Here is a 46,196-nt window from a genome sequence, read left to right on the forward strand (position 1 = left end):
AATTACTATAAATCAGGAGGTTTGTAACTAACCGTTACACCAGATTAAACAGATTTAATCTTGAACTGAGCATTTTAACGGATAAACTGCCATGCACCGTTTATCCAACCAGCCAGATCCTATCGGCATCAGCTCCTTGTTCGGTCCATTCCACCAGTACGCGTTGCGACTCCAGCGTATTGACCCGTTTGCCTGTGTAATCGGGTTTAATAGGTAAATCACGGTTGTAACGCCGATCAATCAGCACCAGTAATTCAACTTTACGAGGTCGTCCGAAGGCAGTCATGGCGTCAAGAGCGGCCCTCACCATACGACCGGTAGCTAAGACGTCATCAATCAGAATTACCCGTTTGTTCTCAATGATAAACGGCACGTTGGTAGTATTAGGCCGTAAAGGCGAGTCGCGTCGGCGGAAATCGTCGCGGTAAAACGTCGCATCCAGATAACCAAGTGGCACTTCCTGGCCCAGTGCCCGGCTTAACTCGCGGCCAACCCGCTCGGCGAAGTAAATGCCTCTGGGTTGCATACCCAAAAGTACGGTGTCCGAAAAATCCTGATGATCTTCGATTAACTGCTGCGTCAGACGGCTTATTACAATTTCGAGCAGTGGACTAGACAGAATCAGACGTTGTTGGCTCATAGGCCTCAAAAATAGTCATTCAATTGGCTTATCTAACAGTCATTCGGCTGTCGTTACTTGTTTTGCCGGAAAAAACGAACTTTGCTCCATGACTCGTCATCAAACCACTGAATGACGGCTAAGGACAATAAATGACTGTTAAATGACTAAGTTTTTGATCGTTGGGTTGGGTAACATTGGCCCGGGATATGCGCTTACTCGCCACAACGCTGGTTTTATGGTACTCGACCGCCTGGCTGCCCAACAGGGTTTCGACTTTTCAATGACCCGGCTGGCCTACACAGCCAAATGGCAACATAAAGGCAAGCAGCTGTTTTTTGTAAAACCGACCACATTCATGAATTTAAGCGGGAAGGCGGTATCATATTACATGAAACAGGAACACATTTCGACCGAAAATCTATTGGTGATCACCGACGATAAAGACCTTCCTTTCGGAAAGTTACGATTAAAGCCCAAAGGATCACCGGGTGGGCACAACGGCCTACGTAATATTGATGAGGTCCTAAGCACACAGGAATACGCCCGGCTTCGGGTTGGTATCGGCAATAATTTCTCTAAAGGCAGGCAGGTTGATTTTGTTTTAGGCCAATTTCCGGAAGACGAATTAATTCAACTACCAGACTATTTAGACAGGGCTGGCGAAGCTACGTTAGCTTTTTGTACTATGGGCATACAATTCGCTATGAATAATTACAACCAATGATATAATTTTTTAAAGAATTTTCCATTTTTCGATGGCAATATTTTATTTATAACTTTCTGGATTGACGCAGAATATTATATTAATATATAACATTATATAACCGCTATTTAAGTAATATTTGTAATAATCAAGATTAAATTCGGAATAATATTTTGATTGATGCTTATGTAAAGTTTGTATTATCAAAACTTCTATAGACATTTGTGCGTTCAATAACTGAAACCAAAATAGAACAAAACAATGAAATCGCGTGTTATCTTTGCGTCGTTGATTCTTGGATTAGGGTTAGCGACTACTCAGGCAGACGCGGCTACCACCACCTACACTGATGATAGCCCGGCAGCCAACAAGCCGGCAAGTGCTATGCTTGTCAACGGTTCGGAAAAGCAATTTGCTTCTTATTTCGAACAACGCGTTGCCAAGTCTATGCATAACACCAATTGGCAAAGCTTTATGAGTGTCGTCTCGTTGTTCAATCAGAATCCAGTTGCTGTGCTGACGCTCAGCCCTGCTGATCGGGTTAAATTCAACGAAGCCGCTGCTCAAGTAAATAATCAACTGGCTAAGCAGAAAACAGCTGATGCCAGCCGTTGGATGAATCAGGCTTCTTACACAGCCCGGATGATTAATTTCCTCTGGAACCAGAGCCAGGAAGCCAGCGAAGTATCTGAGGTTCAATAATTTAAAATAAATTATTAATTACCTAGGTATTTGGAACAGAAAAGGGTAAAAGTTAGTTTTTCATGTAGAAAAGGTTAAGGGTTTAGGAATAGTCAGTATAAGGTTCTCCGCTCAGATCGGGGAACCTTATCTTTTTTTAAGGGTTGCAAAACAGGCTTTTTGGCCATCTTTGTATGTTACGCCTTCAAAAAGCGATATAAAATGACTATCCAAGCTCTTCGGGAACGTAATCTTATACTTTTCGAATGCATCAGTGGTAGCCGGGCGTATGGCACCGACCTGCCTACATCAGACGTCGATATTCGTGGTGTTTTCGTATTGCCCCAAGCTGATCTGTATGGCTTGCGCTACGTTGAGCAGGTTAATGATGCCACTAACGATATTGTTTTTTATGAGCTGGGCCGGTTTGTTGAGCTGCTCACCAAGAATAATCCCAACATTCTAGAACTGCTTTGCACCCCAGACGACTGCATCCTGTACAAACATCCACTCTTTAATCGGCTTACACCGGGGGACTTTCTTTCCAAGCTTTGCAAGGACACATTTGCCGGTTATGCAGTAAGCCAAATCAAAAAAGCACGGGGACTGAACAAAAAGATTCTGAACCCATTACCCAAAGAGCGCAAGTCATTACTTAACTTCTGTTACGTACTCGCTGGACAAGGCTCTCAACCTGCTTCAGACTGGTTAGCCAAGCATGGGCTGAACCAAATGCAGTGCGGGCTAGTGAGCGTTCCTCACGCCCGCGATGTTTATGCGCTGTTCTACGACCCAACAAATACGTTGCAATTACGTGGTCTCATTGCTGGCGTTGACTCGGCCGAGGTATCGCTGAGTAGCGTTCCAAAAGATGCCCAGCCCGTAGCTTATCTCTCCGTAAATCACGATGGCTATTCAAGCTATTGCAAAGACTATCGCGAGTACTGGGAATGGGTTGAGAAACGTAATAATACCCGTTATCAGAACACGCTCGATCACGGCAAAAACTACGATGCCAAGAACATGATGCACACGTTCCGGCTTTTGGACATGGCGTGCGAGATTCTTGAAACAGGAAGTGTGCTCGTTCGTCGGCCAAATCGGGCAGAATTGTTGCAGATTCGAGCGGGTGCTTTCGAATATGACGACCTCATTGTGCAGGCTGAACAAAAAGTAGCGCAGGTTGAAGCCGCTGCGGCTAACAGTTCTCTACCCGATCGGCCAAACCAGGCGAAAATCGAGCAAGTGCTGGTCGAAATGCGGAAAGTATGGTATGCGTCTGGTAGTGAATAGGTGAGCATTGATAATCATTCGCTGCTTTTACTAGCATTGACTACATAATGACCATTAATGCCCACCTGATAACTATGATTTATTTAACCGCCTGCATCTCTGATGGATCAATCAACAAATAGCCGGGGTTGATACAAGCGCCGTGCCAGCGAACGCCAAAGTGCAGGTGTGGGCCAGTTACTCGACCAGTCTCGCCAACGATGCCTATTTTCTCTCCTTTCTTGACAGTTTGATTAGGCTTAACGGAATAACTTTTTAAATGGAAATACTCTGAGATCAGCCCATTTCCGTGGTCAATAAACACAGCGTTGCCACTGTAAAATTGATTGGCCGCCAGTACCACTCGGCCATTGCCAACGCTCAGAACGGGCTTACCCGCCGTAACCGGATAATCCTGCCCCGTATGCCGATCTCGTTCCTGTCCGTTGAGCGTTCGGCAAGCCCCGAAATTACCCTCTCCTTTTGGTAACGGATCAGCTGGCTTACCAACGGGTAAATCAAACACAGCAGGCCGTACATCGGCTTTATACGATATAACAGGATTAACAACGGCGGCTTCTTTCTTAGCCCGGGCCAGATTAGCGGGGGATACGTTTACGTACTCCTTTTTAGGGAAATTGGCAATGTCCTCCTGTACGCACGGCTTTGCGGTTACCGTCAATCTGGCGCTTTCAAGCTTCCCTCCCGTTGTCCGGCGCGAAATGCTGTAAGTTCCGGGTTTCATATCCATGTCAACCGGATAGTAACAAGTGCCGTTAACGGCTTCCCAGGCGCGCTTTTCAAAACTGCACCGTAGACAGTTTCCCGGCCAGCGAGCGACTTCACCCTGCGCTACGCTAACCGATTTTGGACCTGTCGTTGCCTCCGAACTCGCATTGCGTTGTCCATAAGCACAACTCAAAAGTAAACTTAAACCTAGATTGATTGTTAAGAGACGTTTCATACGTTGTTGAGATAATCAGGTGAACGTTCTTAACTTACCCTTTACCAACCTGGTTAATAAAATTTACTATACACAAAAAAGCCAGCCCCTCAAGGTGGGCGCTATGGTCGAACAAATTGGCACAGTGAATTTGCCTAACGTTCCGACTGCCGAAGCGGTTGAATCAAGTTTCTACCATCATTATACTACAAAACAAAACCCGGCTCAAACGAGACCGGGATGTGAACACCCACCGTAACTTGCTTACACCGGAGAGGTGTATACACTAATCTAGTTAAAAAGTAACCTAATCTACTACCTCTTTTATTGTAAGTTAGTAGCTTTCATTCAACAGCTAACGCCCTCGCTTAAAAGCACTGCTGAACTACAAGCTGAAACAAACAGCGTTGCCTCCAGCCACATTAACCAAAAGTTAAGAAAATCCGTAACTGTTTAGTAATCATACTAGAAATACAATAAAAAAAATATTGCCCAACTGCCCATCAAAGTTCAATCTACACTGTAAAATAGTACGTCCATAAAAAAAAGGCTACAATGCACCTAGCAAATATAAGATCGCACAATTAGCAACATAAGGTTCTTATTTACAGATACTTAACTATACCGCTAAGCTTAATAGGCATGAGTATATTTACTTTTGTCTAATACTAATGTGTCTCACACTTTTTTGCCTGTATGAAAGCACTGCTTGCATTTCTTGCCGACTTGTTTGGGCCATATCCCCCCCATCTGGCGCCTTTGATTGATGAAAGTCAGGACGATACCGGCTACGATCCACCGATAGCTAAGTGTAGTCAGCCGTTTGATGAATTATTGACAGACCAAAACCCAGAAACCAGTCATAACGGGTAACGGTATAGGATTACAATAAAAACTATCTCTATCGGTGCTAACTTATTCGGTGATTTTGATTTTTAACATAAAGCCGCGTCTGTTCAAAGCTTACCAGACCATTTTACCTTGTAAGTAGAGTTTTTCTACAGCACCACTTGTTCTTATAAAAACAATCTAGTCAGTCTTAAGACTGATGATTTGGCCGTGTCTCAAGAGTAGTTCCAGGATGTGGGTAACTATGCCCCTGTGCTGTGTATTAAGCGGTAAAATCCTATTGTTTGATAAGAAAACATAGTGCGGGATGCTTTACATTACCGGTATTCACATCAAAACTAAGCGCTATTCTGTATAAGCAGCGCACAGAGGCAGGAAAGTAACCAACGTTTCGCATTGAGGCTACTACAAACTCAACGATCGAATTCGTGATATGCAACGGTTTAATTTGTTAAAAAGCGATAATTCATCATCTGTTAAATAACCGCTATTTGTGCCTCATGCCTGTACTATGATGAATTCACTAGCCTAAGGCGTCGATAGTCAAAATACAAAAAAGCCAGCCCTCAAGGTGGGACTGGCTTTCACGTTTTCTTAACCTAAACTAATCTTTAATGAGCATCGAAGTAACTGAGACAATAAAGCAGAGCGCCACATCGCTTTCTCTTCGGTTAATCTCTATGACCGCAGCCGATGTTGTGTTTACTTCGCTACGGTACTGTGTTGCTAATTGTTTCCGCCAACGCGGCCCTGCTCGGCTGACGTCGCTGAATTGCGTTGACGAGCGCTTTTCACGTTCTGGTTGCCAAAGCGGTAGGTGAAGGTGAGCATGATCCGACGGCTTTCCCACCGCGATCCGACCCGGAAATTGATATCCTGTACCATAGCCCGGCCACTAAATTTATTCAACCAGAAAGGGTCGTTGACATTCAGCTTTAAGTTGCCCTTACCATCCATCACTTTCTTCTGTAGCCCCAGGCTGAACGCGCCCATCGGTTGTGCCTGATAGAATCCGTACTGCGAGGCAGAATTGTACCAGCCCGACACTTCGCCCGATAGCGTTTTGCTAAACGTAAAATTGTTCGATGTGTACAGGTTGTAAGCGACCAGCTTCACTTCGTAGGGCGTTCCGGAATAGAATGTCTGGTAATGTGTGTAATACGTGCTGATGTTGTTCTGCATCCTCCACCACTTGGTAACCGACACCGGGAAGCTCACATTCAGGTTCACATTATCGAGATAGCCGAGGTTTTCGGGCGTTACGTAGGTAATGTTTTCCGCTGCGATCTGACGGGGCGTCTCACGGTTGATGAAATCCGTCGTACGGCTGAATCCGAGTGTAGTTGTAAAGGCGCTTTTGTAAACGTGCGTCAGTTCTATCGAATTCGTGTACTGAGGCCGCAAAAACGGGTTACCTTGTTGGTAGGTATAAGGGTCCAGGTAAAACACAAATGGGTTCAGGTTCTGATAATCAGGACGGTCGATCCGGCGGCTGTAGGAAAAGTTCAGCACATTGTTGGTATCCAGTTGCCGTGATAGAAACAAGGTGGGGAACAGATTCAGGTAATTCCGATCAACCCGCTGATTTAATGTAACTGATGTACCAACCGAATGCGTGTGCTCGGCCCGTAACCCCGCCTGAACTTTCAGCTTACCCAGTTTACCGGCATAATTCACATAGCCAGCGTTGATATTTTCGTCGTATTTGAACTGGTTCGAGCGACTGGCATCGAATAACCACTGGCGAGTCTCCTGCTGCAAGGTGTCGTAAATGGTGTTGTTATCGGCATTTACAATGCTGCTTTTTACCCCAACTTCCAGCTTACTGCCATTCTTCATCGGATGGACGTAATCCGTTTTGAAGGCCAGAATGTTGATTGTCGAGGGCATGTTGTTACGCACGTCCTGATTTGGCCGGGTTATTTCACTGCCTATACCGTAGTACACCGTGCTCAGGTTATTGTAGTTCTCCCCACCGTAATGAACGTAATCCGCATCTATTGTCCACTCACGACCTTTACCATCGAAGTCGTATTTATAGTTGACGTTTCCGGTCAGATTCGACAGGTAGTTACGCGCATCCGTTTGTGTAGTGGGCCGGCTGGTGAGCTGGCGGTTTTCATTCCGGATAAAGGTGTTATTAACCCCCGATGAACTCCAGTCATTCGAGAAACCATTGACCAGCACACCAATGGTACTTTTCTGGTTGATGAAATAATCCAGGCCTGCCTTGTATGAATGACCTACAAATTGGCTGGGACGCGCCGAAATCTGATCGAAGTAGGTTGTTTTACCGTTGAAGGGTATTTCCCGATTGATTTCGTTACTATTGAAGCTCTGCCGGTTTGTGTAGCTATAGTTTCCAAACAGGTTGACTTTACTTGTTCGGTTGTTGATGTTTAATGAGGTATTAAACTTGGGCAGATCATCACGGACACCATAAATATTATCGGCCCAGCCATAACCACCGCCAATAATGAACGTACCATTAGTGCCGAAATTCTTGTTTTTCTTCATCTTGATGTTGATGATTCCAGAATTACCGGCTGCATCGTACTTAGAGCCTGGATTCGTAATAATCTCGATCGAAGCAATGTTGTCGCTTGGCGTATTTTTGAGCAGGTTCGATACTTCCTGCTGAGATAGGTACGTTTGCTTACCGTCGATGTAGACAATAACGCCTGCTTTACCTTTCAGCTGAATCTGATCGTTCTGTCGGTCAATGGTTACGCCTGGCGCTTTTTCCAACACTTCGAGGGCTGTGTTACCACTAGACACAATGCTATTCTCAACATTCACCACGGTCCGGTCAACTTGCTGCTCGATAAATGGTTTCTGAGCAACTACTTTCACCTCGGTCAAATTCTTCGACTCGTCGGTCATAGCCAGCGCAGGTAATTCAACTGATGAATGAGCCTCATCGACAGCGAACGTAGGGCTATACGTTTTGCGGTAACCTATCTGCTGAGCCGCTACCAGATATTGCCCAGCGCCAACGTTTTCAAACGCGTATTTTCCGGTTGCATCACTGATTGCCCCTTTCACTAAGGTCGAATCTTTCGCTTTCAAAAGCATCATCGTTGTAAATTCAAGCGGCTTTCCGGCTGCGGTGCCAACTTGACCGTTAACACTTCCGCGGGTTAAGATCTGCCCAAACGTTGTGTTTAACGCTAGTAGAGTAAAGATTAATAAGTAGAAGGTCGTTTTCATGGCATTGACTTTTTCAGAAGGTTGCTTTGTGCTCGCTGCCTGAGTACATGGCAAAGGTAGGTAGTGGGCATCACAAAGTACCTGTTCTTACACAAGCGGTCTGAACGGTAGGATAAGCGGATTTTTTGAGTGGAGTTGATGTAGTGAAAAACGAACTTTCAACTCAAAGATGGATTGAGAGCGTTCAACGTTGCACAAGGGCTGTAATTTTTCGTGCAAATTTTCGTTGGCTGACCAACGTTCGCTTCACTGACTGGCTAACCAGTAAGGATTTTGCGGTCGGTCGGTATATTTTTATGTTCACAATCGGCCAGACTGCTCACTTGCTGAGCTAGCTTAAAAACTGCTGACGAGTCAGTTAGTACCGAGCACCCGGTACTAACTTAAAGCTTAATGCCGACTACCCAAACACTGGCATCGGGTCCCTGTCCCGCCCGGAATAGACTGTTCGGCTCGTACCGACCGAATAATTTCAACTCATTACGATAGCCAATTTCGGTGGTCAATCCCCAGCGAACGGTGTTCAGATTATAGGAGCCATGTGTACGGACAGTTGAACCATTTTCGGGTTTTACTTTCGTATAACTATCCAAACGGATGCCAGCATATCCGCCTACCCCGAAGGTCAATCCTGATTTAAAGCGCATGTTCAGGATAACCGGTAAGTTAAGCTGTGTTGTTACTAGCTTCGATTTGCGCAAGTCGACGGTAGATGGCTCAACAATAAGCTGATCATTACGCTCGCTCAGTACGGTTTTTCCTTCAAACATAAAGTTATTCCAGGCAATTTCAGGACCTGTAATTAAACGCACTTTGGTGGTCCCACTTACCGATAAGGGAATGCGCTTTTGCCAGGCGAGCGCAATGAATCGTGAGCCGACAGGCCGGAGTTCGTAACCTGGTGGCAGCGAGCCGCTGAAATTATTGACACCTAAATAAATGCTGAAGTCACTGCTCACCCGTTCAACGGTTTTCCAGCGCTCTGTGCGCGTAGTTGAGTCAGTTGTGATAGTAACGGTAGTTTGCGCAAATGCCGCAGCAGAAACGGCAACCAAAGCGGAGGTCAGGATGTGTTTAAACGTTTTCATGGCTGTAGTCAAATAAAAGGGTGTAACAACTTGAAGTGTATGACTTTCAGAATTGCATTCTTTGTGCTATTTGACAGGAAGATGTAAGAACCTAGCCACGAGGTTGCATGGGGTTGTTAATTTTTTAGAACTTTTCTTTACTAAGGCAACAATCTGCTACACATCTACTAATTTATAGACAGTTGCACGTTCCCCTTTACCGGCTGTGTGCTCGTTGTCTATCTAGCAACTTATAGCGTACCTAAACAGACAGCTCTCCATTGCTGTCATTAATCGAGGAGGGTTAAAGAAATTAATGGCAGCTATCTGATAAACGTTTATGGATAAGAGTGCAAAAAAAAGAGGTCAGCCCATAAATAGGGCTGACCTCAAAATATAAATAACAATTAGCTAAAACTACTTAAATAAAATGTATGAGCTTAACCTAGAATGATTTAGCTTATTTGCCACGCTCTTAAGCTGAAATAACACAGATGCTACGCATTATTTAGGTGGCCAATCAAGACCTTGGGTATGCGAAAAGTTAATAATTTAGCTCTACAAGCAGATTTTTGCCGTAAAGTATATTCAATCTAGATTTATTATATTTTATGGATATTTGCCTCACTATTGTAATACACTTCAGTGAATAAGTCGAAATTTTCTCGCTTCATACCCGGACCGTGGACGATAATAGGAATTATATCCGGAGGACTGGCAATATGGGCAATATGGTCACTTATTAAGTTATTGAAATAATTCCGTCAATAAGTTTTCAAGATGACCTTCACTGTGTCGAAAAGACACTATTACAGTATATATTATTACTTGTTACGGTTCCGTACTTTGATGCATCGCCGTATCCATGAGCCACCTTGCACACTCCTCGATTAACTACCGCTACGCTCACTTCATAAACAGAGACCAGGCTTTATCGAATAAATCGGGCGCTTGTTTTAAACGTACTTTTCTTAAACTGAATCACATACACGCCCCGCGGAAGAGTGCTAACGTCGACAGTAGTGGTAGTTGTCCCCGTTGACGGAACCCAACTATTAAGCTGTTTCCCGTCCGAAGCAAAAAGCTCTACAACGCATTCACCGGCTACTACCGGATGTTGTATATTCAGAATTCCTTGTGTGGGGTTAGGGTAAAGTATAAGCTTAGTGTCCCCATCAGCCGTGAAGACAGGACTGCTCACTACTTCTGCATTGCTGTTGGGTGTCGACTGCTCTGATTTGAATCTCCAGTAGCCTTCAGCCCGATCTGTATCACCAACGTTTATCGGACCGGTATACGGTGTAAAAGGACCTCCATTTTCACTGACCAAAATTTTGGAATAGCCTAAAGGATCTAAAGCTTCCAACGTATTAAGCTCATCATTACCCGAAACAATTACCGACGTGGAATTGTCACTCGAAAAAAAACGCATCTTTTCAATGTCTATGATGCGGTTTTCGTTGTAGCCATTACCCCAAAAATAGAGTCTTAACGCTCTTGGTTTGTGCCAGTTGCCAGAAGGATCGAGCATCGGTACCGTTACAGGAGCGTAGGGCCCATATTTTATGGAGGCCATCCCATTCACTACGACAATGTCAAGCGGCTGTGATCTATGAAAAACCGGCGCAATGACGTTATTATAATCACCCTGAGCAATCACTTTGTTGTTGCCGTATATTCTACCAACGGGCGTAGGCACCAACGTAACCTGACAATTAACCCGAGTAAGCACTTTACCCGCGTCGTCGAGCACTTCGATGTAACTGCCCCCGTTTCGGTTGCGGCCTTCATCGATAGAGAAAAAATTATCTTCCTGATTGACCGTACCTACCAGACGCCATCCGATACGTGCGCTTGTTGTATCCCCTAACCGGCGAGTAACGCTGTAGGTTGCGTTGCTCTGTCTGAACCGGACGTATAAATCAGGCGAACTAAAGCGGCCGTATGTTTTTACGTTTGTTTTAACCGTCCAAAACTTAGAGTTAATGTCTGAATTGTCTTCCTGAACGGGATCTCTTTCCCAGCCGTATAGCCTATTGCTTAAGACAGTATTAGTAGTCAGGCCGTCTAGCAGGTCAATGCCGGTCGACGTATTCGGTGGATCTGCTGGATACAGATACTGGGAGTTAATAACCTGCTTAGGCTGACTATTGCTCGACCATAAAAGGGCAGCGCGGTTTCCCCCATAGCATTCTAAACGAACAGCATACTTCTTATTAGCTTCGAGCGCAATGGTGCCTTTGTGTTCTGTCAGACTGGTAGCTCCTACCTTATCAATTATCAGTTGGTCATCAATCCACAGCCGAACTCCCTTATTGACGTTTGTGAAGAAAGAATACATCTCAGAAAACTGAGGCTGGACGAACCCAGTCCATCGAACCGAAAAATCAGTTGCATTAACGCGTGTCGTACTGAATGGTATGCTACTCCAGTTGAAATTAACGGTTTGGTCGATTTGTGTCTTCTGGATATTAGCGTTATTCAGGTCATTGCCCGTAGCATACATACCTAACAAGCCATGCGAATTACCCCCTTCAGAAAGAGCAATCGGGATGGTTTGCTCCTGAACGGTTTCCAGGCCGTTGACTTTCCATCGGTGAACACCGCTATGGCCAGCCTCTTCGCCGTGCCAGATGTAGATAGACCCATCGGAACCGGCAACGGCATGGCCATATAACACGTTTCCGGCCATACCCGGAAAAGCGGGCTGCCCGCCAGTTTCGGTGCCTAATACGCCAAACTGACCAATAAACAGGCCATCGTCGTACACGTGATTCCACTTATTAGTCTGACTGTTCTTCCAAAACTCACCATGGTACGACCAGAAAATGTGTCGGCCGCTTACTGTCACGTCTCCCCCACCGTATTCGACCGCATTACCAATATCGTAATCACCGTTTGGCGGAAAAATGCCTGTATAATTCTTAAGAGTAGCACGCGCCGTTTTCCAGAGCCACTTATTTGCTCCTGGCTTAATACCACCCAAGTGAAAGCCGTATCCGTTTACGTCGTTTTTATTCTCTTTGTTTTTGTTGAACGATACAATAACCCCCGTTGCTGTTGATAAGCCAGGCCGCAGGCTACCATAACCCGTAAAATCGATTGGATCGTCGGAGTTGACATCTATAATACGAGCCACAGTACCAGAAGGCGCCCAAACAGGGTTGTTCTTGCTGTCAAAGCCCGTCAACGGCTGTTTTTCCCACCTCAGCGTTCCTCCAAACTCATTAAGTTGGCTGATAGCCCGGTTAAATGAACCATCCGGAGCGATATAATACGAAGCATCGTCAAATACCAAGCCGGTAAATCGAACGGGACCAGTAGGAGGCAGTTCCACAAGATGCCATTTGTTGGATGGTATGTGCTTTAAGAACCCGTACGTTCGATTGTTGCTCAACGTAACTACCGACTTGAACACATCGGTGATATAGGTGTGGTTAATGCTTAGCTGCGCAAAATAATCAGAGGGAACTGACGCTCGCCAATTCTTGGCCAGCGTCCAGGAAGACGTCAGAGGCTTACTATAATCGACAGCAAACTCCAGATACTGGCAAAAAACACGTTTGGGGTTATTCTGATCGACACCTGAGCTGTACGAATGCTGCATATACTGAACGCGATCGATAAAGCTTCTCGTCGCTGAGTAATGCTGTAAACGGTAATTACCCGAATCACCTACCCAGAATGATCCATCGGGCGCAAACGCAATAAACGTATCGTTGATGATTTTGCTGTTGTCCGAAAAATAAAACTTATCGTCAGCTACGTTAGGATCATTAAGATAACCTCCGGCCTGGCCGAAGGTCCACATCGAGGCACCGGTGCTGTTACTGAATGCCTTTATTTGCTGGCTCTTACCGCCATCAGCTACTAGTACTGTCTTATTGTCGGGCGATACGGCCAAAGCCATTGGTGCTTCTACCCCCGTTAACGTCAGGTTGGATTTAGATAAGGTTCCGTTCCCCTGAACGGTGTATCTATTCACGGTCACCCCATCAACCACCCACAAATTATCTTGCCCATCCACGGCTAAAGATCCAGCATCGTTAAAGAAGAGCGTTTGTACTAAAATGCCGGTATTTTTGTTGAAAACCCGGATTTGGTGACGTGCTTTATGAGACACAAACAGATAGTTGCCCTTTTTCTGAACAGCCAGGCCCGTTACAGTTCCATTGGCGTCGTTGATAACGTCAATACAGGACAGATACACTTTTCCCAGCGCCATTTTACGGGCAGATCCGGTAGAAAATAACTTCTCTTTATCGTCACTGACATTGGTTGCATACACAAACCATGTGTTCCCATTGTCGTAGCCATCGTAACCAGCCCAGTATACAGTAGTGCCATCCGTAGCCACGAATAAAGAAGCCTGGCCAGTTTCTCCCTTTCGGGAAAACTCTATTCTACCTTGCGGATTATTTAGTAAGAACTTGGCCTGTGATGGATTTCCTTCCGAATATCCGTTCCCGTAATAGGCAGTATTGCCCGTAATGGCCATTGAAAAAGTGCGCAAAAAGCCCCGTTGTGTGGCATTACCCTTTGACACCGCAGCTGACGTATTGCCAATAACGCCTTCCCAAGTATAGGTAACATTGTTCGACAAAACACGGATGTCGTAATTACCTTTAGGCACGAGCCGCCCCTCGTCGTCTAAACCGTCCCAGGTTTGCTGATGGGTACCGGCGGGGTAACTAACACCACTCCATAACGTACGGAGTAGGGTGCTATCTTTAGAGAATACACCCGCACTTGTTCTAGCTGGACTCGATAGTTTAAACGAAAAAGAAACAGCGTTCTTAGGCTGAGTAGGTTGTGCCAAGGCCAGTTGACATGAACCAAGATAAAGTAACAGGCCTAATAACAGCGTATGGCCAATTTTTTGTAAAAATTGGCCATACCTGTTTACCTGATTATCGTTATACCGTTCTACGGTTATCAGCATAAATGATGTGGGGAAATTATTTCCGGGATACTAATCTCAACCAATGAAAGGTTTTAATAAATGCGGCTTAACCTGCCACCACTGTCTCTACAGACTTTGGCTTTGGCACACCGGATACTACTTCTAATGCCTGAGACAGCACCACGTCGCGACCAAATTGGGCAACGAATTTCTCAGCCTCTGCTTTGTACTCCTCAATAACGGGATCGTTATCCAGCACCATATTTACTTGCTTTGCCAATGTATTTATGTCACCGTAATCTCCTACTAAAGCCAAATTGTGCTTCTTGGTTGTTTTATACAGCTCAGAATTAGCGTCGGCATTAACGATCAAAAGCTGCCCCATTGACATGATACCCAGTAGCTTCGAGGGGAAATAAATATCAAAAGGAACTTTGACCTGAGAGATGAAGACGGCGTCAACATCGGTTAAAAACGTCAAATACTCTTTCGGGTTCAAGAAAGGCATGAACACTACGTTTTTGATTGCCTTTGTCGCTGCATATTCTTTCAGGCGCTCTAAATCTGCACCTTCTCCGATAATCAGGAACTTAAGATCGGGCTCAGAGGCAAACATGCTGGCCGTATCCAGCAACACATCCAAACCTTGTTTTTTACCAACATTACCAGCGTAGCCAATAAGACGGGTATCTTTAGAGAAACCGAATTTCTCACGAAACTGACCCGCCTGAGGCTTAACAAATGATTTATCGTCGTTGTGTATCCAGTTTGGCCAGAATAAGATCTTGTTTTCAGGTAATTTCTTACGTTCTCTCAACAGATCAAGCATACTCCCTGAAATACTGGACACATAATCAGATTTCTTATAGCTCCACAGCTCCAGCGCATTTATGATTTTCAGCATAAGCGATCCTTTCAGCATACCTAGCGAATAAGCCGCTTCAACCTGAAAATCCTGCACATTTATGATCAGTTTCCGACGCCAGAACATATTCATAAATGCGGCCAGCACGCCCAGTAAAACCGGCGTAGCGAACACCACAATGACGTCGGGTCTTTTCACCCGGAATGAATTGATTAAGGCAAAAAACACCAGCGAAAACTCGTGCAAAATTCGCTGCATCGACGAAGGATTGTGCGGTACGTATAGATAGCCCCGATGCACCGAAACATTCTTTATTTTGTCGGTAGCAAATAGCTTTCCTTTATCTTCCTTGCGTTTCTGCCATTGCGGATAAAACGGGAAGCCGGTAATTACGTCCACTTCATACCCATTCTCAGCGCAGTAGAAAGCAAAATCAGATGCATAAATCGATATTCCACTATGATCAGGTGCAAACGTCTGACTGTAGATAAGAACTCGTTGAGTAGCCATAATAAATTAATGAAGGTTAATAAAATGATTATCAATGGACACACGCCATTGGGTGCCGCAGTAATGGACACTCGGCGTATTCTTTTTTATGTGCGTATCGGAAGACTTAAGAGGCTGTCTTAATCAGACGTATGAACAGGATCGGAATTGCTAGCAAAAGCATACCAGCAGCGGAGCCAGCGGCTCCCCAGGCAATATCGCCCCAATCGAAGTGCCGACGAGGTAACAGAAGCTGACCAGCTTCGGCAATAACAACTATAGTCACTAAGCCAAGCCACGCGCTTACCCACCAATACCAAAGGCGTTTTGCTTTGAGGAGCCAGCTTGCCGCAACAAGGCCTAAAAAAACGAACGGAATAGCGGTGCGCAAGTTCATGTTGGCATCATTGTCCGTCCAGCGGCTTATCCAGCCTGGTAGTGACTTAGATAGACCTAGTCTGGGTTCTGGAATCCAGCTGAAATAAAAAACGATGATTACGCCCAGTAGAAGAAAACTATAGAAGACAGACAATCTCATGAAGCTACGTCAATCAGCAGTAACACTGACTCTAGCAACTATTTTGTTAGCTTTAAGTTGCTGCTGCTTCATAAGTTCTTTGGTGCGCATTACGATAAAATACTCGTAAATGGCCTGTAGCGTTGAATACGTTACTCCTGCTCCGCCATCTAAAAAAGCCCGGCGCCACACAACCATGTACAACCATTTGATCACCGGCCGACCCGGCATCTGGTAAAAAAGACCTTTTTGATGGAAGCGCTTTTCCGTAAAATCCTTACCAAACATCGCTTTCTGAACCGAGAATGAAGTAGCCCCTTTCATGTTTGCCAGGTGAGTGGCGGCTTCCATGTCGGCGTATCCCAAATGGCGTTGTAGCCAGAACCGGAATCCTTTACTGAACGGGTAGTGATCTAAAAAGCCAGCCATTCGAGCGGTAGGGCCATCGGGTAACGATACCGGGTTTACGAGCCGTTCGTAACGCATTTTATCAGGACGGAACAGGCGCAGATAGTACGGTGATATCTGGGCATGCTTAAGCCACGTACCATCCCAGGCAAAATCCCTGCGCTGAATTTCAAGCGCAACAACATCCGTTCGTGTTGTGTCAAAGGCTTTCAGCGACTCGTATAAACTTGAAGATACACGCTCATCGGCATCAATATAAAGTACCCATGAGTATTTGAACGGTATATTTGCCAACCCCCAGTTCTGATGGGCAGACCAATTGTCAAACTTACGTTGAGTTACCCGTGCATTAGCGGCTTCGGCAATCTCCACAGTTCGATCGTCACTGTACGAATCAAACACATGAATATCATCGCACCAGGCCACCGACTTTAAGCATTCGGGTAAGTCCTGCTCTTCATTTTTTGTAAGAATGAGAACCGAAATCATGATATAAAATTTGTTTTAGAAATACATTTCTCCCCATCGACTGAGTTAAAGTGTATTTATCAATGCTTTATTGTACTTCTTTATTAATCTACTACTAGTTAATTAAGGCTGAGAATAGACCTCCTGATACAGATCGCGATACATCCCAGCGATCTTTTTTATTTCGTACCGCTTAATATTTTCAAATCCTTTCTGAATCAACTCGGACCGCAAGTGATCATTGTCAATCAATTTTGATATGGCCTTTCTGATTTCTTCTACATTAAAAGGATCAACTAAAAGGGCGCTATCACCGGCAACCTCGGGCATTGACGATACATTACTCGTAATAACCGCACGCCCGACGGCCTGGGCTTCTAAAATGGGCATTCCGAAGCCTTCAACTGTCGATACAAAGCACAAAATATCGGCTCTTCTGTACTGATCCATGACTTCGGAATCTGACAAATTCTCTTTCCAATCGTAGTCAATATTCCGATCTTTCAACATTTGCTCTAGATGAGCTTCGTACTTACCGACAATGATTAATAGGCAGTTAATACCGGTGATTGCTTCAATAAGCCGCTCTACGTTCTTATTTTTTCGAGTACCTATTTGCAATAGGACTGGCTTTTCTTTGGAAAAAATTTTAGGAAATGCTTTGTATCTCGGATCGTAGAAATTAGGAATTACTCTGATTTTTCCCTCCGAAAAAGGAACGCGTTTGAGAATATCTTTTTTGGTTTCTTCGGAGACTACCGTAATCACCTTCGACTTGATCAACGGCAATAGAAGCCACAGCAGATAATATTCAAGGACTTTGATTGGATGCCTCCGTTTTAAGAAATTGATATCATGTATGGTTAAAATTGTTTTCTTCTTTTGTAGGCCCAGGGCGATGTAATGAATATCGCCCGTAATGTGATTTATTTCGTCTTGCTCTTTTGACGACCAAATGATGTTTTTTAAGATATTTATTCGGCTGTGGCAAAAGAACGGTACTGTTTTTCTGGTAAGAAGAACGTCTTTGCCCAACGAGTCTTTAATATCATCGAAAATCCTTTCTATACTAAAATGGAAAGATGGTATTGGCTTCCTGAAAAAGAACGTCACTTTCATATTTGTTGTCATCAATTACATATCTATTCACGGCTAGCCTTAGCCTAGCATAAATATTTTTCTGCTGATTGCCGTCAAACCAAGCTAACAGCATCTACCATAATCCGCTCTTTTAACGGCTTGCACGGATGGCCCGCACAGACCATCCAGGAGGGCATATCTTTGGTAACTACTGACCGGGCCCCTACCACGCATCCTTCGCCAATAGTTATGCCCGGATGTATAAACGCTTCGGCAGCTACCCAGGCAAAATCGTTGATCTGAATTGGCATGGCAACCAGTGGTGATCCCGGACGGGTGTAATCATGTGTTCCGGCGCAGATGTGCGCTCCCTGCGAAACAACCGCCCGACGACCGATCGTGATTTTAGCTAACGAATACAAAATGGCACCGTTGGCCACCCCACATTCATCGGCCAATTCAAGATTCCAGGGAGCCCATATTTTAACGCCCGGATAAACGTGAACCCCACGACCGACCTTGGCGCCGAAGCAACGGAGCAGAAACGACCGCCAGCTGTGAAACGGCCGGGGCGACAACCGAAATAATATACCGGCGACGATTCCCCAGATGGCTCGGCCAATACGGTTCTTGAGCGAGAATGATGGGCCGGTAAATGTATCCTGGTTAACCATTGATTCTGTGAATTATTGATTGTAATCTGTTATGCTCCAATCGCTTTCGCCATTCGGGTAGCAGCTGGTTTGATGTAAAAATGTTGCTCGAAAGCGTACCTCGCCTGACGCTCCATTGTCTGTTTAGCATCCGTGGGCAGATCTACCCATTGCTGAAGTAATTGCTGAGTACCGGCGACTGAATTGGGAGCCACCAAACCACCACCCGCCGATTCGATCTCCCGCCAGATATTGACCTGATTAGAGATCAGCACCGGCTTACCACAAGCTAAGGCTTCAACCACGGCAATGCCGAAATTCTCCTGATGGCTTGGTAATATGAACGCCTGGCAATTGTAAAAGGCGCCCCATTTGGCGTTTCCCGTGAGCATACCAGGAAAAATGACGGCGTCTGTCAAGCCGGGCGTTTCTGCCACTAACTGATGTATACTTTTGCCATACGCCGTGTCCTGGCCAGGTCCGGCAATGACAAGCTTAGGTATCTGGCGACCCGTTTTCTGGCTTTCTGTCCAAACGTTAGCGTAGGCTTTTACTAGCAGATCAACGCCTTTCTTGACGTCGATCCGGCTCAGAAACAACCAGTAAGGCGCATTCTCAAGTTCTGGACATTTCTCCAGAAAGGCGGTCGTCATGGCCGACGTATAAGTTGGTGAGCTGGCGATGCCGTAGCCGACGTTTATTTCCTGGCTGGGGTGATAGGGCCGAAATGGCTTCCGGGCGAGTAGGAGTTCTTCTTCGCAGGTGAACAACATGCCATCGGCCTCATTGACCACCTTATCTTCAATTACTTTCCAGTATAGCCAGTTACGCAACGCTTTAATCTTCCGTCCTTTCGCTTCCTGAAACCACGGGTCAAGCATACCGTGAGGCATAATAAGCAGCTTAGGTAGCGTATGGCTAGCCGACTGACTTCGCTTTAGCTGCTGCATGGCTTTGCGAGCAGCATAGCTATGATAGAGCCAAAGGCCATGCACGATAACCACGTCATACCGGCCCATGTTATCGATTAACCAGGGCAGCAAATGGGCACTGTATTGCCACGAACCACCGGCGGGGCCTAGTGTATGGATTGGAAATGTGTAGTCGGCAATGTAAGCCGCATTCGGTGCGTCGGCGCTGGCTACTTCACTCTCGATGCCCAACTCACTAAGTCCGCCAATAATTGTTCGTATGGCCTGGCATACCCCTCCTGTTTTGGGGTCCATACCCGCCACAACATGAAGGACTTTCCGCGTTTTAAGGTGTTTGTCGGCAACGTTCACCGACGTTTCGACATCATATAACATAGCCTTCGGCACGAGTAAAGTATTTGGCTCCCCTTGAAATTTCTTTGATCGCCTTGGCGGGTACGCCCGCGTAAAGCGTCCAGTCGTCAATGCAGGCTCTATTGAGCAGCGACTTGGCCCCCAGAACGGAATGAGCGGGCAAGACAGCCCCCCCCAGTACTACAACATTGGTTCCTACGAATGTGTAATCACCAATGTAGATTGGCGCACTGTCCTGAATATTATCCTCGACGTTAATGGAATGGGTCAGAAACTGAGATTGGTAACCGGCAATAGTTGCGAATCGGCCGATATAGATACGGTTGGTACAATCGATATGGTGGTCTTTGTTAACCGATGCCGATTCACCCAACCATAATTCAGCCTGCCGCTTAGGCTGGTGTTTGAAATGAGCCGAGTCAGTGTTGGTCGGAAAACCCGTTATCCAGTTCCCCCGCCCTATGGATGCTTTGGGCTCCATATCAATCAGGTCGAGGTTAATTGCCACCGTGAGGTGATCAATTCGTGCCCCTTCGCGCATGACGAGTTTGTTAGGAAACACCCACGCCAGACCAATGCGGGCCGTGGGGTGAATCTCGAACCCGAACCATCGATTCAGGGCGCGTCGTCGCAAACTCCAGGGAAGAAAGAATGTAATAAGTTTTAAAAACATATCAGTAAACAGTAGTCGGCGTCACCTCATGGAGTTCCAGGTAAGCATTCATGATTCGATCCGATTCAAACTTAGCTACGTTAATAAACCCCTGCCGAACGAACTCAGAACGTGTTGTCTCATTTTGTAAGGCGAGCAAGGCTTCGGCAAACGCTTCAGGCTTGGTAGGATTGGCGTACAAGGCCGCTCCCCCACTTACTTCAGGCATCGGTTCTATGTTGGTCGTGATAACGGGCGCCCCACAAGCCTGGGCCTCGATAAGCGGCCAGCCAAAACCTTCCGAAAACGAAGGAAAAACAAACGTTTCGCAGGCGCTATATAAAGCAACTAAGGTTTCATGGTCTGGCTTGCTGATCGAAATAACCCGATCCTGCAAATCCAGCGATTGAGCCAGTGTCTTTAATTCATCGTCAATGGCCTCGCCAGCGTAACAGATACTCCCCGTCCACTGTGGGCCGAGAGCCGCCACCATATCCAGGAGCATCCGCCGGTTTTTCCGGGCCATACCCGAGCCAACGTGTAATACGTATGACGCAGGTAACTTTACTCCTTTTTGGGCAAGCGTCGTCCGTGCATCGTCCGCTGACATTGGCCAGAAATCGCCGTTGAAGGTGTTGTGGATCACGCGCCAACCTCTCTGATTTGCTGTTGGAGTACCGGCCAGTTCCTTTAGTTGAGTCAACGTAAATTGTGACACGCAGGCCAGCAGCCTGGCCCGGCTTAAATGGCTAAGAATCCACTTCTGGAGGATCTTCCCAAAGCTGGAAGCTGGGCAGTACGCATCTTCGTAACCCAATGCACCGCGAATCGCCAGCACGTCGTGACAGGTAATGCCTGTTCGCTCAGCGGGTAGATGCCCCAGGTAAGGTGCGTTTGAGTGATCGCAGATGTGAAACCGCGCGCCAGCATATTGCTGCGGTTTACGGCTCAGACGCCAGCGAAGCACCAAGGGAAATACAATCCACTTATCGACGTACCCAAGCCACTTGCCTACTCCAGAATGAGTCGTTTTGGCCCATTTACCGAAATAAACACCGGGCCGCCAGATTTCAGATTGGCAGCCCGTTCGGCGAAATCCAGCGTGCAGCATCTGCGCAAAGCGCTCCATGCTTTCCTGTCTATCTGGCAGGTAATTTCCGATTAAGATGATACGCATCATGAAAGCCGTTGATTTACTTTGATTGCGCTTAGTGGTCTGGGCTGACGCACCGAAGCCATAAATAAACCGCCAATCAATGTGCTGAAGCCTAGCGCCGTTGGTTGGGCCCACTGAGCCTGGGGAACCATCATCAACATATAGCCCAGTAATACCCAGGGCAGAAAATTCCCCTGCACCAGCTTTTTATAGCCAATCACGCAAAATTCAATACTTAATCCTACCCGTATCAGGATCATAGAGATTCCCATCATCGGTCCTAATTCGCCGATAACACGTCCCCATTCCCCTTCGGCAATTAGAAATTCGCGTGAGCCGCCCGTTATCAACGCACTACCCGCATTAGTACCCATGCCGATGCCGTAGCCCCAGAACGGTTGTTTGTACGATTCGGTGAGCGCACCCACCATCCCACCTAACCAGCGATCCCCCAGTGACCCTTTCAGTCCCCCCTCTACGTCGCTTGCGCTGGTGAAACGCGAAACGAACGCTTCAATGGGCGTCTGTAATACACTTACCTGGCTCAGAATAGCGACTACTACCAGCGCACCAACCAGCAACATAACCAGCCGCCCGGCATACTGCGGGTTGCGCAAAATGGCAATGGCGGCAAAGCCAAAGTCGATGGCGATGAACAGCAGTAAGCTCCGGCTAATCGAAAATGGAATGGCAGCTGCTAAACCAGCCGTAGCCGCTAGTAGAACTAAGCGGTTTATGCCTTCAGCATTTAGCCAGAAGTAAAAGATGAATATGCCAGCAAAGCCAAAGAAAAGGTGAAGCCCGTTAGTGAATGAAAACGTACCAGGAGGACGGAAATAACCCATAGCTCCATCAAATCCTGCGCCGGCCATATCGCCACCAACACCCCGGTTTACCCAGGCTGACTGTGGGCTGTAAAATTGAACCGCAATCAGGAGCGCCATCGGTATTGAGATCAAAACCGTCATTTTCCCCAGCTTTACAACATCGTCTCGGGTAAAGATTGACCCGATGACGAACATCAAAGGGAAATGAAACAGCAGAATGCGAGCCCCAAACAAAGCAACCGTAAGATTACCGTGCCCAATAAAAACGGCGGTATATATTCCTACAATGCCAATCAGGACCATACTGATCATGTAGCCATTGATCGGGAGTAAGCCCCGTTTCCAGGCCAAAAAAATGAGCCCAATGGCAACCGGATCGCGCACAATTAACAAAGGAGTCGCTAAGCCGGGTAGGAACCACTTACGCAACGCTCCTTCGAGAATAAGCAGCCAGAAGTATACCCATATTCCTTGCTTAAGCAGCCGATTCGGATCGACCGGTTTAGGGAGCGGTTGCCGGTTCCGAGGTGATACACTCACCTTTCGAACAACCTCCTTAGGAACTGGTAAGTCAACAATAGCCATCAACTGAAGTTTAGATGCGTTATTTGTGATAAACAGCGTTCGCTTTAACTTTGAGGAAACAGCTTTTGAATGGAGTCGACTATGGTGCCTCCATAGCGCTCCCAGGTATAGGTAGCCGCATGGTCCTGTGCCAGCTTTCCCATCTCGGGGATTGCTGACCGGTTATCGAGGAACCAGGCCAGCTTCTCGGCAATCGCTTGCGGAGAACGTATTGGCACAAGAAATCCGGTACGTCCTTCCTGGATTAGGTCAGCCCCGCCCGTGTTAGGCGTGATAATAAGTGGCAAGCCCTGACTCATGGCCTCCTGCATGACCAGCGCGCGACCTTCCACAATGGAAGGCAGGCAAAACACATCGCAGGAACGCATCAGCGCCAACACTTGATCGTGCGGGCGACCCGGCTCATACACAAAACCAGGCAATTCAGATTCGTAAAACTCCATTGGTGCCAAAGGAGAGCCCATAACCACCAGTTCCAGATCTGGACGATTGAGCATCTTTACGGCGGCAAACAAGTCACCCAGCCCTTTGCGTTGCCCCATTGAGCCAGCAAACAAAACGCGTAAGGGCCGACCAGCAGAGTTTGGTTTATGATCCTGACCGTTTGCTGGTGCCGCTAATGCTGGCGATCCGAACGGGGCCATGATTGCCCGCTTATTTACTGCCCAGGCCGGAATCGAATCCATCACAAACTTGCCGGGCCCTACGACAACGTCAGCCAACTCAAGCTCCTCTGTCTTACGTTCTAATTTAGCCTGTGAATCCTGGATACCTCCACCTAGCGTAGTAGCCCAGGCGGGTAAACGTTCAGCCTCTTCCAGCATCAGTTTACGCCCGGTTTCCCAGTAGGCAATTGGTAAGTCATAGATACAAGTTAAGCCGAGTTTTTTAGCCTGACGGAAGGTAGCCAGAGCACCATCTTCGTAGGCATACACAGCGTTAACGTTGTGTTTATCCGATAATTTTAAAAGCCGTTGGGCCGTTATTCTGTCAAAATTTTGATATACGGCGTCTATGCTGGCCCAGCCGCTCTCGTGCCGAACGAGTTGATTAAAACCCAGTTTCGGAAAAGCAATCCGGGCAACCTCCCGGTAAGGATGCGTCCGAATCTGCGTCAGTGGAACTGGAAATGTCCGCCGTAGCCATTCGCTGCGTACACTACCGGGTAGTAGCTTCACCCAACGAGCATCTGGGTTGGCCGCCAGGGTGGTATTGAACTCCGCCAGTACACCCGCCCTTAGCAGCGCTGTAATCACGGCTCGTACATTGGCATTACCCGTCGGGTGTGAGAGAACGATCATTAAATATTTTGATTAATATAACTTGATGAATTGAGTAATTGAGGGCCTTGATTTTTATATGTCCGTAATTTTTAGGAACAAACTTTCGCCCTACTACAATCTGGTAACCAATATCTTCTATTATAGATAGATTCTGCCAGTAGTACCTTTTACCTTAGTTAGGCACTAGGTAAACGACTTTCTCCGACCTAGGAGACCAGTAAACATTTTAAGAAAATGGCCAGATAACACAATTCGGCCGAATCGTTTTACTCCTCCCGGCGTAAACATTTTAGCGAAATGGTATTTGCTAAGAAAAATATCTATCGCCAGATCAATCTTTCCGTTAGATATTGCCTGGCCGACGGCAACTCCGGCTCTACTTTTTAACCATGCATCCTTGTATTTGATTGATTCCTGCGGTACAGCTGTATCTTTAACCATGAGGTAGGATATCAACCCACTTTCGTTACGTGGGTTAGTTGACACGGCAACTGCCGACAACCGATACTTTGCTGTGAACTTGTTCACAAAATGAATTTTCTCCCCTGTTTGACCAACTCTGAATCCAAAATCAAAATCACAGGCTTCACCAATTGGTCTATACTTAACTTTTTTAGCTAAGTCGGCATTTATCAAGTATGCATTATTCGGAAACTGTTGCACTAAACCCGCTTCCAGGGAAGTCAACTTACTTCCTTCATACTGTTCTGTCCTATAGAAAGCTTCATTGAACGTTCTGGATGATTTCTTAGAAATCACACCATCATTAGAAATAATATATTGTTTGCCATAGGCGACACTAATAGTTGGGTCATTTATGTAGCAATTGACCAACGTTTCTAAAGCATCTGGCACCAGCAAATCATCATCATGCAATAGCATAATTTTATCTCCACTGGCTAGGTCAAACAGCCTGTTCACGTTATGTTCCTGACCAAGCGAGGGCTTATTATGAATGTGTTTTATAGCTATTGATGACGTTGTTTGTAGCTGTTCCACAACTGACTTCGTCAGCTCATCCGGCGAATCATCGCCTATAATGATTTCATACGGAGCATACGTCTGATTGAGGCAGGACTGAATTGCTTCAACAACTAGTACTGGCCGTTTATAAGTCGGAATTAAAATAGAAACTTTGATCATTGTTTCTGGCTATTAATTAGGAAACAGGGCCGACATTCCATCAGACTTGAGCAGTCGATTGAACCACTGGGTATGTGTTCGTAGCTTGAGTTGACATCCAATTCAACATGTTTTCTCCAATGGCTTCCCAGCTCCGGGTGGACCAGAACCAGACATGTAATTGCTGTCGGCGCCGATTACTCTCCTCATTAGAAATAATTTCGGGGTTAACCACCAGTTCTGATGGGCGGAATATGGCCCCACCGGGTGGCTCATCCAACGTTACCGGCACTTCGCAAACTACCGACACGCCATGTGCAGCCAAAGCTGCGAAACTGCCTGATTTCCGTAAACTGTCGGCATCTTGTTTCACTAAGGCGGCTTCTGCTTTAAGCAACTCCTCAGATACCTGAGCAGGTTTAAGAACCCCGAGTTGCACTAACATTCCGGCCCCAAAGCGCTCTTCAGCAAGAGCGGCTTCCTGAAGAGCATAATTATTGTCCGTGGGTCCGATTGAGCGTATCTGCCGTAAAACACCCCGGGCATGCATTTCCACAAGTAAAGGCATATAGGCCTGAAGCGCCCACAAGCGAGTATGCGCTAAGCCGAAAACTACCCATACTCCAGCTTCACGTGCGCTGGTTAGACCCACTCCGGGTTCGATTGGTAAAATGTTAGCGCCAACCAGCGCAAGATGAACCTTGTGCTTTCTTAACAGTGACTCCAAATCCTTTTTTTGCCCAGTGGTGACAGCCGCAATGCCACCGGCTATTTTTCCAATCTGCCCAATCGACCATTTGGCAAGCCGGTTACGGATGATCTGGTGAATTCTCAGCTTGCCACTGCCATTCCAGGCTTCGTGCACAAAAACAAAGATGTGATTATCTGGATTAGCGGCTTTAAATCGGCGTAGGGCCAAGATCAGACCAATCGGCAAACATGACCAGGCGTAACTAGCCGGTGTATAATTGAGTAGTATATCACTAGACTCTGCTGACGTACTAGAAACCTTCAGCGCTTCCTGCCACCGCATAACCGGTACCGGTCCGAGCGTCGATGACACCATTGAGTCGGGAACTCGCTCAACTCCAAAATGTATGGACTTGTAAAAGTGCTGTAATGCCTGAGCAGTTTGATATGAGTAATCGCTTACTCCACAAACACTTGGCGGAGCCGTCGGAGCAATAAGCACTAAGCGCTGATTGGTTTTGTCAGTCATGTTCAGATAAAAATTATGGTAATTGGATAGCTATTTAAAAGTGACTTTTCGATGGCAATGACAACAATCGCCTACTTACTACTCGATTTTGCTCCGTAACTTTTTCCAAACAGTTACTAGAAATTCTTCATACGCTATTAGTTACGAAATACTTTCTTGCTTACTTACGCGGTGTAAGCTTGTCGATAAAAATCCATTGGCTTTAAGAAGTTAACTAACGTTTCTTTGGCCAGTTTTCCTCGGTTTTGGTATTCTTCTTCAGTCATGGCGACGGCTATTCGCATACACCGCGCCAAATCTTCTACATTCCCGGGTTCAGCAATTAATGACGCCTGACCACCTGCCTCGGGCAGTCCACCATCACGCGTCACAATAGACGGAACACCTACGTTACGTGCTTCAATAGGTGTCAGGCCTAAGTCTTCCTGGGTGCGGGCGGGGGCCAACAACCAGCGGGTCGACGACATATATTTTTGCTTTTGAGCATCATCGACAAAGCCCGGCATAATCACGTTTTTTAAGTTCAACTCGTTGATAAGCGACAAAACGACGGGCTTTAAGGGGCCATCGCCTAGCAATGTGAGCGGGTGCTCTTTTGAATCAAACCCGTTTAGTGCATAAGCCTTCAGAATTTCCTGAATCCCTTTGTTTTCGATCCATCGCCCCACAAACAAAAATCCTTTACGCTTTTCGGGTGGACACCAGCTGGTTGGCAGTCGGCAAACGGTGGGGACGCAGTCGCTTTTGCTTGATTTTTTGCCTGCTTCCCAGGTTCCCCAGACGAAATTGGAGTTATACCAACGCCGGTCAGCAAACTGGATCGAGAAACGCCAGATCAGATTATGTAAATTGAATTCGGACAGCCGTCGGTTATGAACCGTCAGGAAAACTTTTTTAGCCATTAACCGAGCGGGAAAAACGATATCTGGGGGCATGTTCTGAACGTGCATGACATCCGCCCAGGCCAGCAGTTTTACCAGTTCTTTAGATCCTCTCTTTACAAAATATACATCCTTACATATAGCTTCCGCCGACTTAACTAAATTTTCAACGGGCTCTGCTCCTTTTACTATTTTGAAACACAGTTTCACATTGAATTCTTCCCAGGCAGAAGCCGCTTCTGCCAACGCAATCATATAGGCTTCGATACCGCCGTATACGCCTTGAGATGACCCAATGATGAGCAGGTTTTTCTTCATTACCGTTTTGTTAGTTAGCGTCATTTTTAAGCTTCACGATTCTATGAATCCCGTAGACGATGTGCATACACACCTGCACAATACTGGTGAAGATGTTAAGCCAAAAAATACCTTTAAGTGATGATACGTCGATGATTGATACACCTATGATGATAGCGATAATGCTAACCGATATCGAAATGATGGGATTGATGACCCATCCCCGACACGTACAAAGGAAAAATGACGATGCGGCCACGAAGCTGATAGAACTACCAACCATCATGATGATTAACTCACTCTGCAGACCTTCGTATTGTGGGCCCAACACTTTCAGGATTTCCGTAGAGAAAACCGTTACCGCCAGCACAATACAAACCGCCAGCATAAGAAGACCTATCTGAATGTTAATGTATTGCCGAAGTACTGTTTTCCGCACGGCTGGGGTTCTGCTGAAACGCGGTAAAACAACCGAGCCAAATAATACGGTAAACGCCGTGAGCGCAACGGGCAATCGGCCCAATGCCCCGGCTTGGGCAACACCGGCCGTTGAGCCATAAATGGAGATAAGCCAGATTGTGAGCTGGCCCGATACACAGTAATAAATATCGACGGGAAGCAGCCGCTTCACCATACCGAGAATTTCTTTTCGGATGAGTGGGTTAGGCTTTGGCGTATCGTCGGCATAAGCCGCAGATATTTTTCGGATCTGCCGGTTAGCCCACAGTTGAGGAATGCCCGCCGAGAGAATAGCTATAAACGTGAATGGAAACGCGAATATGCTTGCTGCAAGCAGCGCCAGTCGTCCTAGCGCGACGCCCACCTGAATTTTTTGCAGGGGCGCTACCTGCTGGTGTAGCTTGGGTGCAATCTCTAACAATGTACCTGAAAGCGACGCCCAAAAAGCTGGTATCAACGCCAGCACGATTAGTACTGACATCAACCAATCGGCTTTATGAAAATGAAGCAGATATATTAATACGGGTACCGCGAGTGCCAGGCTACCAATGGCGAACTTCTTTCTTAAGTCGAAGCCGGTTACTAAAACTTCTCCTAATTGCTGACGGTCCTGCCAAACTTTTCCGCCCTGCGCCATTACACCAATAGCAATGCCGCCATCGGCTAGAACAGTCATTGTCCCTAGCATGGTATTAGCCAGTGTGTACAAAGCGTACTCATGCGTGGGAAGCAACCGAATGACCAGAATACCGCTAACGAAGCCTACGGCCTGTACAGCTACTTGAGCAACTCCGGTGATCGAAACCAGCTTTACCAGGTTTATAGCCTTAGCGTATGCTGGTTTTGTATAGAGTTGCGAAATGACTGCCTTCATAAATCTACATTTCTGTTCGTTACCCGTTGAGCCACGAACTCTTCTAAATCTAAAACTGAGACTTTTAACTACGGCTTCGCCCTTTCAGTCCCATTCGGGACCTAACAAAAAACAAAAACTTGAGTACTTCTCAGCCTAACTATACCTGACTACTCCAGAACCGCTGTAGTCGCCAGATTCACTTTCAATACAACCTGCATAGAATCCAGGATCACTGTAACAATTTTGCCATCCTGGCGAACAACCTTACCTACCATGTCGCGGAATGAGCCCGAAGCAATTGCCAGCTGGTCTCCAGGCTTCAATGGCTTAGTCTGAATGAGTTCATGATCTACCTCATTCAGCATCGTTTTTATAGCCTCAATCTCTGAATCCCGGACAATAGCTGGCTTGCCCTGCCAGAATAGATAGCGAACCAGGCCAGGCACCCCAAATACAGTGTGCCGCTGATGTTCAGCCAGTCTGACAAAGCAGTAAGAGCGAAAAAGAGGCTCCTCCACCGTTTTGACACGATCTGACCACTGACGTTTGGTTTTGATGAGAGGGCAGTACACCTCTATGTCCATTGCCCGCAGCTTCTCCGCAACAATCTTTTCATTACGGGACTTTGTATAGAGAACGAACCACGACATAGTCATACTTTTTATCAACAGCCTAGAATTTAGCCTACTCGTCTCAGTAAGCGCCACGTTTGGCATAGCTGTAGCCATAGCCAAAATCTTCGCTATTCGGATAATTGACAGCGTTAACAATCACATTCAGTGATTTGAACCGATGGCTGTCGCGCAGGTCCGCCAGGAAACGCATGTAGTTGCGGGGAGTATACTCGTGGCGTATTACGTAAAATGCAGTATCTACGTAGGGGCTAAGCAGCGTAGCATCAGCCAGCATGCTCACAGGTGGGGTATCAAGAATTATATAATCGAACTCTTCCCGAAGCTTGGTGAGCAACGGTTCAATTGCACCATTCGACAACAGTTCGGTAGGGTTGTGTGGAATCGGTCCGCTCGGAATAACGTACAAATTAGGATGCACCTGAGTCTGTTGAACCAAACCATCATAATCAGCCTGACCGCTCAAATAGTTAGAAATGCCTCGACTCTCACTATTGGCCATACCCAGATACTGAGCAATTTGCGGCTTCCGTAGATCCAGTTCGAGAACAATAGCTTTCTTATTGAGAAGCGCCATACTCAACGCCAGATTGATACTAACAAAGCTTTTTCCTTCACCACTTACAGAAGACGTAATCAACACAACCTGACCAACGGGCGAAAGATTCTGTGCGGAAGCATATTGTAGATTAGCCCGAATGATTTTGAACTGTTCAGCAATCATACTGTGGCTGTTCAGATCAATGATATTATTCTTCGCCTGTTTTGGCTTTTTAACAATCTCCCCGAATACCTGAATACCTGTTTCTGCTTCAATCTCCCGGCGGGACTTAACTTTATCATTCAGTACATTCCCTGCACTGATAAAGCCCATCGGAATCAGTAAGCCCGCGAACAAAGCCAGCAGATAAATACTACTCCGGTTTGGCTTTATCGGGTAAGGCGAGCTGTAAGGACGATCCATTACGCGACTATCGGTCACAGCAGACGCATACGAAATAGCCGTCTCTTCCTTCTTTTCCAGCAGTAGCAGGTACAAACTCTCTTTGATTGCCTGCTGCCGTTTGATATTCAGAAACTCACGCTCTTTACGAGGAATGGTTTTAATTGATGACGATAAACGGCCATTAAGCTGCTTCAAGCTATTTTTAGTGACCAATAAATTTTGCCGCTGATTAGCAACATACTCATTTACAGCATTTTTTGTGTTAGCAATTTGGCCCTCAATTGTTTGTCTGAACGGGTTACCTGGCTGGGTAGTTCGGTTGTATTTCTCCTGCTCTGACTGAAGCTCACTCAGTTTGGTTAATAATCCAGTAAGCACAGGGTCATTAGCCATTGCCATAGCCGGTGCTGCGCCAGATACACTACTTTTAAGATATTTCTCAACGCCATTCAAGGCTTGCAGCTGAATATCAACATCATTCAGTTTAGCGTCATTCCCTTTAACTGCTTCGAATATTGAGTTGCCTTCGGTACTCAGATCAGTTATCCCCTCTTCTGTTTTGTAGGACTCAAAGTTCTTCTCAACATCACTTAATTCGCCCGTTATCAGCTTCAGCCGATCATCAATAAAACGTAGGGTGTTTGTTGCTTCCCGGTTTTTGTCAGTAAGTGCCGTGTAGGCATAATCTTCCATTAGCTTACCCAGAAAGGCCTTTCCTTTAGCCGGAACAGACGATTCTATACCTAATTTAAGTACCGTACTTTTTTGATTAATGAGCTCTACTTTTAAGGAAGCCTGATAATCTTGAATAACGTCTTCCTTATCAGAGAAGGCTACTTCAACTACGTTGTTTTCTGGCCTATAGAGCGAATCTTTCAGAAATACCCGGAAGTTTCCATACTCATTTTTGACGTTCCGATTGAAAGGAAACCGATCCTTTACCTGCCCTTCTTCATTCAAAATTTCGTACTCTTTCTTACTTTTAATACGAATAAATATCGGACTTTGGTAGGCCAAAGGATTCAGGTCAGCCACAGCAACTCGGATCGGTGACGTTTCAAAGACTTCTTCCCGTTTGCGTACTTCTCCTTTCTGGAAATAAGCGACCGTTAAGTTTAAATCGTCAACTACGCGTTGGATTAAACTCCTCGATTTTAGGGTTTCAATCTCATTTTCAATATTTTTTTCTTCCGAGGGGCCCTTCGGACTTTTAGAAATGTCTTCGCCAGACAGGCTTTGGCCGTCCTTTTTTATTAGAAGAACAGAATTTATCTGATAAATAGGAGTGATACTACGAAGATAAAAATAAGCTCCGCATAAAGAAATTCCAATCGCTATGACAAACCAGTACCAATAGCGCAGGTATTTAGCAAAAAGCAGTCGAAGATTAACTGGTTTTTTTACGTCCGAATATTGATAAGAATTGTCGACCATCATAGTAATTATGAATAGAATGAATTGTTAGCGCAAAAAAGTTACGTAACAAACTCTAAATTATCTTATTAAGAGATTAACTAATACTAATAGCGTTGAGGTAACTCCCAGGAATATTGGCAAGAGTTGTACAGTCCGATCAGTTGCGGTGAGTTTTCCGTTACGTGGCTCAACGTATAAAACATCATTATTCTGAGCAAAAAAATAAGGAGAGTTTAGTAAATCGCGTGAGGTGAAATTCAAACGAACCACTTCACGTTTATTGTTAGTTGTTCTGATTAAAACAACATTATCTCGACGACCATAAATTGTTAAATCACCAGCCATTCCCACTAATTCTAGAATGCTTGTCTGGTCGCTGAGCAAGTTAAAAACGCCGGGTCTGTTCACTTCGCCTAATACGGTGACTTTATGATTTAGTTGGCGGATAGAAACTCCGGGATCTTTGACATATTCGCTCAATTTTTCTTTTACCAACGCATTAGCATCTTTTATAGTTAATCCAACAAGTTTTATTTTTCCAGCTATGGGGAGCGTAACATTACCAGATGCATCGACTATATAACCTAGTGGTTGCTGTCCCTGACTAGTTGACCCCGGAAAAACTGTAGTATTAACAGTACTCGTATTTGGAAAATTGAAAAGTCTATTTGATTCTTCGCTGGTACTAGCGACAACAATGGCCAAAATATCACCTGGCTGAATTGTTGACATCACTGGTTCTATCGGCTTTAACGTACTGTACCGTGCGGTATCAATATTTTTATTTCCTTGAAAATAAGTCACTGATTTTGTTGAAACACAGGAGCAAAATAGAGCTACTACCGCTTGAAAACCTAACAACTTGAGCCAGTATCTGCTACTATTTTTGCTTTGCGTTAATTTGCTCATAATTAGCTCCTTATAGTGAATAATATGACGTAATTCCTGAATAGCCTACCAGGCATTTTTGTCGCCTTTAATCATTGTTGAAATCGTCCAGAAGAACACGGCCATGTCAAGACCAAAGGATTGTCGCTTCACGTAGAATAAATCATAGCGAACGCGATGCTCCATTTTCTGACTTTTATCTGTTTCGCCACGAGCTCCTCTAATTTGAGCAAGTCCTGTAATACCAGGCTTTATACAATATCGATTCCGGTACGGTACCGAAGCCCAATGATAAGCATCATGCTGTACAGCATGTGGGCGAGGGCCAACAATACTCATATTTCCAAACAAGACATTAAAGAACTGTGGTAATTCATCGAGGTTAGTTCTTCGTAAAAACCGACCTACGCGAGTGACTCGATGATCGTTAAAACTTGTCTGTTTGAACTCGTGCTGTTTCACATTATACATTGTTCGAAACTTCAGGCAAGGAAATGTCACACCTTTATAGCCCGTTCTCGCCTGAATAAATAGAATAGGCCCTCGAGAGTCAAGTAATATGATGAGGCTAATTATTGGAAATAGCCAACTTAAAACGAAAACAATTACAGTTAAAGAAATTAAGATATCTACTATCCTCTTACCTAGTAATAAGTAGAAAGACTTAGTTTCTTTGAGAAGAAAATTTTCATCCTCTTTCCACTGTAAAAATACTTTTGTTGAGCTTGCTGAAGAGAATGATGGCGCACTACTACTAATGTATTTCTCCATCTTTTTTTGATTATTCTTAGTCTCTAATGCTTTTACGTCCAGATTTCGGTTGTCTTTCCTTGGTGGAAAATATATTTTATCCATAACGTTGAAAAGATGGGTTGAAGTAGATCAATTACTCATAAATTCTTTTAATGTATTCGTAAGAATTAGGTGTTACCTGTAAATTATTTCGCTAATAATTCAAAGCATTCATGCTAATCTTTCTCTCTAAATCCAATACAATATTAGACATAAATAAATAATCCAACTGACAACTTATTCAACGGGACAAGCCTCAAGGTTGTATAATTTTGTTAACCTTCTTACGGTTCATCGTATATTATTTATTTTTATGTAACTTATAATTTATATAATTAAACTAGGCACAACTCTAGTATCTAGATAATTTTTTCAGTAAACATAAAGATTTACCTTTTTTAATGATATTTTATGATTTCAAATAAGTATAGCTACAAAAGTTGTCCATAAAATTCAAAATATTTTTTGTTGCATTATACCAAGATATTTTTTACTTAAAATTTTACCAGTAAAAAATATTATTTTTTACTAAGACTTATTTTTCAGAGAAAGGCTGAAGTTGTTATCCATCACTAGATGATGTAGCATTACCAGGTATATTACACACTTTGATTAATTATGCCCCTTATAATTATTCTTATAGTTGCCAACCGAATATTTCGACGCATTATACTACATCCAATAACCGCCCGCTACTACATTAATCGATATAATTATAATTTGTATTGCATTATTAACAATCTACGCGAAACAGTTATCACTCTACATACTGTCGTTCCTTAGATTTGATTTACAAGCGCTATACATATTCTGTAGTTTATAAGTATTTGTACCTTAAATCTGTAGATATAGTAGCTTTTCATATTGCTACAGTCATCTAGTTTAAGATCTCTCGAATAGAGCAGTCGTTTATGAGGAGGATCCAGTATCCTTGTAATTAAGTATTTTCCGTCGTAAGGCTATTTCGCAGATTTAAACTGTCCCTTAGCGTTCTGTATAGAATCCGCCAGGAACCTGTTCGAAGTAGCAACCCTACTTTCTGTCCGTATCCAAGGTGCTGCGTGTAGTATGATATGATAAAGTTTCGTTTACTAATAGCCGCTTGCTTTACTGCACGGAGATCAAGATTGACATTTGGCTTAGTGAATATCTTCTCATTAATTGTTTCCAGCTGCTTTAAACATTCTACTATTTGCTGCACACTATTTTCTTGTAGAAGCGGCCCGAAATTATGACTAAGACAGGCTAGGTAACTCGGCCCAAGCTGGTATTCATTGCCCATGTAATAGCGCAGATTCCCAAGCACTTGCTCTGCATGAGCGGTTTCGTATTCCTGCTTGCGTAATACCTGGTGCAAGCTGGAGCTGGAAACTCTGTAATCTAATAAGACCTGCTCTACGTTATAAATCCTGTACTTTCTCGACAGCGCCCAGAAAAGCGCATAGTCTTCTGCATACTTTTGTGCGTAGCCGCCCACTTCCAGTACAGCAGAACGCCGATACAGCACCGACGGATGGTACATTGGCGATATGAACGCCATGTTATAGTAATGATAGCCGGCAGCAAACCTGTCGACACGAATGACTTCTTTGTCTTCGCCAATCACCCGAACCCAACAGGAAAGTAAAGCGCAGTCTGGGTGCGCAACCATATATTGATACTGTTCTCTCAACCGGTCAGGATAACTGATATCGTCCGCGTCCATTCGAGCAATCAGCTCAGTTTTGGCTAGCTCAATGCCTTTATTCAGCGTTGTGGAAATGCCAAGATTTGTCCCGTTCTGATAGAACCGGATGCGCTTATCGGTAAATGACTGAACGATTTGTGGACTACTATCAGTAGAGCCATCGTCAATGATAATGAACTCAAACTCCTCTAGTGATTGGCCAAGAATGCTTTCTATTGACTCCACCAAATATTTTTCAGCATTGTAAACAGGCATTAAGACTGACAACACTGGTTGATTCATATTCGATACAAGTACTTATTGATGTATTTTGGAAAGTATGACGAGAGCAATTTAACCCCTTTGTATGCTAAAGGCGATCGGTATGGTAACTGCGCTTTCCATAGTAATCGCCGAAGATGGGAATCGTGAATTTGCCTAGCATCCAGATAATTCTGCAGCCATTTTAGAAAATAAGCGCGTATCTGCGAATAGTTACCAAGCTGCTGAACCGTGTGCATAATGGAGTTCATCCGTTGACGATAGCGGTGTGAACATGAAGAGGTAATATAAACAGTAGCGTGCAGATACAGCTTACTTAAGAACGCCTGATCTTCATACATATTCACAAATGACTCTTCAAATAGTTGTTGCTGAGCCAGTGCCGTTTTAATCATCATACCCGACATGCTAGGTGCTTCGCCTTCACCCAACGGATAAAGATGATACATCAGTTGGGGCGGCTCATACAACCGGTTCGGCTCGGCTCCAATCAGTTTCGGAATATCTTCTTTTTTTGGATCAGACCAGCTGTACCAATACTCCGTTGCTTCTAACAAGACGTCGGCTTTCGGTTGCTTTTGCATGATCTCTACTTGCATCGACAACTTATTGGGTAACCAGATATCATCCGCATCTAGAAAGGCCAACAAAGTACCAGTAGCTTGCTGAATACCTACATTTCGGCTGGCGCTCAGCCCTCGGTTGGCGTGGCCATCGTGGTCGATGTATCGAATTTTAGCCGGATATTGCTCCGCAAACTGCTTACTCAAAGCTGTGCTCCCATCGGTCGAACCGTCGTCTACCAGTAGCAACTCCCAGGCGGTGTAAGCCTGCGCCAGAACACTGTTTACAGATTCGGCAAGAAATACTTCTTCATTCAGAAAGCAGATAACGACGGATACTAACGGGGTTTGCTCGGGTTTCATAGCCTTGCTTAATTACGGTACCACTGGGCAAGCTGTTTATCAAATACAGGTCCGCTCCAGTCATTAACCTGAAAACGATTAAGTTCAAGGGCTTGACTACGTTTTGTTATGAGCCCTTCATTCGTAGTCACGGCAGCCTCAAAATGCTCTTTTTGTAAAATTGCTACGGTTGTATCATTATAACTTCCGTAGGGGTAAGCAAAGAGGCTGACTGGCTTTTGTATTAAGCCCTCCAAAAACGATCGGCTACTGTTTACTTCTACACGCTGTTCATGGAGCGAATGATGAGTCAGTGCGGGGTGGGTAATCGTATGAGCGCCTATACTGAACAGGGGGTTGTTTATTAACTGCTTGATGTGATCAGGCGTCATACAAATCAGCTCAGATCCGGTGGAGACAAGTTGACCCGTTTGTGTACGCAGTTGGGTCATTACGGCTTGCTGCTCCGAATGGGTGAGCGGTTTGAGCCGTTGCCAGATATCTAAATAAAGACGGCTACGCCTGGTGGGTGGTTCGCCTGTCTCGGTCCATGTCCACTCCTGGTGGTTGCGCTGGAGTGCAGGGGTCAGAGTAGCCTCATCATTAAGATCCGCATTAAGTGTTTCTTCCGAAATTGTTAGCGTTAGGGTTTGAGGTAACTGCTCTGCATTCAGTAGGATGTCCAGAAGTTCATCCCACCAGAACGGAATTTGTTGCTGACAATTTTGAGTGGTAATGAAAAATGTCGCTGGAATCTCGAACTGCTCAAGAAGCGGTTTAGCCTGGTTGAAGTTATCAATGTAGCCGTCGTCGAAGGTCAACGCTACGCTTCGGTCAGGCACTGAGTGCGCTACCACTTGTTGCGCTAGTTCGGCTAATGAGATCGGAGTCCACTTTTGCCGTAGTATACGCAAATGTTCTTCAAAATGAGCCGGGCTTACGGACAGCTGCCAAGGATCATTGCCGGGTTGATCTACGCGATGATACATTAGTATGACAGCCCTCGGCTGGCGATACGTAAGGACTTTATGCAACCATTGCCAAATCAAAGAGCTGGAGATTTAACGGCTTTTGCCGTGATGATTACCTGATAATGTGGATCATGCTGATCCAGTTGTTCTTTTGTCACTTCGGCTACGCCCATGCCGTAAAGAAAAGCCGTAGCAATAAAGACGTTTCCAAACGTACTGATATCGACGTGGTCAGGTGAGAAAGCTTCGGCTAACAACTTCTTCATTGAAGCCGCTGTAAACGACCAGAGCCAGTTGTCATTCCATTCATCATGGTCAATGTGGCTGATGCCGGGCACCGTTAGTAGTAGCACTCCACCTGGCTTTAAGATCCGTTCACACGTCTTCAAAGCACCCTTAATGTCGTAAATAAGGTGTAATGTCTGCGTCAGGACAATACAATCAAAGCTATCACTGGGAATGTGAGGAGCCTCACTTAAGTCACCGACAAACGTAGCCTCCGGATTGCCGCTATGCACGTGCAACACATCGCTTTTTGTCACCTTCCCGTTGCCAAAGCGTAGCGTATAGGCGTTGTCACCAATTTCAAGCACCCGCCCCTGAATGAGGGTAGCCTGATCCTGGAGGAAGTTTTCGATGTAATACCGGTCCACAGGCCCACCCCGGTCATAGCCGAACTGCCGGCTAAACGGTGTAGTACGTTTAAAATCGCCCGGCCTTATCTTGCCCATAGACGGTGTGAAGCCCGGACGAAGACCCGTCTGATGAAGCCAGCGAAAAACAAACAAAGGAACCCTGTTCTTCAGTTGAGATTTGGACTTAGAAGCGATTGTCATGAGTTGGTACTTGACGTATAAAGTAGGGCTATGTTGAAGCAGGAACTTGCTGACCGCCAGCTTTTCCGATGCGTACTGATTAGTACGAAGCCGCCGGTATATCTCCCCTGCATAGTAGTCACGCCAAAAACGAACTCCCTGCCGATAAGCATGCCTTTCTGCCTCATTTCGCAGGTTTTGTTCTTGCCTCGAAAGTACGGCTAATGCCATAGTCAGCATTAGGGAATAATCAGAGGACATATTACTCTGGTGCTGGCGGTAAGCGGCTATCTTATGTGTATGATGCATCACTGGATGCTGACGTGCAATGTTGAGGAACATGTCATAATCCTCACAAGCTTTTAGGCTTGTATCATACTGATACGTGTCAAATACTGACCGTCGGTACATAACCGTAGCGTGCATACCAATGTAGTTTCCCCGCAACAAGTGTAGGTAATGACCAGTAGGCACAGCATCGTTCACGCCCCCTAATTGTTTATTATGTACGTCTACGTTATCGTAGCCTCCCGATACAAAAGCAGCATCTGGGTTTTGCGTCAGGTGCTGTACGCCAATAGCAATGGCGTCCTTGTATAACCAGTCGTCCGCATCTAAGAAAACGATGTAGTCTCCTTTGCTGTACCGTACTCCAGCATTCCGGGCGGCAGACAAGCCCTGATTTGTCTGGTAATAGTAATGCACATCTGGATATTGACTGGCTACAAGGCTTGTAGTATCCGTCGACCCATCGTCGACAACAATGACTTCAATCGGTGAGTAAGTCTGATTTAAGACACTATTGATGGCCTCAGCCAGAAACTGACCATGGTTGTAGCAGGTGATGATAACGGATACAAGAGCTGGATTATGCGGTACCATAGTTACTTCTGTCAATGCCAGCTGTTTCTAAACAGGCCGAATTATACTCACACCTTTATCTTCTGTCACCTGGGTCAACTTAACAGGTAATTTAGGGCGGATAGCACCCATCCATTTACCGCTAAAATTCATGTGACTTTCACGATAATCTTCCACGTCGAACGTCAGACATTCTTGATAATAGTATAGTTCGTCCCAGTTATTCCTGTACACGATTAGTGATAGGTAGTAAGAGCCGTCATTCAGCAAGTTGCCCGGAATGGTGCACTCACCGGCCACCAAGCCCTTCTCAACCGCAGTAAACGACGACATAACATCGAGCACGGCCTCTCCGCTAAACGCAAACAGATGTAGCCCCGTCAGCAAATTCAAATCGTCCTGCATTACCCAAAATTCGAATTTTATGGTCAACGGCGTTCGTACGTCGATGACCATGTCAAATTCATCCAGCTGCGGCAGGAGCTCTACCGATTTTATGCGGATTATATCGTTGCCGGGTGCTTCCTTCTGATTTACCCAAGCCTGGCGCAAGTGGTTAGCCTGCGCCTGATTCGTGTACTGATTTGTGATCAGCTGAATCGGCCCCGTTGCCATCACCTGGCCCCGCTGCAACCACAATCCATGCTGACATAATTGCTCAACGGCTTGTAAATTATGGCTTACGAACAAGATAGTACGGCCATCCTGACGAGCAAAATCGTGCATCTTACCCAAACATTTCTTTTGAAATTCGGCATCGCCAACGGCAAGCACTTCATCAACGATCATGATATCAGCATCGAGGTGAGCCGCTACGGCAAAAGCCAGTCGTACGTACATGCCAGACGAGTATCGCTTAACGGGCGTATCAATAAACTGGGCAACGCCCGAAAAATCAATGATTTCATCAAATCGGCGTTTTATCTCCTGGCGCTTCATGCCCAGTATATACCCACTCAGGTAGATGTTTTCGCGACCGGTAAGGTCTTCGTGAAAGCCAGCGCCCACTTCGAGCAAACTGCTTAGGCGCCCCCTGCCGCGTACGGTTCCCTGCGTGGGCCGAATAATACGGGAGATAATCTTCAGTAACGTAGATTTTCCTGACCCGTTACCACCAATTAAGCCCCACACCTCGCCCTGTTTCGCTTGAAAATTCACTTGCTTCAAGGCCCATATGTACGATTGATCTACCAGCTGGCTTGATGGCTCATCAGGGTACTGAAACGGATCTGCTTTTTTGAGCACTTTCATATTCCACCATTGATGAAGATCATGCCTGAATGACCCGGTACCCGTTGTTCCTAACAGATACCGCTTCGATACATTGTCGACCTGAATAGCTATATCGGACATGAAGTTTTAAAGAAAGTCCATTAACGTTTCCTTCTGCCGGTTAAAGAGAAGAACTCCTACCAGTAACAATAGCACAGCAGACATGCAGCTGTAGGCGAGTTGCAACACCGTAAAGTCGCCTTCGCCCAACAACCCATATCGAAAGGCTTCAAAAACAGGGGTCAATGGATTACAATTTATTAGCCAGCGATTCTTCTCGGAGACAGTGGCAACGGGATAAATAATTGGCGTTACAAACATGAACATCCTCACCAGTAACGAAGACACGTTGGCCAAATCACGGTATTTGGCGGTGATAACGGAGAAAATCAATCCGGTCGCCAGACTGATGGCTGCCGTGATGAATAAAATCACCGGAAAGAACCACAGCCAGACGTTAATCCGTAACGGTACGTCTTTTAATAACCAGAAGTAAAGCAGCGCCACGGCCAACAAACCCAGTTGAATCAATAACCGAAGAAACTGAGCACTGATGATAGAAAGCGGCACAATGAGCCGGGGGAAATAGACTTTCCCAAACAAGTCTGCATTTGCCGTAAACGTCGAGGACGTACCTGTAAAGACGTCATTGAAAAAGCTCCATAAGATGGTACCCGACAGATAAAACAAAAACGGCGGAACCGTCCCGGTTGATATGCCGACCAGCTTACCAAAAACAAGCACATAAATGAATACAGTTACAATAGGCTGTAACAAGGTCCAGAGAGGGCCTAACAGAGTTTGCTGGTAACTAAGCAAAAAATCACGTCGGACCAAGCGAGCCATTAGATTTCGGTACGACCAAATTTCTAATACGTTCAGCTCCCACGAGCTTGCTTTGTTGGTAATTTCCCAATCCCACTCCGTTGATTTTAGTTTTGAACTCATTTTTGGTCCCGTTGAAGAGGTAGTCACACATTTCGCTATACTGCTCAGATTACATCTGAATGACCAGAGTAGTCATGCCTCTAAAGGTAGTACGCAGTTAATCCGATACATCCCTACCTATAAGGTATAAGAATTTGGTGGTGATCCAGGTTACCCTTGGTTTATCAAAGCGACAGCGGTGCAAAAAGATCTTTAGGCCAACCTTGGTCAGTAAAACGTAAAATAATAAACCCGAGTGTAAAAGAAAGGCTTCCTGGATGCTCTTACGCATGTTAGAATAGTTACCCGACATTTTCCAGGCGTTATAGGCGCCGTACATTCCGTACCAGAGATAGTGTTTTTTAGCTTTTTTATGAACGCGCTCCCTATAATGTTTAGGAAGGTGATATTGTATGGTGTCGATAACTATTCGCAAATCGCGCAGCGCCTGACCGGTGGTCAGTTTTTGGTCAGAAATAGATTGGTCATGACACCGGTACTCGGCCAACACTTCAGGCGTGTACGCTACTGGGTAATAGCGAGCGATACGTACCCACATTTCCCAATCCTCGCCAAACGTAACTCCATAGAATCCACCCAGTTGTTCATATACCGAGCGCTTAACGACCATAGATACGTATTGTAGTCGGTTTTGCTGAGCAATTCGGGGGAGCCAATCTGTTAAGATGCCATCATATTCTATTTCCGGCTCTCGCTGGTGATGTTGCTCCCCCTGCATATCAATATATGCATATCGACAAAAAGCAGCGCCGGCATCCGGAAATGATTGAAATAGCTGCGTAAACTTTCCATAGAAGCCAGGAAGCACCCGATCATCTCCGTGTAAGAGATGAACCAACTGGCCTTTTGCCCGATTAATACATGTTTCGAAGTTACGTAGGCTGCCTACATTTTGGTTTTGGCGGAAATAATTAACTCGTCCTTGCCCAATACGCTGTACTATCGCTTCGACATCGGCATCAGTACTGGCATCGTCAACCACTTCGATTTGCATTTGCTGGGCGCCTAAATCTTGGCTCAGCACTGACTTTAAGGATTCAATTAGATAAGTACTACAATCATAAACAGGGATCATTACCGACCACAGGGGCCTGTCTGGAGTTGAAGCTAAAGGCTTTACCACAGGAGGTGTTTGAGGAATACGATCCATTCTTAACTCCTAGTTACTATAACTTATATTTTAATAATTATCGATTTAAGTTAAAAGGCTTATGGTTAATAGATTAAGGATGTTAAATTCTAATGTAGGCTCAACCTAATATCGCACAAAATTGTATCGGTATATTCTTGGAGATTTACCAATTTTATTACTGAGCGGTACTGTGCTTTTAAAGGAACTTATCAGTTCTCGCGAAGAAATTAGCGTCTACCTTCACTAATCAAAGCTGTTTTTATAAAGCGTATGACTGCAATTCTGATTGCTCACATTTTGCTCACTCATACGGCGTTCATTATTAGCTATTTATAAAAGAAAGGTGCTTATACTAGCAGACTGAATGTAGAAAACAGTTATTACGAGCATCATTGTTAAACTGTTTATCTGCGTAGTAATTATGCTGGCTAATCAGAGCAGACCAGCTTACACGAATAACTATAAGGAGTAAAAGAAGCTCTTTTTTGTCATGAGAACTCCGTTTCTTTTAATTAAACAAACATATGTTCAAAAAAAATCACGTAACAGGCTTTAGATATTTGTCACCTTGTATCAATATAAGATAACAAAGATTTATACTACCTGCCGAAAAGCACTTAGCGTTATAAAGCTACTTTATGAGGTAGCACGCAGATGCTTTGAACAAAATAGCCTACCCTCTCAAGGGCAGGCTATTCGTGAAGTTGCTGATGCATGCATTATTAATCTCGTACTACAAACCGCTTATAATCAGCTTACGACTTGTTATGTATGCATCGTCTTTTTTGATCTGAATTATATACTCTCCGGTTGGTAAAGAAGTAACCGGGAAAGTAAATAAATCAGCTTGACTTACAGTTGTGAGCTTTATTCGTCCCAAACCATCAACAATCGTAATGGCTGCCCCCTGTGCTCCTTTAATCGTTACTTCGTTCACCGCCGGATTAGGATAGAGTTTAATAGTAGGCTCAGTATGTTCACTAGTAGCCTCGACCGCTCCAACCCTGCCTCCCCCAGTGCCTGCTTTGACCAAAAGGAATTTTTGGCTATCACTGGTGCTACAGAACGTTTGCTGGAGCACTGCACCATCAGCGGTAGATGCGTAGCGTATGTCCAAACATTTCTGACTGTTATTACCCACAATTTTATAATAGCCTTCACCCGCATCAACTAACTTGAACTGCTGGTTGGCCTGTCCATTGGCAGACCATTGATTAGCTGCGGTTCCATCGACCATCGACGCCCCGGGAATGTTAAGCATTTTACTACTATGAACCGCTTTCATAGTATAATAACCCGTGTTTAGGTTAGTCAACTGCCATTGCTGATTTGTCCCGCCCGTATAAGACCATTGAATGATAGATGCCCCGTCGGCCGTAGACACATTAGCGACATCCAGATACTTCCCACTGTGCTTTGCTTTTATGAAATACGTATCTGCTGATTCCACAGTAGGTTTAATTGTGTTAGTTGGTGCAGCAGTAGCATAAAACCGAAGGCTCTGAACATCGATGGTACGTTCATAGTTTCGGCCATTCGACCAGAAAAACAAGCGTACCGTTTTAGGACTTTGTAAGTTGCCCGTCTTATCAAAGGCAGATGTGGTCACCGGTGCGAAATCACGATATTTAATTGTGAGTGTTCCATTCGACATACTGATTTCAATAGGATCGGCGCCTGTACCTGTGGCTGTAGATGGTTTAAAATATTCACCCTGTGCAATGACCTGATTGTTCCCAAATAACTTAACAGGAACATTAGCCTGATCAAAGAAAACCTGGTTGTATATCCGAGCCAGTACCCTACCGTTGTTATCTAACACTTCAAAATAACATCCACCGGAATCGAATTGATCAGGGGCACCATTATTAGGGTTGGTTCCGTTGAACGTGATAACGCCTTTCAAAGCCCAGGCCACAAGACTACTGGTAGTACCTAAATCGCGGGTAACCGTATAAGTGGCGTTCGGCTTGGAGAAATTCACGTAGAGATCTGTACTCGCAAATCTGTCATAGCTCATGAGGCCTGTCTTCACCGTCCACTTGTTATCAAAAGAGGTATTATTTTCTTCAACGGGGTTCCGGTTCCATCCGGCAGTCCCATTCTGCACCACATTTTGCCGGGGTAATCCATTTAGTAAATCGACACCGTCCAGTGGCGACTCGGGTACTGAAGCACTAACCAGATTTTGTAAGGGTATGGCCTGTTCCTGAATTGTGTTAAGTCCATCAATTCGCCAGCGGTGCACTCCCGACCAGCCAAATTCCTCAGCATGGTAGAGATAAATGTTGCCGTTCGGAGCTTTGACCACTGTACCCAAAAGAACATTACCAGCCATACCCGGCACAGCTCCACCATCTGGAGCCTCAACACGAGCCTGAATACCTGTTTTACCAAAAATGCCGACCAGCAGTCCGTTGTCGTAGACGTGCTGCCACTTGTTGACCTGGCTGTTTTTCCAGAACTCACCGTGGTAGTTCCAGAAGATGTTTCGCTCGAACACGCTAAATCCCCCCCCAGCGTATTCTACGTTATTACCCACATCGTAAGCACCGTCGGTCGGATACTCTCCTACATACCCGACTGAAGTAGCATGAGCCGTTTTCCATAACCACTTATTGTCATTGACCCGGATGCCACCCAGATGATAACCGCCCCCCAAGGCCCCGTCAACTTTGCCATCATCGAAGGTGATCATGACGTTTGATGACGTAGTTTCACCGGTGCGTCCGCCCCCACCCTTCCATGTAATTGGTTCCCCGCCACTGTTAATGGGGGCGGTGGCATAGTCCTGGGGAGCCCCCCAAATCGGGTCGTTGTTGGCATCGAAGCCCGTTAGCGGCCGGGTTTGCCAGTTGACTGTTCCCGATGTACCTGAAAAGTTATTGACCGACTGCTTCAACGAGCCATCCTTAGTGATATGATAGGTGTATCGATTTTGAGCATCGAATGCCACTTTAGTCACCCGTATCGGACCGTTAGCAGGCAATTCAACCACTACCCATTTATTATCGCTAAACCGCCTTAAGAAGCCATAAGTACGCCCGTTAGACATAGTCAGTACATCACGAAAAATTTCGGAGATGTAAGTATGGTTAATAGTCAACACTTCGAAATAGTTGGCTGGCATAGTGGCTCTCCAATTCTTGAGCAGCGTCCAGGAGCCGTTGTTGGCCGCCAGGGGCTTGGAGTAGTCAACGCCAAACTCGAGAAACTGGGCAAAGACCCGAGTGGGGTTGTTCTGGTCGATGTAGCAGCTGTAGTTGTTCTGCAGATACATGATGCGGTCGATGAAGCTGCCACTGGCCGAGTAGTGC

35 protein-coding genes are annotated in these 46,196 nt (G+C 45.4%); 4 read left to right on the plus strand and 31 right to left on the minus strand.

Going from position 1 to position 46,196, the window contains the following annotated elements; genetic code table 11:
- Positions 1 to 100 precede the first annotated feature (100 nt).
- The gene (gene pyrR, locus ACFSUS_RS21805) at positions 101 to 640 is read right to left on the minus strand and encodes a bifunctional pyr operon transcriptional regulator/uracil phosphoribosyltransferase PyrR (protein ID WP_381525872.1); all 540 of its coding nucleotides are present in this window, start codon (positions 638 to 640) and stop codon (positions 101 to 103) included.
- 142 nt (positions 641 to 782) lie between these two features.
- On the opposite strand from pyrR, the gene pth reads away from it, so the two are divergent.
- The 3 genes from pth to ACFSUS_RS21820 all read left to right on the plus strand — a co-directional run bounded on the left by pth (position 783) and on the right by ACFSUS_RS21820 (position 3,299).
- A complete protein-coding gene (gene pth, locus ACFSUS_RS21810; RefSeq protein ID WP_381525873.1) occupies positions 783 to 1,346 on the plus strand; it encodes an aminoacyl-tRNA hydrolase in 564 nt (187 codons plus the stop codon).
- Positions 1,347 to 1,586: 240 nt separating this feature from the next.
- Positions 1,587 to 2,027 carry a hypothetical protein gene (locus tag ACFSUS_RS21815; RefSeq protein WP_381525874.1) on the plus strand — a complete coding sequence of 147 codons (441 nt, stop codon included), beginning with the start codon at positions 1,587 to 1,589 and terminating at the stop codon, positions 2,025 to 2,027.
- A 201-nt stretch (positions 2,028 to 2,228) separates the two neighbouring features.
- Positions 2,229 to 3,299, plus strand: coding sequence for a nucleotidyltransferase domain-containing protein (locus ACFSUS_RS21820; protein WP_381525875.1), 1,071 nt, complete (start codon positions 2,229 to 2,231; stop codon positions 3,297 to 3,299).
- Between the two features lie 79 nt (positions 3,300 to 3,378).
- On the opposite strand, the gene ACFSUS_RS21825 is transcribed toward ACFSUS_RS21820, so the two are convergent.
- Positions 3,379 to 4,242, minus strand: coding sequence for a M23 family metallopeptidase (locus ACFSUS_RS21825; protein WP_381525876.1), 864 nt, complete (start codon positions 4,240 to 4,242; stop codon positions 3,379 to 3,381).
- A gap of 675 nt (positions 4,243 to 4,917) precedes the next feature.
- Between ACFSUS_RS21825 and ACFSUS_RS21830 the strand changes: the two genes are divergently transcribed.
- Positions 4,918 to 5,094: a hypothetical protein gene (locus tag ACFSUS_RS21830; protein ID WP_381525877.1), complete on the plus strand. Its 177-nt coding sequence runs from the start codon at positions 4,918 to 4,920 to the stop codon at positions 5,092 to 5,094.
- A gap of 702 nt (positions 5,095 to 5,796) precedes the next feature.
- Here the strand turns inward: ACFSUS_RS21830 and ACFSUS_RS21835 are convergent.
- The 29 genes from ACFSUS_RS21835 to ACFSUS_RS21975 form a co-directional block, all read right to left on the minus strand.
- Positions 5,797 to 8,280, minus strand: a complete 2,484-nt coding sequence (locus ACFSUS_RS21835) for an outer membrane beta-barrel protein (RefSeq protein ID WP_381525878.1) — start codon at positions 8,278 to 8,280, stop codon at positions 5,797 to 5,799.
- 383 nt (positions 8,281 to 8,663) lie between these two features.
- Complete coding sequence (locus tag ACFSUS_RS21840) at positions 8,664 to 9,368, minus strand: outer membrane beta-barrel protein (RefSeq protein ID WP_381525879.1); 705 nt, start codon at positions 9,366 to 9,368, stop codon at positions 8,664 to 8,666.
- A 910-nt stretch (positions 9,369 to 10,278) separates the two neighbouring features.
- Entirely contained in the window at positions 10,279 to 14,166 is a 3,888-nt protein-coding gene (locus tag ACFSUS_RS21845) for a PA14 domain-containing protein (RefSeq protein WP_381525880.1), read from the minus strand.
- A 190-nt stretch (positions 14,167 to 14,356) separates the two neighbouring features.
- Positions 14,357 to 15,625, minus strand: coding sequence for a glycosyltransferase family 4 protein (locus ACFSUS_RS21850; RefSeq protein ID WP_381525881.1), 1,269 nt, complete (start codon positions 15,623 to 15,625; stop codon positions 14,357 to 14,359).
- A 106-nt stretch (positions 15,626 to 15,731) separates the two neighbouring features.
- Positions 15,732 to 16,142: a hypothetical protein gene (locus ACFSUS_RS21855; protein ID WP_381525882.1), complete on the minus strand. Its 411-nt coding sequence runs from the start codon at positions 16,140 to 16,142 to the stop codon at positions 15,732 to 15,734.
- 9 nt (positions 16,143 to 16,151) lie between these two features.
- Entirely contained in the window at positions 16,152 to 17,018 is an 867-nt protein-coding gene (locus ACFSUS_RS21860; RefSeq protein WP_381525883.1) for a glycosyltransferase family 2 protein, read from the minus strand.
- A 102-nt stretch (positions 17,019 to 17,120) separates the two neighbouring features.
- Positions 17,121 to 18,116, minus strand: a complete 996-nt coding sequence (locus ACFSUS_RS21865) for a glycosyltransferase family 4 protein (protein WP_381525884.1) — start codon at positions 18,114 to 18,116, stop codon at positions 17,121 to 17,123.
- A 74-nt stretch (positions 18,117 to 18,190) separates the two neighbouring features.
- Entirely contained in the window at positions 18,191 to 18,751 is a 561-nt protein-coding gene (locus ACFSUS_RS21870; RefSeq protein ID WP_381525885.1) for an LbetaH domain-containing protein, read from the minus strand.
- A 29-nt stretch (positions 18,752 to 18,780) separates the two neighbouring features.
- Positions 18,781 to 20,049, minus strand: a complete 1,269-nt coding sequence (locus ACFSUS_RS21875; protein ID WP_381525886.1) for a glycosyltransferase — start codon at positions 20,047 to 20,049, stop codon at positions 18,781 to 18,783.
- Positions 20,027 to 20,689: an acyltransferase gene (locus ACFSUS_RS21880; protein ID WP_381525887.1), complete on the minus strand. Its 663-nt coding sequence runs from the start codon at positions 20,687 to 20,689 to the stop codon at positions 20,027 to 20,029. The genes ACFSUS_RS21875 and ACFSUS_RS21880 overlap by 23 nt, the downstream gene beginning before the upstream one ends.
- A 1-nt stretch (position 20,690) precedes the next feature.
- Entirely contained in the window at positions 20,691 to 21,848 is a 1,158-nt protein-coding gene (locus ACFSUS_RS21885; RefSeq protein WP_381525888.1) for a glycosyltransferase family 4 protein, read from the minus strand.
- Positions 21,845 to 23,236 carry a hypothetical protein gene (locus ACFSUS_RS21890; RefSeq protein WP_381525889.1) on the minus strand — a complete coding sequence of 464 codons (1,392 nt, stop codon included), beginning with the start codon at positions 23,234 to 23,236 and terminating at the stop codon, positions 21,845 to 21,847. Before ACFSUS_RS21890 ends, ACFSUS_RS21885 begins: the two co-directional genes overlap by 4 nt.
- Before the next feature lie 44 nt (positions 23,237 to 23,280).
- Positions 23,281 to 24,537 (minus strand): glycosyltransferase family 4 protein, encoded by a 1,257-nt coding sequence (locus ACFSUS_RS21895; protein ID WP_381525890.1) that lies wholly within the window; start codon positions 24,535 to 24,537, stop codon positions 23,281 to 23,283.
- Between the two features lie 165 nt (positions 24,538 to 24,702).
- The gene (locus ACFSUS_RS21900) at positions 24,703 to 25,662 is read right to left on the minus strand and encodes a glycosyltransferase family 2 protein (protein WP_381525891.1); all 960 of its coding nucleotides are present in this window, start codon (positions 25,660 to 25,662) and stop codon (positions 24,703 to 24,705) included.
- Positions 25,663 to 25,702: 40 nt separating this feature from the next.
- Positions 25,703 to 26,860, minus strand: coding sequence for a hypothetical protein (locus tag ACFSUS_RS21905; protein WP_381525892.1), 1,158 nt, complete (start codon positions 26,858 to 26,860; stop codon positions 25,703 to 25,705).
- 164 nt (positions 26,861 to 27,024) lie between these two features.
- Complete coding sequence (locus ACFSUS_RS21910) at positions 27,025 to 28,059, minus strand: glycosyltransferase (RefSeq protein WP_381525893.1); 1,035 nt, start codon at positions 28,057 to 28,059, stop codon at positions 27,025 to 27,027.
- Positions 28,060 to 28,069: 10 nt separating this feature from the next.
- Positions 28,070 to 29,371 (minus strand): MATE family efflux transporter, encoded by a 1,302-nt coding sequence (locus ACFSUS_RS21915; RefSeq protein WP_381525894.1) that lies wholly within the window; start codon positions 29,369 to 29,371, stop codon positions 28,070 to 28,072.
- A 149-nt stretch (positions 29,372 to 29,520) separates the two neighbouring features.
- Positions 29,521 to 30,003, minus strand: a complete 483-nt coding sequence (locus ACFSUS_RS21920; protein ID WP_381525895.1) for a UpxY family transcription antiterminator — start codon at positions 30,001 to 30,003, stop codon at positions 29,521 to 29,523.
- A gap of 43 nt (positions 30,004 to 30,046) precedes the next feature.
- The gene (locus ACFSUS_RS21925) at positions 30,047 to 32,368 is read right to left on the minus strand and encodes a GumC family protein (RefSeq protein WP_381525896.1); all 2,322 of its coding nucleotides are present in this window, start codon (positions 32,366 to 32,368) and stop codon (positions 30,047 to 30,049) included.
- 57 nt (positions 32,369 to 32,425) lie between these two features.
- Positions 32,426 to 33,256: a polysaccharide biosynthesis/export family protein gene (locus tag ACFSUS_RS21930; RefSeq protein WP_381525897.1), complete on the minus strand. Its 831-nt coding sequence runs from the start codon at positions 33,254 to 33,256 to the stop codon at positions 32,426 to 32,428.
- Between the two features lie 45 nt (positions 33,257 to 33,301).
- On the minus strand, positions 33,302 to 34,090 hold the full coding sequence (locus ACFSUS_RS21935; RefSeq protein WP_381525898.1) for a sugar transferase: 789 nt from the start codon (positions 34,088 to 34,090) through the stop codon (positions 33,302 to 33,304).
- Between the two features lie 874 nt (positions 34,091 to 34,964).
- Complete coding sequence (locus tag ACFSUS_RS21940) at positions 34,965 to 35,996, minus strand: glycosyltransferase family 2 protein (protein ID WP_381525899.1); 1,032 nt, start codon at positions 35,994 to 35,996, stop codon at positions 34,965 to 34,967.
- The gene (locus ACFSUS_RS21945) at positions 35,993 to 36,901 is read right to left on the minus strand and encodes a glycosyltransferase family 2 protein (RefSeq protein WP_381525900.1); all 909 of its coding nucleotides are present in this window, start codon (positions 36,899 to 36,901) and stop codon (positions 35,993 to 35,995) included. Before ACFSUS_RS21945 ends, ACFSUS_RS21940 begins: the two co-directional genes overlap by 4 nt.
- Before the next feature lie 8 nt (positions 36,902 to 36,909).
- The gene (locus ACFSUS_RS21950; protein ID WP_381525901.1) at positions 36,910 to 37,869 is read right to left on the minus strand and encodes a polysaccharide deacetylase family protein; all 960 of its coding nucleotides are present in this window, start codon (positions 37,867 to 37,869) and stop codon (positions 36,910 to 36,912) included.
- Between the two features lie 56 nt (positions 37,870 to 37,925).
- Positions 37,926 to 39,548: a glycosyltransferase gene (locus ACFSUS_RS21955; protein WP_381525902.1), complete on the minus strand. Its 1,623-nt coding sequence runs from the start codon at positions 39,546 to 39,548 to the stop codon at positions 37,926 to 37,928.
- Positions 39,549 to 39,575: 27 nt separating this feature from the next.
- The gene (locus ACFSUS_RS21960) at positions 39,576 to 40,880 is read right to left on the minus strand and encodes an ABC transporter ATP-binding protein (RefSeq protein WP_381525903.1); all 1,305 of its coding nucleotides are present in this window, start codon (positions 40,878 to 40,880) and stop codon (positions 39,576 to 39,578) included.
- Positions 40,881 to 40,886: 6 nt separating this feature from the next.
- Positions 40,887 to 41,747, minus strand: coding sequence for an ABC transporter permease (locus tag ACFSUS_RS21965; protein ID WP_381525904.1), 861 nt, complete (start codon positions 41,745 to 41,747; stop codon positions 40,887 to 40,889).
- 97 nt (positions 41,748 to 41,844) lie between these two features.
- Positions 41,845 to 42,897, minus strand: a complete 1,053-nt coding sequence (locus ACFSUS_RS21970; protein WP_381525905.1) for a glycosyltransferase family 2 protein — start codon at positions 42,895 to 42,897, stop codon at positions 41,845 to 41,847.
- Positions 42,898 to 43,612: 715 nt separating this feature from the next.
- Positions 43,613 to 46,196: RICIN domain-containing protein (locus ACFSUS_RS21975; protein ID WP_381525906.1), on the minus strand; the 2,584-nt coding region annotated here is incomplete at its 5' end.

It is taken from the genome of Spirosoma soli (assembly GCF_042684525.1).
Taxonomy (GTDB): Bacteria; Bacteroidota; Bacteroidia; order Cytophagales; family Spirosomataceae; genus Spirosoma; species Spirosoma soli.

What these genes read in the sequence shown, in the direction of transcription:
- ACFSUS_RS21920 (WP_381525895.1), bottom strand. Translation starts at nt 30,003, where the DNA reads ATGTCGTGGTTCGTTCTCTATACAAAGTCCCGTAATGAAAAGATTGTT.
- pyrR (WP_381525872.1), bottom strand. Translation starts at nt 640, where the DNA reads ATGAGCCAACAACGTCTGATTCTGTCTAGTCCACTGCTCGAAATTGTA.
- ACFSUS_RS21825 (WP_381525876.1), bottom strand. Translation starts at nt 4,242, where the DNA reads ATGAAACGTCTCTTAACAATCAATCTAGGTTTAAGTTTACTTTTGAGT.
- ACFSUS_RS21870 (WP_381525885.1), bottom strand. Translation starts at nt 18,751, where the DNA reads ATGGTTAACCAGGATACATTTACCGGCCCATCATTCTCGCTCAAGAAC.
- ACFSUS_RS21865 (WP_381525884.1), bottom strand. Translation starts at nt 18,116, where the DNA reads ATGAAAGTGACGTTCTTTTTCAGGAAGCCAATACCATCTTTCCATTTT.
- ACFSUS_RS21955 (WP_381525902.1), bottom strand. Translation starts at nt 39,548, where the DNA reads ATGGTACCGCATAATCCAGCTCTTGTATCCGTTATCATCACCTGCTAC.
- ACFSUS_RS21940 (WP_381525899.1), bottom strand. Translation starts at nt 35,996, where the DNA reads ATGAATCAACCAGTGTTGTCAGTCTTAATGCCTGTTTACAATGCTGAA.
- ACFSUS_RS21965 (WP_381525904.1), bottom strand. Translation starts at nt 41,747, where the DNA reads ATGAGTTCAAAACTAAAATCAACGGAGTGGGATTGGGAAATTACCAAC.
- ACFSUS_RS21885 (WP_381525888.1), bottom strand. Translation starts at nt 21,848, where the DNA reads ATGATGCGTATCATCTTAATCGGAAATTACCTGCCAGATAGACAGGAA.
- ACFSUS_RS21905 (WP_381525892.1), bottom strand. Translation starts at nt 26,860, where the DNA reads ATGACTGACAAAACCAATCAGCGCTTAGTGCTTATTGCTCCGACGGCT.
- ACFSUS_RS21910 (WP_381525893.1), bottom strand. Translation starts at nt 28,059, where the DNA reads ATGAAGAAAAACCTGCTCATCATTGGGTCATCTCAAGGCGTATACGGC.
- ACFSUS_RS21900 (WP_381525891.1), bottom strand. Translation starts at nt 25,662, where the DNA reads ATGATCAAAGTTTCTATTTTAATTCCGACTTATAAACGGCCAGTACTA.
- ACFSUS_RS21930 (WP_381525897.1), bottom strand. Translation starts at nt 33,256, where the DNA reads ATGAGCAAATTAACGCAAAGCAAAAATAGTAGCAGATACTGGCTCAAG.
- ACFSUS_RS21820 (WP_381525875.1), top strand. Translation starts at nt 2,229, where the DNA reads ATGACTATCCAAGCTCTTCGGGAACGTAATCTTATACTTTTCGAATGC.
- ACFSUS_RS21850 (WP_381525881.1), bottom strand. Translation starts at nt 15,625, where the DNA reads ATGGCTACTCAACGAGTTCTTATCTACAGTCAGACGTTTGCACCTGAT.
- pth (WP_381525873.1), top strand. Translation starts at nt 783, where the DNA reads ATGACTAAGTTTTTGATCGTTGGGTTGGGTAACATTGGCCCGGGATAT.
- ACFSUS_RS21860 (WP_381525883.1), bottom strand. Translation starts at nt 17,018, where the DNA reads ATGATTTCGGTTCTCATTCTTACAAAAAATGAAGAGCAGGACTTACCC.
- ACFSUS_RS21915 (WP_381525894.1), bottom strand. Translation starts at nt 29,371, where the DNA reads ATGAAGGCAGTCATTTCGCAACTCTATACAAAACCAGCATACGCTAAG.
- ACFSUS_RS21835 (WP_381525878.1), bottom strand. Translation starts at nt 8,280, where the DNA reads ATGAAAACGACCTTCTACTTATTAATCTTTACTCTACTAGCGTTAAAC.
- ACFSUS_RS21840 (WP_381525879.1), bottom strand. Translation starts at nt 9,368, where the DNA reads ATGAAAACGTTTAAACACATCCTGACCTCCGCTTTGGTTGCCGTTTCT.
- ACFSUS_RS21935 (WP_381525898.1), bottom strand. Translation starts at nt 34,090, where the DNA reads ATGGATAAAATATATTTTCCACCAAGGAAAGACAACCGAAATCTGGAC.
- ACFSUS_RS21925 (WP_381525896.1), bottom strand. Translation starts at nt 32,368, where the DNA reads ATGATGGTCGACAATTCTTATCAATATTCGGACGTAAAAAAACCAGTT.
- ACFSUS_RS21950 (WP_381525901.1), bottom strand. Translation starts at nt 37,869, where the DNA reads ATGTATCATCGCGTAGATCAACCCGGCAATGATCCTTGGCAGCTGTCC.
- ACFSUS_RS21880 (WP_381525887.1), bottom strand. Translation starts at nt 20,689, where the DNA reads ATGTTTTTAAAACTTATTACATTCTTTCTTCCCTGGAGTTTGCGACGA.
- ACFSUS_RS21815 (WP_381525874.1), top strand. Translation starts at nt 1,587, where the DNA reads ATGAAATCGCGTGTTATCTTTGCGTCGTTGATTCTTGGATTAGGGTTA.
- ACFSUS_RS21945 (WP_381525900.1), bottom strand. Translation starts at nt 36,901, where the DNA reads ATGAAACCCGAGCAAACCCCGTTAGTATCCGTCGTTATCTGCTTTCTG.
- ACFSUS_RS21970 (WP_381525905.1), bottom strand. Translation starts at nt 42,897, where the DNA reads ATGGATCGTATTCCTCAAACACCTCCTGTGGTAAAGCCTTTAGCTTCA.
- ACFSUS_RS21960 (WP_381525903.1), bottom strand. Translation starts at nt 40,880, where the DNA reads ATGTCCGATATAGCTATTCAGGTCGACAATGTATCGAAGCGGTATCTG.
- ACFSUS_RS21890 (WP_381525889.1), bottom strand. Translation starts at nt 23,236, where the DNA reads ATGGCTATTGTTGACTTACCAGTTCCTAAGGAGGTTGTTCGAAAGGTG.
- ACFSUS_RS21895 (WP_381525890.1), bottom strand. Translation starts at nt 24,537, where the DNA reads ATGATCGTTCTCTCACACCCGACGGGTAATGCCAATGTACGAGCCGTG.
- ACFSUS_RS21830 (WP_381525877.1), top strand. Translation starts at nt 4,918, where the DNA reads ATGAAAGCACTGCTTGCATTTCTTGCCGACTTGTTTGGGCCATATCCC.
- ACFSUS_RS21855 (WP_381525882.1), bottom strand. Translation starts at nt 16,142, where the DNA reads ATGAGATTGTCTGTCTTCTATAGTTTTCTTCTACTGGGCGTAATCATC.